Below are 49116 nucleotides of genomic sequence, written 5' to 3'. Positions count from 1 at the left end.
GCAGGCGGCAGGCGGCAGGCGGCAGGCGGCAGGCGGCAGGCGGCAGGCGGCAGGCGGCAGGCGGCAGGCGGCAGGCGGCAGGCAAAGGTACAGGTGAGGGCGTACGGCATGCAGATGTGCGATGTTCCACACGGCCGTGCTGGCATATGCGGGACAATGGCGAAGTGACCTCAGCGACCCGCCGGCCCCAGCCCCCGGCCCCCACCGTTCCGCCCCGGCTGATCGCCACGGATCTGGACGGCACCCTGCTGCGCGACGACAAGTCCGTCTCGCAGCGCACGGTCGCCGCTCTGGCCGCCGCCGAGGAGGCCGGTATCGAGGTCTTCTTCGTGACCGGCCGCCCGGCCCGCTGGATGGATGTCGTCAGCGACCACGTCCACGGCCACGGGCTGGCCATCTGCGGGAACGGCGCCGCGGTGGTCGACCTGCACGGCGGCCCCGGAAGCCACCAGTTCGTCAAGATCCGGGAGTTGGCGACCGAGACCGCCCTGGACGTCATCACCTTGCTGCGCGCCGCCGCGCCCGGCACGTCGTTCGCCGTCGAGCGGACCTACAGTTTCCACCTGGAGCCGACCTACCCGTCGCTGCACATGGAGCCGCCGGACACCATCGCGCCCGCCGAGAAACTCCTAGCCGAGGACGCGCAGGGCGCGGATCAGCCGGTGCTCAAGGTGCTCGCCTACCACAGCGACATCGCCCCGGACGACTTCCTGGGCCTGGCCCGCATCGCCGTCGGCGACCGCGCGGTCATCACCCGCTCCAGCCCCAGCGCACTGCTGGAGATCAGCGGCCCCGGCGTCTCCAAGGCCAGCACGCTCGCTCTGTGCTGCGCCGAGCGCGGCATCTCGCACGAGGAGGTCGTCGCCTTCGGGGACATGCCGAACGACGTCGAGATGCTCACCTGGGCGGGCACGTCGTACGCGATGGGCAACGCACACCCCGACGTCATCGCCGCGGCCTCCGGTCGCACGGTCGCCAACAACGAGGACGGGGTGGCGGTCGTGATCGAGCGGATGCTCGCAGAGCGCAGGTGAGCGGGAGGCGGTCCCGGCGCCTGCCGAAAGCCTGGGGGAGTAGCCCCTGAATTGGGGAGTGAAGCCCCTAAAGGCGCACCCCATGCTCGGCCAGCCACTCCAGCGGATCGACACCCGACCCCAGGTACGGCGTCAGGCGCACCTCGAAGTGCAGGTGCGGGCCGGTCGAGTTGCCGGTCGTGCCCGACTGGCCGACCCACTGTCCCGGCGCCACCCGCTCCCCTTGGTCGACGGCGACGGCTGAGAGGTGCGCGTACTGCGTGTAGTAGCCGTTCGGATGCCGCACCACGACCTCGACGCCGAACGCGCCGCCGCACGACACCTTCACCACCCGTCCCTCACCGACCGAACGCACCGGCGTGCCGATGTCCACCGCGAAGTCCTGCCCGGTGTGCCCGTTCGCCCAGTACGCTCCGCCGCTGCCGAAGCCCGCGGAGAGTTCGTACGTCTCCACCGGTGCGACCCACGCGCGCGTGAAGCTCTTTCTTTTCCGCTGGCCGAGGCGGACGGCGCCACGGCACGATCCCGCCGCGACCGAGGCCTCCGCCCGCCCCTGAAGCGTCCACTGAGCCGCTTCGAGCTTCCGCTCGATCCCCCGCTTCATCTCGGCGAGCCGGGCGTTGCGCCGCTCCAGCGCCTGCCAGGCCGCGGAGGCCTTCGCCTCGTCGGCGGCGAGTTGTGTCTCCGCGCGGCGGCTCTTGATGACGGTGTTGTTGAGCGCCAGGTCGGCCTGCCAGAGGGCATGCTGACCGCGCATCAGATCCTCGGGGCTCTCCGCGAGCAGCATCTGCGCCGCCTGGGGGAGCGAGCCTCCGCTGCGGTACTGGGCGCGCGCGATCCGGCCGAGTTCGTCGCGCAGTACGTCGATGTTCCGCCGCTCCCGCGCGAGAAGCCGCTCCAACCGCCGCGCCTTGGCTCGTTGCGCCTCGGCTTCCCTGCGTCCCTCCTCGTACTGATGCGTCGCGACGGACGTCTCCTGGAGCAGCCGCGCCACCTCGGCGCCGGCGCCACGCGAGCCGCCGGAGCCACCGGAATCCACGTCGTCTCCTATGGCCGCCGTGGACCCGGCCGCCAGGACGGCCAGCGCGCACAGCAGCGCCGGTACGAGCAGGGCATGGCGGCGAGGTGAGCGCATGAGAGGGATCGTGTCGTGCGTCGGAGGCACTGGCCCGTTCAAGGCGTACGCCTGGGGGACGCGGCGCCACGGATGGGTCACCGCGCTGCTCCGAACAGGGGCCTGCGACAGCACGGCCTCCGGCAACGGCGGCGCCGGAGCCAGGGTGCCGTTTGGATCACCGCGGGACCTGGGTGATCCAAACGACACCCCTAGCTCGCCGCCACCAACAGCTCCGTCTCGTCCTCCCGCTCCCGCATCTCCCGCAGCGGGCCCTCCAGGGCGGCCAGCTCGCTGTACGGACCTCGCTGCACCACACGGCCTTCCGCCAGCACGATCACCTCGTCGACGGCTTCCAGACCTGCCAGCCGGTGCGTGATGAGCAGCGTCGTGCGTCCCTCGGTCGCGGCCAGCAGATCGGTGGTGAGCGCGTCGGCCGTCGGAAGGTCGAGATGCTCCGCGGGCTCGTCGAGGACGAGGACGGGGAAGTCGGCGAGCAGCGCGCGGGCCAGAGCGAGCCGCTGCCGCTGCCCGCCGGACAGCCGTGCGCCGTGCTCACCGATCAGTGTGTCCAGTCCGTCCGGCAGTCCGTCCGCCCAGTCGAGCAGCCGGGCCCGCCCGAGTACGTCACGCAACTCGTCCTCGGTCGCGTCCTTGCGCGCGAGCAGCAGGTTCTCGCGCACCGAGCTGTCGAAGAGGTGCGCGTCCTGCGCGCACAGCCCGACCAGGCGTCGTACGTCGTCACTGTCCAGGCCGTACGCGTCCTCGCCGCCCAGCGTGTACGTGCCGGCTCCCGCGTCCAGGAACCGCAGGAGCACCTGCGCGAGGGTCGTCTTGCCTGCCCCGGAAGACCCGACGACGGCGATCCTGCTGCCTTGTTCCAGGGTCAGGTCGAGCCCGGCCAGCGCGTCCCGGTCCTGCCCGGGGTGGCGAGCGCTCAGTTCCTTGAGGACGAGCGGGAACGGCGACGCGGGCACGGGGCCCGGCTGCTCCGGTTCGCGTACGGGCTCGGGGGCGTCCAGGACCTCGTGGACGCGTTCCGCGCTCTTGTGCACCCGCTGGCGGTACTGGACTGCGAGCGGCAGCCCGAGGACGGCCTCGAAAGCGGCCAGCGGGGTGAGGACGACGACGGCCATCAGTACGCCGTCGAGGCGTCCGGCGGCGACGGCCTGTGCGCCGACGAGCGCGGTGGCCGCCACGGTGAGCCCGGATATGAGTGCGGTGAGCCCTTCGCCGAGCGCGGTGGCGGTCGCGGCGCGCGACGCGATGCGGGTGAGCACCCCGTCGGCCCGCCGGGCTTCCGCGGTACGAGCGGGCAGCGCACCGGCGACCGTCAACTCGGCGGTACCGGTGAGGAGATCGGCCACGCGGGTCGCCAGGACGCCCCGTGCGGGGGCCAGCCGACGCTCCGCGCGACGTGCGACGGCGCCGGTCAGCAGCGGGACGCCGGCCCCTGCGGCCAGCAGCCCGAGGGCGAGGAGGGCTCCGGCCTCGGGCAGCAGCCAGGCGGAGAACCCGACGGAGGCGGCGGACACCGCGACCGCGGCAGATGCGGGCAGCAGCCAGCGCAGCCAGTAGTCCTGCAGCGCGTCGACGTCGGCGACGAGCCGTGAGAGCAGGTCACCTCGGCGGGTGGCCCGCAGACCGGCGGGAGCGAGCCGTTCGAGCCGCCGGTACACGGCGACCCGGGTGTCGGCCAGCATCCGCAGCACGGCCTCGTGCGACACCAGCCGCTCGGCATAGCGGAAGACGGCCCGCCCGATGCCGAACGCCCGCGTGGCCGTCACCGCGACCATCAGGTACAGCACAGGAGGCTGCTGCGAGGCCCGCGAGATCAGCCACCCTGAGGTGGCCATCAGGCCGACCGCGCTCCCGAGCGCGAGGCTGCCGAGCAGGAGCGCCAGCGCGAGCCGAGCGCGCCGAGGGCCGGCCATGGCCCGCACGCGCGCGAGAACACCGCCCCGCGCCGCGGCCACCCGCGGCTGAGACAGCCGCGGCTCGGATTCTGCCGCCTCAGAGGCCTCCGCCTCCGGGCTCCGTGCCTGTGGACCCGGCGTCTGCGGACCCCCTGCCTCCAAGGTGAACGACGCCTTGCCGGCGCCCACGGCCGGCACGGCTGCCGCCCCTTCGGTGCGGTGCACATCCGCACCGCCGGAACGCTCCGCACCGGACCCCACTACGGGCGCGCCGAGCTCCAGCCGCACCACCCGGTCCGCCACCCCGAGCAACGCCGGCCGGTGCACCACGAGCAGTACTGTCCGCCCCACAGCCAGGCGCCGAACCGCCTCCACGACCTCGGCCTCGGTCTGTCCGTCCAACGAAGCCGTCGGTTCGTCGAGCAGCAGCACGGGCCGGTCCGCGAGGAACGCCCGGGCCAGCGCGAGCCGTTGCCGCTGCCCCGCGGACAGCCCGGCCCCGTTCTCCCCGAGTTCCGTCCGCACTCCGTCGGGCAAGACGTCCACGAACTCGAGAGCACCCGCGTCACCGAGCGCCCTGCGTACCTCTGCGTCGCCCGCGCCGGGGCGCGCCAGCGTTACGTTCTCGGCGATCGTCCCGGCGTACAGATGCGGCCGCTGCGGGACCCACGCGATGCGCGACCGCCACTCCTCCAGGTCGACCTCGGCGAGATCGACTCCCCCGACACGCACCCGTCCCGACGCGGGCTCCACGAACCCCAACAGCACGTTCAGCAGCGTCGACTTGCCCACCCCGCTGGGCCCGACGAGCGCCACCGTCTCACCGGGCTCGACCGTGAAGGACACGTCCGATACGGCGTCCGACGACCGCCCGGGGTACCGGACCGTCACCTCGTCGAGGCGGATTCCGCCGGAGGACGGCACGGTCTCGGTTCCGGTTTCAGACAGCGCCTCGGTCCGAGACCCGGACAGCGCCTCGGTCCGAGACCCGGACAGCGCCTCGGTCCGGGACCCGGACAGCGACACGATCGCGGTACCGGACGACGGCACCGGCGTCTCCAGTACCGCGAAGATCTCCTCCGCGGCGGCCAGCCCCTCCGCGGCCGCGTGGTACTGCGCACCCACCTGCCGGAGCGGCAGATACGCCTCGGGCGCGAGGACGAGGATGACCAGCCCCACGTACAGATCCATCTCGCCATGGACGAGCCGCATCCCGATGGTCACCGCGACGAGTGCGACCGACAGCGTGGCGAGCAACTCCAGGGCGAAGGACGAGATGAAGGCGATCCGGAGGGTCCGCATGGTGGCCTGCCGGTACTCGCCGGTGATCCGCCGGATCGACTCGGCCTGCGCCTTAGCCCGCCCGAACACCTTGAGGGTGGGCAGTCCCGCGACCACATCCAGGAAGTGTCCCGAGAGCCGCGACAGCAGTCGCCACTGACGGTCCATTCGGGACTGCGTGGCCCAGCCGATGAGCACCATGAAAACAGGGATGAGAGGCAGGGTGCCGACGATGACCGCCGCCGACACCCAGTCCTCGGTGACGATCCGCGCCAGCACCGCCACGGGCACCACCAGCGCCAGCCCCAACTGCGGCAGATAGCGGGAGAAGTAGCCGTCCAGCGCATCGACCCCGCGCGTGGCGAGCGCGACGAGTGACCCTGTCCGCTGTCCGCTCAGCCAACCCGGCCCGAGCGCCCCCGCACGCTCCAGCAACCGCCCTCGCAGCTCCGACTTGACCGCCGCGCTTGCCCGGTGCGCCGCGAGTTCGGTGAGCCAGGCGACGAGCGCCCGGCCCCCCGCGACCGCCGCCAACAGCAGGAGTGGCGTGCGGAGTTCCGCGATCTCCAGCCCATGCTGGAAGGCACCCACGACCACCTCGGCGATGAGCATCGCCTGGGCGATGACCAACGCCGCCCCCACGGCACCCAGACCGATGACCGCCACCAGAAAGAGACGGGTGGCACGGGCGTACCGCAGCAGACGCGGGTCGATGGGTTTCACGTGAAACATGCCCTTCGGTTCGGCGAACTCAGTGCGCGGCCTCGGCGATGTGCTGCGTACCGATCCGCTTACGGAACACCCAGTACGTCCACGACTGGTAGAGCAGCACGATCGGCGTCGCGATCACCGCACACCAGGTCATGATCTTCAGGGTGTAGGGGCTCGACGAGGCGTTGGTGACCGTCAGGCTCCAGGCGTCATTGAGCGAGGACGGCATGACGTTCGGGAAGAGCGTCAGGAAGAGCATCGCCACCGCCGCCACGATGGTGACGCCGGACAGGGCGAACGACCATCCCTCACGCCCCGCCTGGTTCGCCACGAGAGCCGCGACCAGCGCGGCCACCGCCACGAGCATCGCGACCAGGCTCTTGCCGTCACCGTTCTCGATCTGCGTCCACAGCAGGAAGAGCAGCGCCAGCGCGGCAGCCACCAGGCCGACGCGCAACGCCGTCTTCCGCGCCCGCTCCCGGATGTCCCCAACGGTCTTGAGCGCCGCGAACACCGCGCCGTGGAAGGTGAACAGCGTCAGCGTCACCAGCCCGCCCAGGAGCGCATACGGGTTGAGGAGGTCCCAGAAAGTGCCGACGTATTCCATGTTCCTGTCGATCTTCACGCCTCGGACGATGTTGCCGAAGGCCACGCCCCACAGGAACGCCGGGATGAGGGAGGTCCAGAAGATCGCCGTCTCCCAGTTGCGCTGCCAGTGCTCCTCGGGCCGCTTCGCCCGGTACTCGAAGGCGACTCCGCGCACGATCAGGCAGACCAGGATGAGCAGCAGCGGCAGATAGAAGCCGGAGAAGAGTGTGGCGTACCACTCGGGGAAGGCGGCGAAGGTCGCGCCGCCCGCCGTGAGCAGCCAGACCTCGTTGCCGTCCCAGACCGGACCGATGGTGTTGATGAGCACCCGCTTCTCGGTCCGGTCACGGGCGAGAAGCTTGGTGAGGACGCCGATCCCGAAGTCGAAGCCCTCCAGGAAGAAGTAGCCGGTCCACAGGACCGCGATGAGGACGAACCAGACGTCGTGAAGTTCCATGACTCTGCAGCTCCCTTGGCCTAGTAGGAGAAGGCCATCGGCTTGTCGGCGTCACGGGAGTCGCCGCCGATCTTGGTGGGCGGATTGAGGTCGGCCTCGGTGAGCTCGGGCGGTCCGGCCTTGACGTACTTGACGAGCAGCTTGACCTCGACGACGGCGAGGATCGCGTAGAGCGTCGTGAAGACGATCATCGAGGTGAGGACTTCGCCCTGTGAGACGCCGGGGGAGACGGCATCGCGGGTCTGCAGCACGCCGTAGACGACCCACGGCTGGCGGCCCATCTCGGTGAAGATCCAGCCCCAGGAGTTGGCTATCAGCGGGAAGCCCAGGGTCAGGAAGGCGATGCGCCAGTACCAGGTGGTGAGTGTGGGGCCGAGGGCCTTCTTGAAGAGCACCACGTGCGGCACTTCGTCGTCGCCCACCCGCAGATGCCGTGGCAGCAGGAACTTCTTCCGGGTCAGCCACAGTCCGACCAGACCGATGGTGAAGGAGGCCATGCCGAAGCCGATCATCCAACGGAAGCCCCAGTACGCGACGGGGATGTTGGGCCGGTAGTCGCCGGGGCCGTACCGCTCCTGCTCGGCCTTGTTGACGTCGTTGATGCCGGGGACGTAGGAGCTGAAGTCGTCCTTGGCGAGGAACGAGAGCAGCCCTGGAATCTCTATCGCGACCTTGTTGTGGCCCTTGTCGACGTCGCCTACGGCGAAGACCGAGAACGGTGCCGGGCTCTCGCCGTCCCACAGCGCCTCGGCCGCGGCCATCTTCATCGGCTGCTGCTCGTACATGATCTTGCCGAGCACGTCGCCGCTGATCGCGGTGAGCATGCCGCCGAGGACGACGGTGACCAGGCCGAGCCGCAGCGAGGTCTTCATCACCGGTATGTGCTTCTTGCGGGCCAGGTGGAAGGCGGCGATGCCGACCATGAAGGCGCCACCCGTGAGAAACGCGGCGGACAGGGTGTGGAAGAACTGGGAGAGCGCGGTGTTCTGGGTCAGAACCAGCCAGAAGTCGGTGAGCTCGGCGCGGCCCTTCTTCTCGTTGATCCGGTAGCCGACGGGGTGCTGCATCCAGGAGTTGGCCGCGAGGATGAAGTACGCCGACAGGATGGTGCCGATCGAGACCATCCACATGCAGGCGAGGTGGATCTTCTTCGGCAGCTTGTCCCAGCCGAAGATCCACAGACCGATGAACGTGGACTCGAAGAAGAAGGCGATCAGGGCCTCGAAGGCGAGCGGGGCACCGAAGACATCACCGACGAAGCGCGAGTAGTCGGACCAGTTCATACCGAACTGGAATTCCTGCACGATGCCCGTGACGACACCCATCGCGATGTTGATCAGGAAGAGCTTGCCCCAGAACTTCGTCGCTCTGAGGTACTTCTCGTTCTCCGTGCGCACCCAGGCGGTCTGCAGGCCGGCCGTGAGGGCGGCAAGGGAGATCGTCAGGGGAACGAAGAGGAAGTGGTAGACGGTGGTGATGCCGAACTGCCATCGCGCCAGTGTCTCCGGCGCCAAAGCGATGTCCACGTCTTCTCCTTACGTGCCGTGGTCACGTCGGCGGTTTGCCCCGTTCGTGACGTACACCACAGGACAAACTGGCAAGCTTGTGAACGCGTTCACATTCACAAGCAATTATGACGCATGGCTTTCGGCACGCTGAGGGGTGGGGGGTCCCTAAGAGGGTCCGACATGCCTATGGCGCGATCCGGACCCCTCGTGCCGCCGCTCACCTCAGCGCTGACCTCCTCGCCGCATCCGGGCGAGGAGGTCAGGGACGGACGGTACGGCTCCTTCTGACCGCTGGGGGCTAGAGGTCCTCTGGCCGCCGGGGGCTAGAGCTCCTTGCGGAAGCTCTCCGTCGTCTTCAAGAAGATGTCGTTCGCCTCGGTCTCGCCCACCGTCACGCGCACGCCCTCCCCCGGGAAGGGACGCACGACGACCCCGGCCTGTTCGCAGGCGGCCGCGAATTCGACCGTGCGCTCACCGAGTCGCAGCCACACGAAGTTCGCCTGCGTCTCGGGCACCGTCCAGCCCTGCCCGCGCAGCGTGTCAACCACACGCGTGCGCTCGCCCACCAGCGAGCCGACCCGCCCGAGGAGTTCGTCCTCGGCGCGCAGCGAGGCGACGGCCGCGTCCTGCGCGAGCTGGCTCACACCGAAGGGCACGGCGGTCTTGCGCAGCGCCGCCGCCACCGGCTCATGGGCGATCGCGAAACCGACCCGGAGCCCGGCAAGACCGTACGCCTTGGAGAAGGTGCGCAGAACACAGACGTTCGGCCGCTCGCGGTAGATCTCGACGCCGTCCGGCACCTCGGGGTCGCGGATGAACTCGCGGTACGCCTCGTCGAGGACCACGAGGACATCGCTCGGCACCCGGTCGAGGAACCGTTCCAGCTCTGCCCGGCGCACCACGGTGCCGGTGGGGTTGTTGGGGTTGCAGACGAAGATCAGCCGCGTCCGGTCGGTCACCGCGTCCGCCATTGCGTCGAGATCGTGCACCTCCCCCGGCGTCAGCGGCACCCGCACCGAGGTCGCACCGCTGATCTGAGTGATGATCGGGTACGCCTCGAAGGACCGCCAGGCGTAGATCACCTCGTCACCGGGACCGCTCGTGGCCTGCAGCAGCTGCTGGGCGACCCCGACCGAGCCCGTGCCGGTGGACAGATGCGTGAGCGGAACCGCGAATCGGTCGGCCAGCTCGCTCATCAGCGCCGTGCACGCCATGTCCGGGTATCGGTTGAAGGCCCCGGCCGCCGCGGTCACGGTCTCCATCACCCCGGGCAGCGGTGGGTAGGGGTTCTCGTTGGAGGACAGCTTGTACGCCACCGGACCACCGGCCGCGGCAGGCTTGCCCGGCTTGTAGGTGGGGATACCCTCCAGCTCCGCACGCAGCTTGGGGCTCGTCTCGCTCACCGAAGTCCTCCTCATGACCACCACCGGATGACCCGCACCGGCTACCAATACTCCTCACCTTAAGAGGATTCGGCGCCGCTGCGAATGGCTGGGCACCGACTGCGTGCGCACCCCCACCGCAGGGCGTCGGGGCGCGCAGGCTCACAAAGGCGCACGAACGCCTCCGAGGGCTTGCGGAACAGGGGGCGCGCCGCGTTCCGGCGCTCACGCCGGTGGCTCACGCCGTGGCGCGCATCCCTCGTCAAGGTGAGTTGAGACCTCTTCGAGACATGGCCCCTTTGGCAGGCCCATGCGCGTCGACAAGTGACGTACTGTCATTGAAGCGCTCAACTACCTTGTCTTCTAAGGCAATTGATCGGATCCGACCATGCAGAAACGTACCTGCCGACGAGTGAATATGCGTCCGCCCTACCCCACCACATGAGCCCTACTATCGGCTCGCCATGACAGCAGCAGGGAAGCATCAGGTGAGCCGGGCGGATACCGCCCGGCGAAGCAGCCGGCCGGGCCGGGCGGGCATCAGAGACGTGGCCGCGGCCGCCGGGGTCTCCATCACGACGGTGTCCGACGCGCTCAACGGCAAGGGTCGGCTCCCGGACGCCACCCGACGCCATGTCCGCGAGGTCGCCGACCGGCTGGGCTATCGCCCTTCCGCCGCGGCCCGAACGCTCCGTACCGGAAAGTCGGGCCTCATCGGCCTGACGGTCACGACCTACGGGGATGAACCTTTCACCTTCACGGAGTTCGCCTACTTCGCGGAGATGGCCAGAGCCGCCACCTCGGCCGCGCTCGCACGGGGCTACGCCCTGGTCATCCTCCCCGCGACCTCACGCCATGACGTGTGGTCGAACGTGGCCCTGGACGGGACCGTGGTCATCGACCCGTCCGACCAGGACCCGGTCGTCAGCGAACTGGTCCGCCAGGGTTTGCCGGTGGTCTCCGACGGGCGCCCGGCCGGCCCGCTGCCGGTGACCGCCTGGGTGGACAACGACCACGAGGAAGCGGTCCTGGGGATCCTCGACCATCTGGCCGACGCCGGAGCGCGCCGGATCGGCCTGCTCACCGGGACGTCCACGGACACGTACACCCACCTGTCCACGACCGCGTACCTGCGCTGGTGCGAGCGCGTCGGCCAGGATCCGGTGTACGAGGCGTACCCCGCGCACGATCCCTGCGCGGGCGCCGTCGCCGCGGACCGGCTGCTCGCCCGTCCCGACCGGCCCGACGCCGTGTACGGGCTGTTCGACCCGAACGGCACCGATCTGCTCGCGGCGGCCCGTCGGTACGGCCTGCGCGTACCGGACGACCTGCTGCTCGTGTGCTGCAGCGAGTCGACTGTGTACGCCAACACCGAGCCGCCCGTGACGACACTCTCCCTCAAACCGCGCCGCATCGGCACGGCCGTGGTCCAGCTTCTCATCGACGCCATCGAGGGGGTCGAATCGGACCAACCGGTCGAGCAGGTGATACCGACGGAGTTGATCGTGCGGACGTCCTCCGAACGACGGCCACCGCGCACGACCGTCAGCGCACCCCGGTCACCGGAGGCGGGGTGACGTCCAGAGCGGGGTTCAGCGTGAGATCCAACGGGGAAAGCCCCTCCCAATTCGGGAGAAAACCACGATGAACAGCGGCTCTGCTCCGATTCAGCACCCCTGGGTCATCACATGGCGCGATCCGCATTCCTATGATGGGCGGACGACACCGCGGGCCGCTGCGACCAGGCAGTCCGATGCGGTGCAGATGCGGCGCGATGGTGGTGGAGGGGTCAATGACTCAGGGGGCCGGTCAGGGACCCGAGGTACGGACGCCGACGGTGCGCGATTTCCGCGTACCGGCGTACGTCCACGGTGCCGATCCGTATGCGCAGCCCCCCACCCCATACGCCGAGCCCGGCCCTCTCGCGCAGCAATCGCCGCCCGACGAGGAGGCCAGACCCGCCGAGGAGCCGGAGGGCTACACGCCGACGCAGCGCGATCTGCCCGTCATCAAGCGCGGCGACACGCTTCAGGTGCCGGTCGACCCTGAACTCGTGCCGGGGCCGGAGTCCACCGAGGGGCCGGGTCCGCTGTACGTCGTGGGCGACGTACACGGCTATCTCGACGAACTGGTTGCCGCGCTCCGCGAGAAGGGGCTCATCGACATCGACGGCAACTGGTCGGCGGGCACCGCGCGGCTGTGGTTCCTCGGGGACTTCACCGACCGGGGGCCCGATGGAATCGGCGTCATCGATCTCGTGATGCGGCTGTCCGCCGAGGCCGCCGCGGCCGGCGGCTACTGCAAGGCGCTGATGGGCAACCACGAACTGCTGCTGCTCGGCGCCAAGCGGTTCGGTGACACTCCCGTCAACTCCGGTGCGGGTACGGCTACTTTCCAGGCGGCCTGGCTGCTCAACGGCGGTCAGAAGACGGACATGGATCGCCTCCAGGACCACCATCTGCAGTGGATGGCCCGTCTCGACGCGATGGAGATGGCGGACGGGCACCTCCTGGTGCACTCGGACACCACCGCCTATCTCGACTACGGCGACTCCATCGAAGCGGTCAATGACACCGTCCGCGAAACCCTCACGCGCAACGACGCGGACGAGTGCTGGGACCTCTTCCGCAAGTTCACCAAGCGCTTCGCGTTCCGCGACGACGGGGGCGCGCAGGCGGTGCGCGACCTCCTCGACGTGTACGGCGGCTCCCGTATCGTCCATGGTCACAGCCCCATTCCATATCTCCTCGGCGAGGTCGGATCGGAAGACGGCGACGATGCCGCGGGCCCGGTGGTCGAGGGACCGCACGTCTACGCGGACGGGCTGGCCATCGCGATGGACGGCGGAGTGACCATGGCCGGAAAGCTACTGGTCCAGCAACTCCCATTGGATAGCTGAACGCTCCCCGGGCAGGTGTTCTTCCACCGGCGACGGTGCCGGGGAAGGGGCAATTTCTGGAAACCCCCTGTCACCGCGTGCCGTCGCCGCTCTACCATCGGCTTATCCGTAGCAGGCTCCCCTCCGTTTCTGCCCGACGGCTCGTCAGCATGCCGAGCCCCAAGCCCTACGGAGCATCGGGGGATGCACATGAACAGCGTTCCGCAGCACCTGCTGAGCGAGGACCGCCAAGAGTACGAGCGGATCCTCGATGAGGCGCTGCGCTCCGCACCACACCGTCCGGAACTCGCCGCTGTCGGCCAGCGGCTCAACCCCGAACAGCTGCGCACGATGGCGCTCAACGCCACCGCTCTCATAACGGCGGCCGCGGCGACCGAATACCAGCACTACGTGAAGGTCCGCGAGGAACTGCGCCAGCCCGCGCCGTCCACCCCCCGCGTCCGCGAAGGATCCGGTTCCACGGATCCGGGCACGAGCGCGGTGGGGCTCGCCGCCACCATGGGGGAGGCCGCCGAAACCGCCGGGGCGGGCGCCGTCGCCGTCGCCGCGGTGCTCACTCCCGTCCTCGCCGGCACGGCTGCGGCGATCTTCCTGCTCGTCGGTTACATCCTGAAGATGCTCAACCCCCCACCGGCGTTCGCCCAGACCCTGCTCACCACCGGTTGGGTCTTCGGCGCCGTGACCGCGGCCGCGATCCTGATCGCCGCGATCGGTCTGCTGCTGACCGCCCTGCGCAACGACGCGAGCTCGCTTCGGGCCGGAGCGCACGGCGAACGCAGCGAGGAAATGACCCAGGCCAAGGAAGCCTGGCACGACGCCCTCCTGGAGCGGGGCATCATGCCCTTCCTCCGGGAGGCACTTGCCGACCCGGGCTCGGCGGCCCTCGGTCGTACGGCACCACCGCAGTCGACCAGCCGCATCCCCACACTCGGCTACAACCGCCCGGGCTTCAGCAGCCCCGACGGCGGCCCCGAGGCAGGCCCTCGCCCCAGCTACTCCAGCCCCGACTTCTCCAGCCCGGACTTCGGAGGGCCGGAGCACCAGCCGGACTGAGGGAGGTCGGGGGCGAGAGCGGCCGGGGTGTGAGGGCGGCCGGGGTGTGAGGGCGGCGCCGCAACCCAAGCGGCAGACCCTCACGGCGGGCCTCTACCGAGAGAGGCCCGCTTGAGGTGTGCCCATCTGCGGGTCAGTCCGCGATCGGCAGATACACGCGGTTACCCGCCTCAGCGAACTCCTTCGACTTCTGCAGCATCCCCTCGGCAACCTCCTCCGCGGAGGCCCCCTCAGCCGCGTCACCACCGAACCGCTCGTTGATGCTTTGACTGATCTTCATCGAACAGAATTTCGGCCCGCACATCGAGCAGAAGTGAGCCGTCTTGGCCGGCTCGGCCGGGAGGGTCTCGTCGTGGAACTGGCGGGCCGTGTCGGGGTCGAGGGCCAGGTTGAACTGGTCCTCCCAGCGGAATTCGAAGCGGGCGTCGGACAGCGCGTCGTCCCAATCCTGCGCACCTGGGTGCCCCTTGGCGAGGTCGGCTGCGTGGGCGGCGATCTTGTAGGTGATGACGCCGGTCTTGACGTCGTCACGGTTGGGCAGGCCCAAGTGTTCCTTGGGCGTGACGTAGCAGAGCATGGCCGTGCCCCACCAGGCGATCATCGCGGCACCGATGCCGGAGGTGATGTGGTCGTACGCCGGCGCGACGTCCGTCGTCAGCGGGCCGAGCGTATAGAACGGAGCTTCATCGCAGATCTCCTGCTGAAGGTCGATGTTCTCCTTGATCTTGTGCATCGGGACATGTCCCGGGCCCTCGATCATGGTCTGTACGTTGAAACGCTTGGCGATCGTGTTCAGTTCCCCGAGCGTCCTCAACTCCGCGAACTGCGCTTCGTCGTTGGCGTCGGCGATCGAGCCGGGCCGTAGGCCGTCGCCTAGCGAATACGTGACGTCGTAGGCGGCCAGGATTTCGCAGAGTTCTTCGAAGTTCTCGTAGAGGAACGATTCCTTGTGGTGCGCCAGGCACCAGGCCGCCATGATCGAGCCGCCACGCGAGACGATGCCGGTCTTGCGGTTCGCGGTGAGCGGTACGTACGGCAAGCGCACGCCCGCGTGGACGGTCATGTAGTCCACGCCCTGCTCGGCCTGCTCGATGACCGTGTCCTTGTAGATCTCCCAGGTCAGCTCCTCGGCACGGCCGTCGACCTTCTCCAGCGCCTGGTAGAGCGGCACCGTGCCGATGGGGACAGGGGAGTTGCGCAGCACCCACTCGCGCGTGGTGTGGATGTTGCGGCCGGTGGACAGGTCCATGACCGTATCGGCGCCCCAGCGGGTCGCCCACGTCATCTTCTCGACCTCCTCCTCGATGGAGGAGGTGACCGCGGAATTGCCGATGTTGGCGTTGACCTTCACCAGGAACCGCTTGCCGATGATCATCGGCTCGATTTCCGGATGGTTGACGTTCGCGGGCAGCACGGCCCGGCCGGCGGCGATCTCCTCACGTACGACGTCGGGGGCGACGTTCTCGCGTACCGCCACGAACTCCATTTCCGGTGTGATGTCGCCGCGTCGTGCGTACGCGAGCTGGGTGACGGCCGCACCGGCGCGGCCGCGGCGGGGTTGGCGCGGGCGCCCCGGGAAGACCGCGTCGAGGTTGCGCAGCCCGCCGCGCGGCGACGTGTGCTTGATCCCGTCGTCCTCGGGGCGGACAGGACGGCCCTCGTACTCCTCGGTGTCGCCTCGGGCGATGATCCAGTTCTCACGCAGGGGAGCCAGGCCCCTGCGGACTTCGGTGTCGACGGTCGGATCGGTGTACGGGCCGGAGGTGTCGTACAGGGTGACCGACTGCCCGTTGGTGAGATGCACCTGGCGGACCGGCACCCGCAGGTCGGGGCGCGAGCCCTCGACATACGCCTTGTGCCAGCCGATGGACTTCCCGGCCTCGCCGTTGCCGGACGAGGCGGGTGCCTCGTCCCTCTGGCTGGAGGCAGGCGTGCGTACGTCCTCGTTGGTCATGAGACCTACTCCCTACGCCGGCATTACCCGGTAACAGGTTCAGCGGTCGACGCAGCCGCTTCCGCCTTCGATGTTTCATGTGAAACATCGCTGGGACGGAGGTCAGCGCCCTCTCAGCCCGGTGCTCCGAGCTCCCGCGTGTGCAAAAGTACATCCACGCTAGCGTCATATTGGGCGAGCTGAACAGTGGGCCCCTCCAGTTCTTGCGATGATCGGGCGGTGAATTCGACACACCAGCCCCCGCATCAGCCCCCTCGCCAGCCCCCGCCCCCACCGCCGGAGTCGCCGGAGCCGCACGGACACAGCCACAGCGACGGTCATGGCAATGGTTCCGGTGACGGAGGCGGCCATGCCCACAGTCATAGCCATGGCCCTCCGGCACCCGTGTCCCGACACCTGCGCAAGGTCATCGCCGCGGTGCTGATTCCCTTCACCGTGGCGGTCGTCGTGGGCCTGGCCGTGCTCTGGCCCGGTGGCGCTCCCGCGCACGAGCGCACCGGCGTGGGCTTCGACCGCCAGACCCAGCAGGCCACGGTGACCAAGGTCGACGAGGTGGACTGCAAGTCCGTCAACGCGTCGGGGGAGACCCCGACCGGCAACACGTCCACGGCCGAGGGCTCCTCCGCTCAGCAGCAGGCGACCGGTACCTGCAAGAAGGCGACGGTCCGGGTCGACACCGGCAAGGACAAGGGCCGTACTTTCACGGAGATCGTGCAGCCGGACGCGTCGCGGCAGCTCAGCCAGGGGCAGAAGGTGATCGTGGCGTACGCGCCCGACGCCCCCAAGGACCTCCAGTACTCGGTCACCGATGCCGACCGCAAGCTCCCGATGGCGCTGCTCGCCGGGATCTTCGCGCTCGCCGTTGTCGTGGTGGGCCGGATGCGCGGTGTCATGGCGCTGATCGCGCTGGCCGTCAGCTTCCTCATCCTGACGTTCTTCATCCTGCCCGCGATTCTGCAGGGTTCGAATCCACTGGTCGTGGCCGTCGTCGGGGCGAGCGCCATCATGCTGATCGCGCTCTACATGTGCCACGGTCTCTCGGCCCGGACCTCGGTGGCGGTGCTCGGCACTCTGCTCTCGCTGCTGTTGATCGGACTGCTCGGCTCGTCGTTCATAGGCTGGTCCGCGCTCACCGGCAACACGGACGACAACACGGGTCTGATCCACGGCCTGTACCCGAACATCGACATGAGCGGTCTGCTGCTCGCGGGCGTCATCATCGGTTCGCTCGGTGTACTCGATGATGTGACAGTGACGCAGACATCGGCGGTCTGGGAGCTGCACGAGGCCAATCCGGCGATGGGCTGGCGCGGCCTGTACCGCGCGGGCATCCGCATCGGGCGCGACCACATCGCGTCCGTCGTCAACACGCTCGTCCTCGCCTACGCGGGTGCCGCGCTGCCCCTGTTGTTGCTCTTCTCGATCGCCCAGAGCAGCGTCGGGACGGTGGCCAACAGCGAACTGGTCGCCGAGGAGATCGTGCGCACGCTCGTCGGCTCGATCGGTCTGGTCGCCTCGGTTCCGGTCACCACGGCTCTGGCCGCTCTGGTGGTCTCGGCGGATCGTCCGGGTCCTCAGACGGCTGCCGCAGCGGAACCGGCACGCGGAGGAAGGGGCCGCCGCCGCAAGCGCTGAAGCCCGCCGCACGCGCGCGAGCTTGGGAGGTGAAGCGTTACGCCAGTGTGGGCGTAACGACGCCTCAGCCCGCGCTCTGCTCCTCCGCCAGGATGCGGTGCAGTGCCTCGTCGAGATGTGTGTCGAAGTCGGCGAGGGAATGCTCCTGTCCCAGTGGCACCAGCTTGTCCGTCCGGTCGAGGAAGGCCACGAGGGGAACCGCGCCACAGCGGAAGAGCGCGTGGTCGACGCCCACCTGAAGCCGGATCACCACATCGCTGAAGCCCTCGGAGCCCACGGGCGCGATGTGCACATCGCCGTCCCCGCACGGTCGCCCCACCCCGTCGACCAGCAGCTCTCTCCCGAACGCCCAGGTCACCGGGGCATCGCCGGGAAGGTGGAAGGTCAGCCGCACGGCATAGGGATCACAGGTCTCGTATCGCAGCTCCACCGGAATGCGGAAGGAGAGCTCTTCCGATACGAGAAAGCTCATCATGATCTCTGCCTGCACCGCTGACTCGCGCATCGCCTCACCCGTCGTTTGCCGTCGACTGGCCAGGAACCATACCCCTGACGTTGCTGGCATCTTGCTGAAAGTACACACCAGATCACAAGGAGTGAGTTTTCAGATGCTGATAGACAGGGCGAACGAGCCCAGCAACCGTCCCATCTCGTCCTGCAACTGACGTGCCGCGGGCAGCAGCCGGTCGGCCTGGTGGGCAGGCAGAGAAATGGCCATCGTGGCGGCCATCGTGCCGGCGGTGACCGGGATCGCCGCGCACACCGTGCCCAGCGCGTATTCCTGACGCTCGATCACGGGCTCCATGCGTTTCGTCTCGTCAAGGCGCCGCAGCAGAGTACGTTCGTCACGCACCGTGTACGGAGTGATCGACTGCACGGGATAGCGGTCGAGGTGGTCCCGGCGGGCCTCCTCGCCGAGCTGGGACAGCAGACACTGGCCGATCGCGTGGGCATGCCCGGTCTCGCGGAAGTCGGCCCACTCCTCGACGGCCGGGATGGCCGGGGAGTCGGCGACACATTCAACCTCGATCTCGCCCTCTCGGTAGACCGCGTAGTACACGGGCACACCGATCGCATCGCGCCACTGCGCGAGCGCGTCCGCGACCGTGCTGCGACGTTTCTGCCGGGCAGCGCTGCCTGCCAGTCGCTCAGCCGCCTCACCGAGGAAGAACAGCCCCTTCTCACGGCGCAGATAGCCCTCGTACGCCAGCGTGCGCAGCAGGTGGTACGCCGTGGGCAGCGCGAGGCCGACCTCGCGGGCCAGCTGCTTGGCGGGCGCCCCGTGCCCGTGCTGGGCGACGGATTCCAGCAGACGCATCGCGCGCTGGACGGATCCGATGAGGGTGGTGGGGTGCGGTTCGGTGGAGGGTGTGTGCGGTCCTGCGGGTGCGGTGTCAGTGGCCAAGGGTCACTCCCGAAGCGCGAGGAGGGCCACCCGTGCGGGGATAACACGGGAGGGAGGTGCGCCGCCCGCGGGGATCAACCCCGCGTCGAATTCCGGACTTTAACCGGCTGCCACCGCTCGCAGAGGACCTGTCCGGCAAACTTCCCTCGCCCGAGGGAACCCCTGATTCCTGTTACCGGGGCCGGCGGCCGACCGGCCATCCTGTCGCCGACCGGCCACCCTGTCGCCGCGCCTTGCTGTCGCCGCGCCTTGCTGTCGCCGCGCCTGGCCCACGCCCCGGCTGCTCGTCGTCCGCCTACCAGTCACTCCTCGACGACGAGTTCGACATGAACTTCCGCACGACGTAGATGAGCCCGCCGACGAGCGCCACGAACACCAGCACCTTGAAGAGCAGGCCGATCACGAATCCGACCACGGTCGCGATCACGCTGCCGAACACGACCAAGGCGATGATCGGCACCGCGACCCACTTCACCCACCACGGCATCCCCGCGAAGATCTCTCGCATCGCCCTTGTTCCTTGTCTCTCGGCCCGATTCCTACTGCTGACAGGTCTTGAATGTCCTGCCCTCGATGCTAGGCGCGGCAGGGGTGCCGACGGAGGCTCCGCACCCCTTGTCCTCCCCTGAACGTTCCCCTAGGGAACCCTGAGGCCGGACGTCAGCTCTCGGGCGGAGAAAACACCACCAACACCCGCAGATCCTCGCTGATGTGGTGGAACTTGTGGGCCACCCCGGCGGGCACGTAGACGACGCTGCCGCGCGCCACCTGCGTCGTCTCCATGCCGACGGTGATCGCGGCGCGGCCGCTCACGACGAAGTAGACCTCGTCCTGACGGTGGGGCTGCTGCGGGTCCTGCGTACCCGCGTCCAGGGCGTAGAGGCCGACCGACATGTTCTTCTCGCGCAGAAACTGGAGATACGCGCCCTCGTTGGCGGCACGCTCGGCCTCCAGTTCGTCCAGCCGGAATGCCTTCATCGCCCCTAGTCCATCCTTGGCCAGTGCTTTTAACCGATCTCGTCTGCCACGATCAGACACATGAAGAATTTCGTAGTCAAGACGATCGCCAACGCAGGCGCCCTCGCGGTCGCCGTTTGGGTGCTCGACAAGATAACCCTGACCGGCGACAGCACGGGTAAGAAGATCGGCACGTTGCTTCTCGTGGCGCTGATCTTCGGCCTGGTGAACTTCCTGGTCAAGCCGCTTGTGAAGCTACTCACCTTCCCACTGTTCATCCTCACGCTCGGCCTGATCACCCTGGTGGTCAACGCCCTGATGCTGCTGCTCACCTCGTGGCTCGCGGACAAGCTCGACCTGAGCTTCCACGTCGAGGGATTCTGGACCGCCGTCCTGGGCGGCCTGATCATCTCGATCGTCTCCTGGGCGCTGCACGTCGTCCTCCCCGACAAGGACTGAGCGACCGATGCCCTATCGCGTGTGCTTCGTCTGCACCGGCAACATTTGCCGCTCCCCGATGGCCGAATCCGTCTTCCGCGCACATGTGGCGGAGGCGGGACTCGACGGCCTGGTCATGGTGGACAGCGCCGGTACCGGCGGCTGGCACGAGGGCCACGGCGCCGACCCGCGTACCGTCTCTGTCCTTGAGACGAACGGCTATGAAAGCGACCACACGGCCCGGCAGTTCCAGGTTTCCTGGTTTTCCGGGATCAACCTGGTCATAGCGCTCGACAGTAGCCACCTGAAGGCCCTCCGGCGCCTCGCCCCCACCCCGGCGGACGCGGAGAAGGTCCAACTCCTGCGGTCTTACGATCCCGCCGCGCGCCACGATCTGGATGTACCCGACCCCTATTACGGGGACCTGGACGGCTTCGAGGAATGCCTTGAGCTGGTGGAGGCAGCGAGTCCGGGGCTACTGGCCGCGGTGCAGGAGGACGTGGAAGGGCAAGCAGCATGACAGATTCCGTCGTGGGGGCGGGTGACGGCACGCGTGCCGTGCGGGCCGGGCTGCCCGACCCCGTGAAGCACGAACCACCCCTCCCGGGGCCGGTCTTCGCCGCCCACTACCACCTGCCGGGCGACCCCACGGGGCCGTACACCTACGGCCGCGACGAGAATCCCACCTGGACCGGCCTGGAGCGCGCCATCGGCGAGCTGGAGGCGCCGGGCCAAGACAGTGTCGAGACGCTCGTCTTCGCCTCCGGTATGGCGGCCGTATCGTCGGTGCTCTTCTCGCAGCTGCGCGGCGGCGACGTGGTCGTCCTGCCCAGCGACGGCTACCAGGTGCTGCCGCTCGTCCGAGAGCAGCTCGAGGCGTACGGCATCGAGGTGCGCACCGCGCCGACCGTCGGCGACGCCCAGCTCGAGGTGCTCGACGGCGCGAAGCTGCTGTGGATCGAGACCCCGTCGAACCCGGCACTCGACGTGTGCGACATCCGGCGGCTCGCCGAGGCGGCACACGCACATGGCTGCCTGGTCGCCGTCGACAACACCCTGGCGACTCCGCTCGGGCAGCGCCCGCTGCGACTCGGCGCCGACTTCTCCGTGGCCAGCGGCACGAAGCAGCTCACCGGGCACGGGGACGTCCTTCTCGGGTACGTCGTCGGCGCCGACGCATCGGCGATGGCTTCCGTACGGCGCTGGCGCAAGATCGCCGGTGCGATCCCGGGGCCGATGGAGGCCTGGCTCGCGCACCGCTCGATCGCCACGCTCCAGTTGCGCGTCGACCGGCAGAGCGCCACGGCGCTGACGCTTGCCGAGGCTCTGCGCGGCCGACCCGAGGTGACTGGCGTCCGGTATCCGGGACTGCCCGGCGACCCCTCGCACAAGGTCGCCTCACAGCAGATGCGGCGCTACGGATGCGTGGTGTCGTTCACGCTTCCCACGCGCGCGCGTGCCGATCGTTTTCTCGACGCGCTGCGCCTGGTGGACGACGCGACGAGCTTCGGCGGGGTGCGGTCCACGGCCGAGCGGCGCGGCCGGTGGGGCGGGGACGCGGTCCCTGAGGGCTTCATCCGCTTCTCCGTGGGCGCCGAGGATCCCGAGGACCTGGTGGCGGATGTGCTCCGCGCACTCGACGAGGCGGCCACGTGACGGCTTCCTGAGCGACCGGTCAGAACCCGGCCAGGTACAGCGGGCGGTCCGAGCCTCCCCCCTCGTGGCTCGGACCGCCCCGGTTCTGCGCGCGAAGAACCGCGCGAACAAGGCTAGTTGACTCTGTGTCAGTGTCCAATCACAGTAGCGACAGCGACCTATCGACTTATTTATAGTTGAGCGCTGCCGTGGCTGGGGAGGGGAGGGACACACCATGGATCTGGCTCTGCTGCGGACCTTCGTGACCGTGCACCGGGCCGGTTCCTTCACCCGTGCCGCCGCACTGCTCGGCCTCTCGCAGCCGGCTGTCACGTCCCAGATCCGCACCCTGGAACGGCAGCTGGGACGCCCCCTCTTCCTGCGCCAGGCCCGCGGGGTGACCCCCACGACGATCGGCGACGAGCTCGCCCACAAGGCCGCCCCGCATCTCGACGCCCTCGTGGAGATCGCCGAGACCGGAATCGACGAGGCCTCCTCCCTGCGCACCCTCCATCTCGCCGGGCCACCGGAGTTCACCGCCGAACGCGCCCTGCCCGCTCTCACCGAGCTGGCCGGAGAGGACGGCCAGGGCTTCGCGCTGCGCGCCTCCTTCGGCAATGCCGAGGAGACACTCGAAGGGCTCGCCGCGGGACATCATGATCTGGCCATCAGTACGGCCCGTCCGCGCGGCGCCCTGCTCACCGCGACCCCGCTCTGTGACGAAGAGCACGTCCTGGTCGCCTCCCCGCGCTGGGAGGCCCGCATCGGCTCCGACAAGCTGCACAGCGAGGGGGCGCCGGCGCTGGAGAACTTTCCCGTCGTGGAAGTGCATGAATCGCTGCCGTTCGTCTCCCGCTACTGGGCTGCCGTGTTCGACTCCCGCCCGGCCGCCTCGGGCACCGTCATCGTCCCCGACCTGCGCGCGGTCCTCGCCTGCGCGACCACCGGCGCCGGGCTCGCGGTGTTGCCCCGCTATCTGTGCGCCCCAGCCGTGAAGCGCGGTGATCTGATGGAGCTGCTGGAACCCGCCGTGCCCCCGCTGCGTACGTACTTCCTGGTGGCACGCACCGGCACGCTCGCCATGCCGCATATCGCGCGAGCACACGAATGGTTACTGCATACCGCCACCGACTGGTCGTGAGGAAGATGTTTCACGTGGAACCAGCCGGGCCACATTTCTCCCATGACCGTCCGACCCGTGGTCAAGCGCACCGCCCGGGCCGTCCTGCTGGACGGCGATGACCTGATCCTGATCAAGCGGACCAAACCCGGCATGGATCCCTACTGGCTCACGCCCGGCGGCGGGGTGGAGCCGAGGGACACGACCGTCGTCGACGCCCTCCATCGTGAAGTGCATGAAGAGCTGGGCGCAAAGATCACCGACGTCGTGCCCTGCTTCGTCGACACCGTCGAGCACATCGGCGAGGACGGCGGCGCGACCGGAGTGAAAGTGCAGCATTTCTTCGTGTGCCGTCTGGAGTCCATGGACCCCTCGCAGCGCCATGGCCCCGAGATCGACGAGCCAAGCGGCGAGTACGAGATCGTGCGCATCCCCTTCACCCGGGTGGGGATCGCCTCCGTGCATCTCGTCCCGCTGTCGTTGCGGCACTATCTCGACGGGAATATCGAGGGCGTGCGGGCGATGCACGCACCTGACCTGGGCTGACACCCTCGGCCCTGCGCCTGAGAGCCGGGATCAGCTCCCGGCCGCGACGAGTTCTTCCACCGAGTCGTGCCGGATCCGTTCCAACGGGATGCCTATCTCTCTCAGCGCGTGCACACCGCTGCGGATCATGCCGGGCGGGCCCGACAGATATGCGTCGTACTCGTCCCACGGGCCGTAAGTGCGTACGGCGTCGGGGAGCTGGAGATGCGCCTGCTGGTCGACGATTGCGCGTACCGCGAGCCAGGGGTGGATTTGCTGGAGCCGCAGCATCGTGTCGATGTCGTACAGGTCGTGATCGGTGCGGGCACCGTAGAAGACCTCGACCGAGCGCCGCGCACCATGCTCGGCCACGTCTTCGACGAGCGCCTTGATGGGCGCGATGCCGGTGCCACCGCCCAGGCAGAGCAGCCCGCTGTCGGCGGTGTGGTCGACGGTCATCGAACCGGCCGGCGGACCGAGCCGGACGACGTCGCCGGGCCGGGCGCGGTGCACCAGGGCGTTGGAGACCCAGCCTGCCGGGATCGCCTTCACATGGAAGGACAGCAGCCCGTCGGAGCGGGGTGCCGTGGCAAAGGAATAGTGCCGCCAGATCCGCGGCCACCAAGGGGTTTCCAGGCTCGTGTACTGCCCGGCGAGGAAGGGATACGGCTGGTCGGGACGGAGCGTGATGACCGCGACGTCCCGGGTTCTCAGGTCGTGCGAGACGACCTCGGCGTACCACCAGGCGGGGGCGCGCAGCTCGTCGGCGGCCGCGGCATCGATCATGATCTGCGAGATCTTCGTGTACGTCCGGACCCACGCTGCCTCGGTGTCCTCGTCCCAGGTCGCGGAAGCGTACCGGCTCAGGGAACCGATGAGACACTCACCGACCGCCGGGTAGTGCTCGGGCATGGTGCCGTACTTGCGGTGCCCGCGACCGAGGTTCTCCAGATACTCGACCAGGACTTTCTTGTTGTCGATGTGCTCGGCCGCAGTCAGCAGCGCCTTGAGGAGCCGGTCCCGCTGGGCGTCCATGGCGGCGGGGAACAACGGGCGCAGATCCGGGTGGCGCACGAAGAGCAGCGCGTAGAAGTACGACGTGACCTTGTCGGCAACGGGGCCCACTTCCTCCATGGTGCGGCGGATGAGGACGGCGTCGGGGGATGCGGCCTGGACGGAGGCCGGGGCAGGGTCCTGCGGTACGGGTTCGTGAGCGGGCTGGGGCTCGCGGTGGACGTCGGCCGCTGCGGGAGGCGTGTAGCCGTGGTCAGCGGTCGCGTCATCGGTTGGCGGGGCCGCGGCTGGAACGCCCTCGGCGGCCGAAGATATTCGCTTCTCCGCCGCCTCGTCATCCGGCGCGGGCCGGCCGACGGTGCGCATCGCGGACAGACGGCGGCCCTCGGTCGTGTCCCGCTCGCCATCGGACGGCGGCTCAGGATTCTTGCGCGGCGTGAACCAGCCGCCCTCGCTATTGCCCCCCGAAGTGCCGTTGTCGGCCGACGTGGTCGTCGGAGCGTCCATGGTGTGCCTCGCCTCGAGCATCTTTCGGTCGGTCTGCGCACTTCCTCGGTCGGAAGATGCCTGCTTGCTCCCGCAGACGGTTCGCTTTTCCCCGTTCTGTCCCGCTGGCCAATGCGGCCATATTCAACCCCGTAATCCCGCCACCTACGGACAAGTAAGGCGAGAATGTGACATTGGCCGCACTATCGTCATCGCAGCATCCCACTCCTCGTCAACGCCCCGGCCGCATAACGGAGAACGCGGGTCTTCGATCTCTCCGTCCCGTTAGGCTGCATTGCCCTGCGTTCGTCCCCGCGGCTGGATGTGCGCACAACATCTGTGCACATCGCTGTGGACACGAACCGGAGTCGACCATACCGGCCACCGTCGGCCGCACAAGTCCCCCCTTCATCGCTCCAGGAATTGAAGGCAGGGTCCTGAGTTCGTTCAATTACCGGGCGCGCTGGACCAGTTGATAGGCATCCGACAGATCCCGCCCGACATAGGAGTGGGTGGCGAGATCTGTGAGGTGATGGTCCGCATTGATCGCGACGGATACCGGAACCACCGCGAACAGGTCCTTGTCCGACATCGAGTCGCCGTATGCGATGCAGTCCGCCCGCTCCACACCGAACTCGGCGCAGAGCCGGTCCGCGATCAACACCTTGGCCGCGGCGCTCAGGATGCCCGTCGGATCCACTGGCTCGGTGAACGGCAGCGCGGGGAAACGTGAACCGTGCGTCGCATGCGCCCCCCACTCCGCCAGCCTCTCCACGAAGAACGACGGCGAGAGCGAGACGACAGCGCAGTAATCGCCACTCCCCCTGATATCCGCCCAAACCTCCTGAATGCTGGACAGCCAGGGCGCCGCCGCGAAGGCCGCCACCACATGTGCCTCGGTGAGGTCAGCCCAGAGGGCATACACATGCTCCGCGTACTCCGGGGGGCTGATGTGCCCCGCGCCGACCGCCTGGTCGAGCGCCACTGTCTCGGCTTCCAGCCCGAGCTGACGGGAGATCTCGACAGGTGCCGAGCTGCCATGCAGCAACGTCCCGTCCAGATCGAAGAGATGAAGTCTCGCCATGTACGCCGAGGCTAGTACGCGGGGTTACTCCCGCTGTCAGACGTCCTCACCGCCCTTACCCGGCACGGTGTTTCACGTGAAACTGACCCGCCCCGCCCGCCGGGCCTCCCTCGTTGTCCATGTAGCCGCCTCCGCAAGCTGGCTCGGGCTCACGCTCGGGCTGCTCACACTCGGGATCACCGCGACCAGCACCGGGTCCACGGTGACCCTGGAGGCCTCCGTCCGCATCATGAAGCTGTTCACCGACTGGCTCCTGCTCCCTCTGGCGTTCTTCACGCTCCTCAGCGGCATGCTGCTGTCCCTGGGCACCCCTTGGGGACTGGCGAGGCACCGTTGGGTCTACACGAAATTCTGGCTGACCCTGGCCACAACTACCGCCACAGCCTTCGCGCTGCGCCCCGGGGTGAACTCCGCGGTCGTTGCCGTTTCCGCGGGCAGACCACTGCCCGACGCCGGCGACGTTCTGTTCGGGCCGATCGTCTCGCTGGCCGCCTATGTCTTCATGACAGCGATCTCGATCCTCAAGCCCTGGGGGCTGACTCGGCGCGGTCGAAAACTGCGCACGTCTGCCCGGAAACCGGTGGACGTCGAGCGCGCACGTCAGACAGCCTGAACCGCGTGTCGACTCCTTCTCCTGCCGCCCTGCCCATCCGTCGTCTGACGCCTCTCGACCTCTCCGCCTGCGCCGACCTGTCCGAGAACCGGGGCTGGCCCCGTGAGGAACACAAGTGGGGTCTGCTGCTCACGGCCGGCACGGGCTACGGCATCGACGACCCGGACGGCGGTCTCGTCAGCGCCTGCGTCGTGACCTCGTACGGACCGCGGGAACACCCCGCTCTGGGTGCGATCGGCATGATGCTGGTCGCCGAGCGGCACGCCCGCCGCGGTGTCGGCCGCCGACTGATGCGGCATGTCGTCGCGGAGCTGGGCACCACACCGCTCACCCTGCACGCGACGCCGTACGGCCGCCCGCTCTACGAGGAGTTGGGGTTCAAGACCACCGGCCGGGCGGAGATGGTCTGTGGGCACTTCACGCCCGGCGGGCCGGAGCCCGAGGCGACCACGCGTGCGGCCACGGCCGAGGATCTCCCCGCGATCCTCCGGCTGGACGAGGAAGTCTTCGGTACCGACCGCACGCACATGATCACGCGGCTGCCCGCCTTCGCCGACCAGTTACGTGTCGCCGAAGAAGACGGCCGAATCATCGGGTACGCGGCCGCCTGGCCCAATATGGACAACCATGTCGTGGGTCCTCTGATCGCCCGGGACACGGAGACCGCGAAGGCTCTCATCGCCTCGCTCGCCGCCCACACGGGCCGCGTCCTACGCACCGACATCGACGTACGGCACGAGGAACTGCTGGCCTGGGTGAAAGAGCGCGGCCTCGCCTCCATCGCCTTCAATGCGGTCATGACGTACGGCCTCGCGGAACTCCCGGGCGACTGGACCCGCCGGTTCGCTCCGCTGACGGTGGCAGCGGGCTGAGCCGTTCCCCGTAGAGGCTCCCGGGCAGTTGGTCAGTGGGGGACGCCCGTCTTCTGTTCGGCGGGTTCCGATCCCGCCACGACCACGCTCGGGGCATCGGCGCGGCGCTCCAGCGCGGCCGACAGGAGGGCCAGCACCAAGGCAGCGGCGGCCAGGGCAGCACCGACCCAGTTGGGAGCGGTGTAACCGAGGCCGGCCGCGATGACGAGGCCACCGAGCCAGGCCGAGAGAGCGTTGCCGAGGTTGAAGGCGCCGATGTTCATGGCCGAAGCCAGCGTCGGGGCGCTGTGTGCCTGGTCGAGGACCCGCTTCTGCAGTGGCGGCACGGCGGCGAACCCAAGGGCACCGATCAGCACGATGGTCACACATGCCGCGATCTTGTTGTGCGCGGTGAGCGTGAACAGAGCGAGGACGAGGGCGAGGGCGCCCAAGGAGACGTAGAGCATCGGCATCAGGGCGCGGTCGGCGAACCTGCCACCGACCAGGTTGCCACCGACCATGCCGAGGCCGAAGAGGACGAGCAGCCAGGTGACGGAGCCGTCCGCGAAGCCGGTGACATGGGTCATCATCGGCGCGATGTAGGTGATGGCCGCGAAGACGCCGCCGAAACCGAGGACGGTCATCATCATGGCGAGCAGCACCTGGACGTTCCTGAACGCGGCGAGCTCGTGGCGCAGTCGCACGCCTTCCACCTTGGGCATATCGGGTACGAGCTTGGCGACACCGGCCAGGCCGATGACGCCCAGGGCGGCGACGACGGCGAAAGTGACACGCCATCCGGCGGACTGCCCGAGCAGGGTTCCGAGAGGTACGCCGACGACATTGGCGACGGTCAGTCCGGTGAACATCATCGCGATGGCACCGGCCCTCTTGTCGGGTGCCACGAGGTCCGCCGCGACGACCGAGCCGATGCCGAAGAAGGCACCGTGGGCCAGCGATGCGACCACGCGACCGATCAGCATGACGGCGAGGACGGGAGCGACGGAGGAGAGCAGATTGCCGACGATGAACAACCCCATGAGCAGCATCAGCATCCGCTTGCGGGAAACCCTGGTACCGAGGGCGGTCATGATCGGGGCGCCGAACATGACGCCGAGCGCGTAGCCGGTCACGAGGAACCCCGCGGTGGGGATGGATACACCGAAGTCCGCCGCGACCTCGGGCAGTAGGCCCATGATCACGAACTCGGTGGTTCCGATTCCGAAGGCCCCGATCGCGAGGGCCAGGAGCGCGAGAGGCATGGGCTGCCAACACCTTCCAAGATGATTGCGTGAGCACTTAGCCTGCGCAGACAATAATTGCAGACGCCTTATATTTGCAAGCGCGGGCTATTGCAAGTGTGCTCTACCCTGGTTTCAGCTGCTCCGGGACGGAGGACAACGCCATGACAGCGACGGACCCCGCGCTCACCGCCCTCGCCCAGGGCTGGTGCGCCCTCTCCCTGCTCCACGGGAGGATCGAGGCGCACATCGAACGCGCCCTGCAGGCAAGGCACGGCCTGAGCGTGCGCGAGTACTCCCTCCTCGATGTCCTCAGCCGCCAGCACGACGGCGACGGCGGCCACCTGCAGATGAAGCAGGTCGCCGACGCGGTCGTCCTCAGCCAGAGCGCCACCACGCGCCTCGTCACCCGGCTCGAGGACCGCGGACTGCTCGCGCGCTACCTGTGCCCGACAGACCGCCGTGGCATCTACACGAACGTCACCGAGGCAGGCCTCAAGCTCCTCGAAGAAGCCCGCCCCACGAACGACACCGCACTGCGCCAAGCACTCGGCGAGGCGGCCAAGAACGCCGAACTGGCCCCGTTGGTCCGGGTGGTGGAGTCGGTGAACGCACCCGCCCACGGCTCGCCCGCATAGGCTGCCGCCATGGGAGATCTCGAAATACGACCGGCGGTCCCGGACGACGTCCCCGCCATCGTCGCGATGCTCGCCGACGACCCGTTGGGCGCCCAACGTGAGTCACCCGACGACCTGGCCCCGTACTTGACCGCGCTGGATCGTGTGAGCCGTGATCCGAACCAGCATCTGGTCGTCGCCGTCCGCGAAGACCGCGTCGTCGGCACTCTCCAACTCACCATCATTGCCGGCCTCTCCCGCAAGGGGATGACCCGGTCGATCATCGAGGGAGTACGCGTCCACGCCGACGAGCGCGGCAGCGGACTGGGCACGCGGTTCATCGAGTGGGCGGTCGAGCAATCCCGGCGCGAGGGCTGCCAGTTGGTCCAGCTGACCTCCGACGCCACCCGCACCGACGCCCACCGGTTCTACGAACGGCTCGGGTTCACGGCTTCGCACGTGGGATTCAAGCTTCCGCTCTGAGTCGGATGCGGGTGCTCCACGCCCACGCGAGAAGGGTCCCGTTTCACGTGAAACGGGACCCTTCTCGTCAGACAGAGCGCTACTCGTCGTCCAGACCGCTATTCCTCGTTCAAGCTGCACTCATCCGAGACTGCGCCTACCCGATCCCGCGCCACCCTTCGGGATCCACCCCACCCGGCACCGGCGCGCCCTCGTCGTACGGCTGCCGCGTAAACACGAACGACCCGAGGTCCAGATGACTCACCACGCCGTCGGGGCGCCGTACGGCCCGCAGAAGCTCCCCCGCGTAGTAGCCGTCGAGCCCCGTCCACGACCCGTCGCCGTTGGCCCGGAAGCGTGAGCGCCGGCCGTTGACGGACAGAGGGGCGAGCGAGACGTCCCCGTCGGCCGCGAGACGCAACGCGAATACCTGAGTCCCCCAGTACCACGGCCCCGCCAACTGCAGCAGGGAATGGTCGACTTCGGGCAACGGCCGCCATGGCTCGGGGAGCCGCGGCTCAGCTTCGGCGACGATCCGTACGAGATCGGCGGCAACCGTCATCACCAGCGGGCCCGAGGTGCAATTGGCGAGCACGACGGCGGCCAGGTCGTCCTCGACACTGATCACGAGACCGGCGAGAAAGCCCGGCAGAGACCCTGAGTGACCCACCAGCATCCGGCCGTCCCGGTGCTGAACCTGCATGCCAAGGCCATAGGCCGTACCGGCCGCCACATCGTCGACTTCGGGCGGCGCGGCGGGCGTCCGCATCTCGAGCACAGACTCCGCGCTCAGCACCCGATCGTCACCCTTGGCCAGGAAGGCGGCGAAGCGCGCCAGGTCACCTGTCGTCGACCAGAGCTGACCGGCAGGCGCCATCCGCCCCAGATCCTCGATCGGCTCCGGCAACATCACATCCGCCCAGGGGTGCACCGCCCAGCCGCCCGCGTGTGGCGCTTGCGGCCGCCCGCTTGTACGCCGCAGCCCCAGTGGCTCGAGCACCTCACGCCGCAGGACCTCCTCCCACGGAGCGCCCCTCAGCTCCTCGACCAGCGCACCGAGCAACGTGTATCCGGGGTTCGAGTAATGGTGCCGCCGCCCCACCGGGTGCCGGTGGGGCTGCTCTCCCAGCACATCGGCGAGCTCAGGGCGAAGCGAACCAGAAGTGCGCTCCCACCAGGGCGCGGGCGACTCCGCAGCCAAACCGCCCGTGTGCGCGAGCAGTTCCGCGATCGTCGCCTCCCCCGCCCCGGTGCCCGGCAGATGCTTCTCCAGCGGATCGCCCAGGTCCAGCACCCCCTCGTCCCGCAACCGCAGGACCAGCACGGCGGTGAACGTCTTGGTGATCGACCCGATCCGGTACTGCACGTTCTCGTCCGGTCCATGCCCGTCGACCGACGTGCGCGCACCGTGCCACACCGCCTGCCCACCCCGGACGACCGCCGCCACCAGTGACGGCGACCGCCCCTCGGCCTGGGCGATGGCAATACGGCGCAACAGCGCCCGGCGTGTGCCGGGTAGCAGTTCTTCCTGAAGAGACGTCATGAGCCCAGTGCAGCTGTTCCGACGCTCCCAGTCGAGCCCATTTGTCCTCTGGAACGGATCACTCAACGCGTCAGCGCCGACCTGGCGCTATGGGCGGTACCGGTCCGGTCCTTCGGCCGCGCGTCACCTTGAGATGCGGGCTTCAATGCCGTCGAGCAGGAAGTCGAGGCCGATCCGGAAGGTGTGGTCGGCGTCCAGGTGGGCGGCATCGCGCACCACCGTGGCCAGCGCGGGGAATCGGCCGGTGGCGAAGGTCCGCTCCAGATAGGGCCCGAGTGAGGCCTGCCAACGCTTCTCGTCCATCCCGGTGGCCCGCTCGGCACGCCGCTCGGCGACCTCCCGACGCACCGCGCCGATCGCGTACGCATTGACTGCGGCGACCACCGGCATGATGGCGTCCACGTCGACGCTGCCCAGTGCGGCCACCACGGTCTCCCCACTGGCCAGCGCGTGCGGCCCGAGCTGGGGTCGGCCACCCAGTAGATCGGCGAGCCATTCGTGCTCGTGAGCGGCGTGCCGAGTGGCTTCGGCAAGAGACCGGAGCACCTCCCGCCAGCCGTCTCCGACCGGCCGGATCTCGGCGTGAACGGCGTCGACCATGAGGTCGAGCAACTCCTCCTTGCTGGCGATGTAGCCGTACAGCCGCATCGGACGGACGTCCAGCGCGGTGGCGACCTTGCGCAGCGACACCGCGTCCAGGCCGTCCGCGTCGGCCAGCTCGATCGCCGCTCGCACGATCCGCTCCCGGCTCAACGGGGCCGGCACGGGTCGATTCGGTGGCTCCGGCCTCTCCCACACCAACATGCCGCTAACAATACATCGCATCGGGGAGATACACTGTATTGGCCAGTACGGCGTATCGAGGGGAAGCAACCATGACCATTGCCATCGTCGGAGCCGGTCTCGGCGGCCTGGCTCTCGCCCGTGTGCTGCACGTGAACGGCATGGATTCCGTCGTGTATGAACGTGAATCGTCACGCGGTGCGCGTGGTCAGGGCGGCATGCTCGACATCCACTCCGGCCAGCGGGCGCTGCGCGAGGCCGGTCTGATCGACGAGTTCTACGCGATTGCCCGTGGTGAAGGCCAGGACATGCGTCTTCTCGAGCCGGATGGCACCCTGCTGCTCCAGGAGGACACGCCCGACGACGCCCCGCTTGAGCGACCCGAGGTCGACCGCGCCGATCTGCGCAACCTGCTGCTGGACTCCCTCCCCGAAGACGTGGTGCGCTGGGGGCACGCGTTCGAATCTGCCGACAACGGCCTGCTGCACTTCGCCGACGGCAGCAGTGCGACGTATGACCTGCTGGTCGGCGCGGACGGCGCGCAGTCCCGGGTCCGCGCGCTGCTCACCGACGCACGCCCGGCGCATATCGGCCAGAACGTCGTCGAGGTCGGCATTCCCGACATCGACCGCACGCACCCCGACCTCGCGGCGATGGTCGGGCGCGGCAACTACTGGGTGCTCGGCAACGGACTGTCCCTGGCGGCGCAGCGCAACGGCGACGGCCGCGTTCGCATCGGCCTCAGCTTCTACAACACCGCCGAGGACTGGTTCGCTACCAGCGGGATCCCGTTCGACGACCCGGCCGCCGCCCGGGCGCGGCTGATCGACCTGCTCCCCGGCTGGGACTCACGGTTCACCGCGCTGATCGCGGCCTGCGACGACACGGTCGTGCCGCGGTCGATCACCAGTCTCCCGGTCGGCCTGACCTGGCCGTCGACGCCAGGCGTCACGCTGCTCGGCGATGCCGCGCACCTGATGCCGCCGGTGGGAGAGGGCGCCAACATGGCGCTGCTCGACGGCGCCCTGCTCGGTCTCGCGCTGGCCGCGCACCCGGACGACTTTCCGGCCGCCGTCAAAGAATACGAACGCGAGATGTTCGAACGCACCAGCGCTGCCGCCCGGATGTCCGCGGACATGCAGGAATTGCTGACATCGCCGGACGCCAGCCAGAAGATGCTCGCATTCTTCCAACCTGACGGAACCTGAGACCCTACACGGGCTGCAGGATCTCGCGATCCGTGTCATAGAGCATCGCCTGACCAGCGCCGGACCACTCGTCCTGATGGCCGGCCATCAGACGCCGGCAGCCCTCCGGCGCCTCGGGACCGCGCGGCTCACCCGATGGCTGTGCACTCGGGGCGTCCGCAGCCCGGAGGAGCTTGCGAAGAAGGCCGTGGAGGCCACAGAGCGGCAGCACACCTCTGTTCCCGGCGAGGGGGTGATCGCCCAGCTCGTTCCGGACGCTCGCCCAGGAGGTCGAGACCCTGAACGTGCGCTACGACCCCAACTCCCGGGCGTTTTACGACCGCAAGCGCGCCGAGGCCAAACGCCATACCCAGGCCGTGATCGCCCTTGCCCGCCGCAGAGTCAACGTCCTGTGGGCCCTGATCCGGAACGACCGCTTCTACAAAGTCGCTCCACCCAAGCCCACCGGCTAGTTCGGGCGATCATCAGACCGCCACAACCAGCGCAAGGCATCGGGGAGCAGGACACCACCGTGGTTGGGGCTGTGGCCGCCATCACCCAGGACGAGGCGGAAGTCGTAGCCGGCTTCTGCGAGCGCTGCCGCGACACGCAAGTTGTCGGCGAGCCAGTTCGCCTCGGGCTCGTTCCAGCGCAGGTCACGATGGCCCGCCTGCAGGAAAATCCGCAGCGGCTTGCGGGGAACGCGGGGAATGACTTCGGGGTACGGGTTGCCGTCCGGCATCTGCGCGAAGCTGGACAGGAACCCGATGACGCGGCGGAACTTGTCCGGGCGTAGCCACGCGGCGGTAAAGGCGCAGTTGCCGCCGCTGCTGCTGCCACCGCAGATTCCCCACTGATCCGGGTCCTCGGCGATCGAGTAGTGCTTGCTGACCTCGGGGATGATCTCGTTCAGGAGGAAGCCGACATACGAACCGTCGTACGCGTCGTACTCGGTGTTGTGGTTCTTCGGATCCTCAGCGTCGGGGAAGACGCCAGGGTCGACGAACACGCCGATGGTGACCGGGATGTCCCCGCGGTGGACGAGGTTGTCCAGGACTATCGCGCCGCGGACCTGCCCTCCGGGGTCCAGGTACCACCATCCGTCCTGGAACACCATCAGCGACGCCGGCTCGGCGGGGTCGTACTGCGCGGGCACATGGACCCAGAACTTCCGTGACGTGCCCGGGTAGATCGCGCTGTCGTTCCAGTCAAACTCGATCGTCTCCCCGACGGGCACGTCCGGCTGTAGAGCCGAGTCGGGGCCGTGGGCGTAGCGAACGTCCGACTGGTCAACCGGAATTGGCTGGTAGGGCACCTCGATCGTCACGCGGGCCAACATAGGAGAGATCGCGACCGTCTCAAAGGGGTTTAGGACCTACCCCCAGACGGCTTGACTTCTCCTCGTCGCCCGGCGGGCGGGCCGACGCTGTGAGGGCGGGCGCAACCTCCGTAAGGCGCACTCAGTGGCTGCTCAGCGGCTTGCCGTACTTCTGAGCCGTGGATAGGTACGGGAGGCCGAGCGTGCGGGGCGAGAAGGCCGCCGAGCCCCCGGCCGAGCCGCTGGGGAGGAGCCATACGGCGCCCAGGGAGGCGTTCTCGCCAGGGGATCCGACCGTGACATCCGGTACACCGTTGGCGTTGCCGTCACCCGAGGCCACCGCCGCGCCGAAGGTGTCTCCCGCCTCGGCGACGCCCGGGATGCCGGGCGTGTCCTGGTTCCAGGAGACGGACGTGGCAACGCCGTTGGCGTCGAGCAGGCCCTGAGCGCCGCCGGAGAGCAGCCAGGCGGCGCCCGCCCCCGCCTTGCTTCCGATGGCCTCACCGGGAGCGCCCGCGATCAGGTCGTCGCGACCGTCGCGGTTGACGTCGGCGACGGCGAGGGCGGCGCCGAAGCGGTCGCCGTCCTCGGCCACGCCCGGCACGCCCGCCGTGTCCTGGTTGAGGGTCTGGGCACGGCTGCCGAACGGGCCGCCCGCGGGGCTTCCGTAGTGGATGTGGATGCCGCCCCCCTTGGCGAGTCTTTCGGGGCCGCACGGGTCGTCGATGTTCTCGTCGGCGATCTCACGGCATTCGCCGAGCGCCAGGTCGTCGTGGCCGTCGCCGTCGAAGTCGCCGGCGGCCAGGGCGGTCACGCCGGCGTTGTCCGTGTTCCAGAAGTTGGCCATCGCGGACTGGTCGGCGTCCCACTTCCACAGGCGCACGTGGGACTGCGTGTTGGGGTCGCCCGCGGTCCAGTACGCCACGGCCAGGTCCGCCGTGCCGTCGCTGTCGAAGTCGCCGGTGATCAGGACAGGGGCGCGGCCGCCCATGGGGGCGGCGACGACGGTGGTGACCATGCTGTCTTCGCCCTGGGCGACACGAGCGACGACCTTGTCCGTGCCGCCGATCACGATCTCCTTGTTGCCGTCGCCGGTCAGGTCGGCTGCCGCGACCGATTTGCCGTACGCAGCCGACGGCGACGGCCCGGTGAGGACCGTCGACCCCGGTCCCGGCCCGTCCATCGAGCCGCCTACGGCGATGACCATGCCCGCGTCCGTACCGCGGTCGATGACGTCCTCGCCGGGGACACCGACGAGCAACTCCGCGATGCCGTCGCCGTTGAGGTCCGTCAGGGCCACGGATGCGCCGAAGCGGTCACCCGCCTCCGGGGTTCCGGGAACCTCGGGAGTGCTCTGGGTGACACGGATGCTTCCGTAGGCGCCGACGCCCTTCGGACCGCCCCAGACGACGTTCACGTACCCGGCCTTGGCCTGGCCGCCGACGGTCCCGTGCGGGACGCCGACGGCGAGGTCCGCGTAGCCATCGCCGTTGAAGTCGCTCGTGGCGGCAGGGGGTGCGGCAGCGGTGGCGCCGGACGGGAACACGAACCCGGCAGTGGCCACAGCGGCGGCTGCGATGGCGTACGTCAGGGTGCGGCAGCTGTGTGGCACGGTGGCTCCCACTCGGTCGACGGGGTGCGGGTTATCTGGTGTGACCGTCGAAGGGCGGAGCTGGTTGTACGGAGTTCACCGGTGGTTGGCGCCGGGTTCACGGTGGGCGGGCGAGACCTTCGATGTTGCGGGCGCCGCCGGACTGGACAACTGGCGGCGCGAAATGGTGGGCCACGGCAGGCCCTACACGGGCAGAAATCAGGTCTGCGCCATGTCCACGAAGCGTGAATAGTGCCCCTGGAAGGCAACCGTGATCGTCGCCGTCGGGCCGTTACGGTGCTTGCCCACGATGATGTCCGCTTCGCCGGCTCGCGGCGACTCCTTCTCGTACGCATCCTCACGGTGCAGCAAGATGACCATGTCCGCGTCCTGCTCGATGGAACCGGATTCACGTAGGTCGGACACCATGGGCTTCTTGTCCGTACGCTGCTCGGGTCCACGGTTCAGCTGCGACAGCGCGATCACCGGAAGCTCCAGCTCCTTGGCCAGGAGCTTCAGGTTTCGCGACATGTCCGAGACCTCCTGCTGCCGGCTTTCGGTCCGCTTGGAACCGCCCGACTGCATGAGCTGCAGATAGTCGATCACCACCAGCTTCAGATCACTGCGCTGCTTGAGACGACGGCACTTGGCGCGGATCTCCATCATCGACAGGTTCGGGGAGTCGTCGATGTAGAGCGGCGCAGCCGACACATCCGGCATCCGGCGCGCCAGCCGGGTCCAGTCCTCGTCGGTCATCGTGCCCGAACGCATGTGATGCAGTGCCACACGCGCCTCCGCCGACAGCAGACGCATGGCGATCTCGTTGCGCCCCATTTCGAGCGAGAAGATCACACTCGGCATGTTGTGCTTGATCGAACAGGCCCGTGCGAAGTCCAGTGCCAGCGTCGACTTACCCATGGCGGGACGGGCCGCGATAATGATCATCTGTCCCGGGTGCAGACCGTTGGTGAGCTGGTCGAGATCGGTGAAACCCGTCGGCACACCAGTCATCTCCCCCGACCGCGAACCGATCGCCTCGATCTCGTCGAGCGCGCCCTCCATGATGTCGCCCAGCGGGAGGTAGTCCTCGGTGGTGCGCTGTTCGGTGACCGCGTAGATCTCGGCCTGGGCACTGTTGACGATCTCATCCACATCGCCGTCGGCCGCGTATCCCATCTGTGTGATGCGCGTACCGGCCTCGACCAGGCGGCGCAGCACGGCGCGCTCATGAACGATCTCCGCGTAGTACTCGGCGTTCGCCGCCGTCGGGACCGTCTGCACCAGGCCGTGCAGATAGGGTGCGCCACCCACCTTGGTGATCTCACCGCGCTTGGTGAGCTCGGCGGCGACCGTGATCGGGTCGGCCGGCTCGCCCTTCGCATAGAGATCGAGAATCGCACTGAAGATGGTCTCGTGCGCGGGCCGGTAGAAGTCGTGGCCCTTCAGCACCTCTACGACATCCGCGATGGCGTCCTTGGACAGCAGCATGCCACCGAGGACGGACTGCTCGGCGTCCAGGTCCTGCGGTGGCACGCGCTCGAAGGCCGAACTTCCGCCGTCCCATTCGCTGCTGTCCCGGCCGCGCTCGTGCTGCTCCTCACGGCCCCGGCCACCGTCGCGACGCTGGCGGGAGGCAGGCAGACGATCACTGGGACCGCTGTCGGCCCACGGGTCGTCCAAAGGCTCGGAAATACTCACCGGGCCACCTCCTCCCGTCCGCTGCGCGGACTTCGCCGTGCCCCTCATTCCTACGGCACGGCACTGACAAATAAGCGGCCCAACTCCGGTTCTGGCGCGTCGGTTTTGCGTGGTTTCCGAGGACGGAGGAGAGAGCGGACGCCGGACTACGTTAGGCCTGCGGGCACCGTCAGCCAATCTGGTTATCCACAGGCCATGTGGACGACGGCCCCGATGCTGTGGAGAACTCTGCAAAACCTGTGCACGACCCGGTGGACAGGCTTGTGAACAAGCACTCGACCCCTTTTCCACACCGCACCTGACCTGCGCTTTTGTCGTCCACTGGCTGTGCAGAAGAAAAAGTCCTCCGGGTGGACCAAGATTGCCACGACCAAGCCGCAGCGGCACGCCCCACAGGAAGCGAAGTAAGGGTCTCAAGACAGTTGCATCTCTTACCTGTGGAAGATTACATTGATGGCCATGACACAGGCTCCCGCGGCATCCCAGGCCGCCCGGCGCCGGCACGATCGAGAGATCGTCGCCCTCGCCGTCCCGGCCTTCGGCGCACTGGTCGCCGAGCCTCTCTTCGTCATGGCCGACAGCGCCATCATCGGCCATCTGGGCACCGCGCAACTCGCCGGTCTCGGTGTCGCCTCGGCCCTCCTCACCACGGCCGTCAGCATCTTCGTCTTCCTCGCGTACGCCACCACGGCCGCCGTCGCCCGTCGCGTGGGCGCGGGCGATCAACAGGCCGCCATACGCCAGGGCATGGACGGCATCTGGCTCGCGCTCCTGCTCGGCGCCGCCGTCATCGCCATCGTCGTCCCGGCGGCGCCCTCCCTGGTGGAACTCTTCGGCGCCTCGGACACCGCCGAGCCCTACGCCATCACGTATCTGCGGATCTCGGCGCTCGGCATCCCCGCGATGCTCGTCGTGCTCGCCGCCACCGGTGTCCTGCGTGGGCTGCAGGACACGAAGACACCGCTGTACGTCGCCATCGCGGGCTTCATCGCCAACGCCGCCCTCAACGTCGTCCTTGTCTATGGCGCCGGCCTCGGCATCGCCGGCTCCGCCTGGGGCACCGTCATCGCCCAGTGCGGCATGGCCGCGGTGTATCTGGCGGTCGTCGTACGCGGAGCCCGAAAGCACGGCGCCTCGCTGCGGCCGGACGCCTCCGGGATACGCGCCTGTGCCCAGGCTGGGGTACCCCTGCTGGTCCGTACTCTCTCGCTACGGGGCATTCTCATGATCGCCACCGCCGTGGCTGCCCGGCTCGGGGACGCGGACATCGCGGCACACCAGATCATCCTGAGCCTGTGGAGCCTGCTCGCCTTCGCCCTGGATTCGATCGCGATCGCCGGTCAGGCGATCATCGGGCGCTACCTCGGCGCGAACGACGCGCAGGGAGCCCGCGACGCCTGCCGCCGCATGGTGGAGTGGGGCATCGCGGTCGGCATAGCGCTCGGCTTGCTGGTGATCATCACCCGCCCGCTCTTCCTTCCCCTGTTCACCAGTGACTCGGTGGTCAAGGACACGGCGCTGCCCGCCCTTGTCGTGGTGGCCCTCTCCCAGCCGATCTGCGGCATCGTCTTCGTTCTCGATGGGGTGCTGATGGGCGCCGGTGACGGCCCTTATCTGGCATGGGCGATGCTCGTGACGCTCGCTGTCTTCACGCCCGCCGCACTGCTCGTACCTGCTCTCGGCGGTGGCCTGACGGCGCTCTGGGGAGCGATGACTCTGATGATGGCGGTGCGCATGCTGACCTTGTGGCAGCGCTCCCGCTCCGGTCGCTGGATCGTCACGGGCGCCACGCGCTGAAGGGACGCACCGCTGCGTTGAGGGCCCACGGGCCCAGCGCACACCCCGAGTTCGCGCTGTTTCACGTGAAACAGCGTGCACACAAGCCCGTGCCGACCGCGCGGTGGACCAGCAAGCATGAGGGGCCGCACCCAACAGGGTGCGGCCCCACACTGCTTCAGCGAGCGCAGCGCTTACGCCGCGACGACCTCGATGTTGACCTTGGCGGCCACCTCGGGGTGCAGACGCACGGACGTCTCGTGAGCGCCCAGCGTCTTGATCGGCGAGCCCAGCTCGATGCGGCGCTTGTCGACCTCGGGGCCACCGGAAGCCTTGATCGCCGAGGCGATGTCGGCCGGGGTGACGGAACCGAAGAGTCGACCGGCGTCGCCGGAGCGGACGGCCAGACGGACCTTGACGCCTTCGAGGCGGGCCCTGATCTCATTGGCCTGCTCGATGGTCTGGATCTCGTGGATCTTGCGAGCACGACGGATCTGCTCGACGTCCTTCTCGCCACCCTTGGTCCAGCGGATCGCGAAGTTCCGCGGGATCAGGTAGTTGCGAGCGTAACCGTCCTTGACGTCGACGACGTCGCCCGCGGCGCCGAGGCCGGAGACCTCGTGGGTGAGGATGATCTTCATTTGTCGGTCACCCTTCCCTTATCGCGCGGTGGAGGTGTAGGGCAGCAGCGCCATCTCACGGCTGTTCTTGACGGCCGTGGCGACGTCACGCTGGTGCTGCGTGCAGTTGCCGGTCACGCGGCGGGCACGGATCTTGCCGCGGTCGGAAATGAACTTCCGCAGCATGTTCGTGTCCTTGTAGTCCACGTACGTGACCTTGTCCTTGCAGAAAGCGCAGACCTTCTTCTTCGGCTTGCGCACAGGCGGCTTCGCCATGGTGATTCTCCTGTGTGATCAAGAAGTGTGGGTGCGAACCCGCCCTTAGAAGGGGGGCTCGTCCGAGTAGCCGCCGCCGGAGCCGCCGGAGCCTCCGCCCCAGCCGCCACCGCCGCCACCCTGCTGGCCGCCGCCGGCCGGCGTGCCGGTCGCCCAGGGGTCCTCGGCGGGAGCGCCGCCGCCCTGCTGCTGACCGCCACCGGGGCCGCCGCCCCAGCCGCCGCCCTGCTGGCCGCCGCCACCGCCGCTGTATCCGCCCTGGCCGCCTCGGCCGGTGGTCTTGGTGACCTTGGCCGTGGCATTGCGAAGGCTCGCGCCGACCTCGTCGACGTCGAGCTCGTAGACCGTGCGCTTGACGCCCTCACGGTCCTCGTAGGACCGCTGCTTCAGCCGGCCCTGCACGATGACGCGCATGCCTCGCTGGAGCGACTCGGCGACGTTCTCCGCCGCCTGACGCCAGACCGAGCAGGTCAGGAACAGGCTCTCGCCGTCCTTCCACTCATTGGTCTGACGGTCGAAGGTGCGGGGGGTGGACGCGACACGGAACTTCGCAACCGCCGCACCGGAAGGGGTGAAGCGCAGCTCGGGGTCGTCGACAAGATTGCCGACGACCGTGATGACGGTCTCGCCTGCCATAGGGGAACCTCTCGGCGGGTTTGCTGCTGGCTGCTTGGTGCTGCTACTCGATGCCCGATATCAGCTGAGCGGGAAAGCTCAGTGGGTCTCGGGACGGAGGACCTTGGTCCGGAGGACCGACTCGTTCAGGTTCATCTGGCGGTCGAGCTCCTTGACGACCGCAGGCTCGGCCTGCAGGTCGATGACCGAGTAGATGCCCTCAGGCTTCTTCTTGATCTCGTACGAGAGACGACGACGGCCCCAGGTGTCGACCTTCTCGACCTTTCCATTGCCCTCGCGGACGACGGAGAGGAAGTTCTCGATCAGAGGGGCGACGGCGCGCTCCTCCAGATCGGGGTCGAGGATGACCATCACCTCGTAGTGACGCATGTAGAACCCACCTCCTTTGGACTCAGCGGCCACGGTCGTTCCGTGGCAGGAGGGTCGTGATGCGTACGCAACGGTATCGGGCGCCACTGACAATCGGACCCGCCGCCCAGCGGACTGAGCGGGAGTTGTGCCGTGGCCTGGACAGACACCGGTGCAGACGGTACAGAGTACCCGCCCACGTGCTTCCGGTTGAAATCCAGCGGTGAGGACCGTCAATCTGTACACATCGGGTGTGCATGGCGCTACGATGCGCCGTCTTCCGCAGGAGGTGCCTCATGGCACAGTCAGTGCGACCCAACATCGCCGGATCCCTGTTCGCCACCGATCACAAGCCTCACCCGCTGCAGGACACCCTGCTCGCCGTGACGCTGGTCCTCGGAGTGACGTCCTTCATCACGGCGATGTTCCACGACCTCTACCTGATCAGCTCGTGGACGGGGCTGGTGGGGATCATCACCGGCGCGGGCGGGCAGTTCGTCTCCGAGACGACCCGTCAGCGCTTCGGGCTGATCCTGGGTCTCGGCGCGTCGGGCGTCGGCTTCTTCCTCGGCATGGCGCACGGCGGTCTGTTCGGCGGCATCATCGGCTGACCGCCTCCCCGACGAACGGGGATCACCGGTCGGCGTCCTCACAACACCCGGCCCCACAGCCGGACAACACCTGAAGACGTCCCGGCCGCGTACCGGTCGGGGCCAAGGTTCCGTACGGCCAGACGGGGCGCTCACAGGGCGCAGTAGGCTTCGGCGCGAGAGCCAGGAGCCCCTGTACCCATGGGGACACACCAGCCCGAGGAGCGCCCCGAATGAGCCTGACCCTGAGGACCATCAGTCGAGAGCAGCATCTGGCATACATCCAGAGCCTGCCCGCGGCGAGCCACATGCAGGTCCCGGCCTGGGCAGACGTCAAGGCGGAGTGGCGCTCCGAGAATCTCGGTTGGTTCGACGACAGGACGGGCGAGATGGTCGGCGCGGGCCTCGTGCTGTACCGGCAACTGCCCAAGATCAAGCGCTATCTCGCCTATCTGCCCGAGGGGCCGGTCATCAACTGGTTCGCGCCAAATCTGACCGAGTGGCTGGATCCGATGCTCGCGCACCTCAAGCAGCAGGGTGCGTTCTCCGTGAAGATGGGTCCGCCGGTGATCATCCGGCGTTGGGAGGCCGCTTCGATCAAGAAGGGCATCCAGGACCCGGACGTCAAGCGCCTGCGCGACATCGAGGCGGACTTCATCGAGCCTCGCGCTTTCGAGGTCGCCGACAAGCTGCGCCGGATGGGCTGGCAGCAGGGTGAGGACGGCGGGGCCGGCTTCGGTGATGTGCAGCCCCGCTACGTCTACCAAGTGCCGTTGGCGAACCGCTCCCTGGAGGATGTCCACAAGGGCTTCAACCAGCTGTGGCGGCGCAACATCAAGAAGGCCGAGAAGGCCGGCGTCGAGGTCGTCCAGGGCGGCTACCACGATCTGGAGGAGTGGCAGCGTCTGTACGAGATCACGGCCGTACGCGACCACTTCCGGCCCCGCCCGCTCTCGTACTTCCAGCGCATGTGGACGGCCCTCAACACCGAGGACCCCAACCGCATGCGGCTCTACTTCGCCCGGCACGACGGCGTGAACCTGTCGGCCGCGACGATGCTGGTCGTCGGCGGGCACGTCTGGTACTCGTACGGCGCCTCGGACAACATCGGTCGTGAGGTCAGGCCCTCGAACGCGATGCAGTGGCGGATGCTGCGCGATGCTTACGCCCTGGGTGCGACGGTCTACGACCTGCGGGGCATCTCCGACTCGCTGGACGAGACGGACCACCTTTTCGGCCTGATCCAGTTCAAGGTGGGCACGGGCGGGCAGGCAGCCGAGTACCTCGGCGAGTGGGACTTCCCGCTCAACAAGCTGCTCCACAAGGCGCTCGACATCTACATGTCGCGCCGCTGACGCCCCAGAATGTGCCTGCATACCTCTGATACACCAAGCCCACGAGAAAGGTTCCAGGTCCGGCCATGGCGCTCACGCTCTACGTCGACACCGCGCGCTGGCGTGCGCACCTCAAGCACGTGTCCGAGCAGTTCCCCGGGCTCGTCCCCGTCTGCAAGGGCAATGGCTACGGCTTCGGCCACGAGAGGCTGGCTGACGAGGCCACGCGCCTGGGTTCGGACGTCCTGGCCGTCGGCACGACGTACGAGGCCGCACGGACCAAGGACTGGTTCGGCGGCGACCTGCTGGTGCTGACGCCCTTCCGGCGGGGCGAGGAGCCCGTGCCGCTGCCCGACCGCGTCATCCGCTCCGTGTCGTCGGTCGACGGGGTCTACGGCCTCGTGGGCGCCCGTGTCGTCATCGAGGTCATGTCCTCGATGAAGAGGCACGGTGTGAGGGAGCAGGACCTGCCGCAGCTCCACGCCGCCATAGAGAACGTGCGGCTCGAGGGCTTCGCGATCCACCTGCCGCTGGACCGTACCGACGGCTCGGACGCCGTCGAAGAGGTCATCGGCTGGATGGACCGGTTGCGCGCGGCCCGGCTGCCGCTGCACACCATGTTCGTCAGCCATGTGAAGGCCGAGGAACTCGCCCGGCTGCAGCAGCAGTTCCCGCAGACCCGCTTCCGCGCCCGCATCGGCACGCGGCTGTGGCTGGGGGACCACGAGGCGACGGAGTACCGCGGCGCGGTCCTGGACGTCACGCGCGTCTCCAAGGGCGACCGCTTCGGCTACCGGCAGCAGAAGGCGGCCTCCGACGGCTATCTGGTCGTCGTGGCGGGCGGTACGTCGCACGGAGTGGGCCTGGAGTCCCCCAAAGCCCTGCACGGCGTCATGCCGCGCGCCAAGGGTGTCGCTCGCGCGGGTCTGGCCACGGTGAACCGGAATCTTTCCCCGTTCGTGTGGGGTGGCAAGCAGCGGTGGTTCGCGGAACCCCCGCACATGCAGGTGTCGATCCTGTTCGTGCCGACGGACGCGCCGGAGCCGCAGGTCGGTGAGGAACTGGTGGCCCATCTGCGGCACACCACCACACAGTTCGACCGCGTCGTCGAACGCTGACCCGCCGAGGACCGCGGAGCTGCCCGCCCTCGGCCGCGCCCACCCCAGAGCCCCGGCAGAAGCCCAAAGGCCGTACACGGAGCCCGTGTACGGCCTTTGGCGTGCCTGCCCTACGCCTTGTTCGCTCAGGGCGAACTGCGGGCAGCCGAGGTTCCTCGGCTGCCCCACTCCACACTGGGCCCCTCGTAATGCGCCGCATGCCGCGGTGGCCGGGCCGCGGCCCCGAGGACGAAGACATCCTCAGCCCCGTCGAGCACGCCACCGGTGGGATCGTCGTCGCCGGCACGGCGCACCACGTCCCGCTCGGGCATGAGGATGTCGCGTACGACCACGGCGCACAGGTAGAGCGTCCCCAGCAGGTGGACGACGATGGCGAGTTGATAGCCGTCGGTCGGCAGCCCCTTGTGGGCGTCTCCACTGGACGTGTACGCGAGGTACATCCAGATCCCGAGGAAGTACGCGACCTCGCACGCCTGCCAGATGAGGAAGTCCCGCCACTTCGGGCGGGCCAGGGCCGCGAGGGGGACCAGCCACAGCACGTACTGCGGCGAGTAGACCTTGTTGGTGAGGATGAAGGCCGCGACGATCAGGAAGGCGAGCTGGGCGAAGCGGGGCCGGCGTGGGGCGGTGAGCGCGAGCCCCGCGACGCCCACGCTGGCGAGCAGCATCAGCACCGTTGCGAGCGTGTTGACGGTCTCCGTGGCGAAAGGCGTTTCCATCCGCTGGGACAGGACCAGCCAGAAGGAGCCGAAGTCGACGCCGCGCTCCTGGCTGAAGGTGTAGAACTTCGACCACCCCTCGGGGGCGAGCAGCATCACGGGGAGGTTCACGGTCAGCCATGAGCCCCCCGCGCCGAGCAGCGCGGTGCCGAACTCCCGCCACCTGCCTGCCCGCCAGCAGAGCACGAGGAGCGGTCCGAGGAGCAGGACCGGATAGAGCTTGGCGGCCGTGGCGAGCCCCAGCAGGACGCCGAAGGCGAGGGCGCGGCCCCGCGACCACATCAGCATCGCGGCGGCCGTCAGGGCGACGGCCAGCAGGTCCCAGTTGATGGTGGCGGTGAGGGCGAAGGCCGGAGCGAGGGCGATGAGCAGGGCGTCCCAGGGCCGCCGCCGGTGGGTGCGGGTCGCGCAGACGGCGATGACCGCCGCGCACGCCATCAGCATCCCGGAATTGACCATCCAGTAGATCTTTTCCTGGCCCTGGATGCTGCCGCTGCCCGGTGTCAGCCAGGCGGCGACTTCCATGAACACACCGGTCAGTACCGGGTATTCGAGGTACTCCATGTCGCCGTTGATCTTGTCGAAGTACGGTACGAGCCCGTCGGCGAAGCCACGTCCCTGGTAAAGGTGCGGGATGTCCGAGTAGCAGGCGTGGGTGTACTGCGAGCTGGCACCGAAGAACCAGGCGCCGTCGTAGCAGGGCAGCTTCTGCACCATGCCGAGGGCGAACACGCCGATCGCGACGAGCGCGATGACGCGTACGGGGGTCCACCAGGACGTCCCGAGCAGAGCGCGCCGTCCGATGGGGCCACCGATCAGCTCGCTGCCGGTCGCGGCGACCTCGTCCTCTTTGGTCGGCCGAACCGGCTCTGGCTCGTCCACGTTCACTCGCGTCGTTTCTGCACTGGGCATACCGCACATCCTGCCGTACGTACCTCAGAGCGTGTGGGCCCAGCCGCTGGGTCCGTGACTCGCCGCCTGTGTCCGGGCCGCCGCCTCGTGTACGACAAGGGCCGCCGCACCTGTCGGTGCGACGGCCCTTGTTTCACGTGAAACTGTGCGTTTCACGTGAAACACACTCGGTGACGGCTACCCAGTGCCTCCTCCGAAGAGGCCCCCGTTGCCATTGCCTCTGCTGTTTCCGTCGTCGGTCTCCGTAGGCTCGGGACTCACGCCTCCGTCGGTTCCGCCGGTATCGGTACCGCCGTTGTCATTGCCGCCGGTGTTGTTGCACTCGAAGTCGAACGGATCGCAGGTGTTGCTCGGTGTGGGCGTGGGCGTGGGCGCGGACTCGCTGGGTGTATTGCTCGGCGTCGGGCTTTCTTCGTCCGCCGTCTCCGGCGCCGATGGGGTCGCAGTCGGCGTCGGGACGTCGTTGACGACCACGCCGATCGGCTCAGGCGTCGGGAAGTCCTCCACCTCCTTGCCCTTGAGCGCGTTCTCCATGTAGTCGTGCCAGATTTCGGCCGGGAACGAGGCACCGTGGATCTTCTTCTGGCCACCCGTTCCGTACATCTCCAGGAACTCACGCTTCTTGCTGCTCTCGTTGTCATCCATGCGGTACATGGAGACCGCGGTGGAGAGCTGCGGGGTGTAGCCGACGAACCAGGCGGACTTGTTGCCGTCAGTGGTACCGGTCTTGCCGGCCACCTGGCGGTCGTCCAGCTTCGCCGCGGTACCGGTGCCCTTGTCGACGACGGTCCTCAGGACGTCGGTGACATTGTCGGCGACCTGGGCGGTGAAGGCCTGCCTGGTCTTGGCGACATCGGCGTGCCTGAAGACCGTCCCGTCCTTGTCGGTGATCTCCTTGACCGAGTACGGATCGTTCTGCTTGCCGCTGGCCGCGAAGGTGGAGTACGCGCCTGCCATGCGGATCGCGCTGGGGTCGGACGTACCGAGCGAGAAGGACGGGTAGTTGGCGCTGGCCAGACTGGTCTTCAGGACGCCCGCGTCGAGCGCTGCCTCCCTGACCTTGTCCAGACCGACGTCCATGCCGAGCTGCACGTAGGCGGAGTTCGCCGAGACCCTCATCGCCTCGCGGAGGTCGATCTGGTAGCTCGGGGGGTTGTAGGACTCACCGCCGTCGTTCTTCTGCAGCCACTCCTTGCCCTCCTTGTCCTTCCAGACGTTCTCGTCGTAGTCCTCGATCTTGAGCTTGTTCTCGCCGCTGTAGAGGCTCTTGGGGGAGACCTTGGTCCGCTCGTCCTGAGCCTGCTCCGGGCCGAGCTCGGGGTCGCGCTTGCCCCACTGCATGGCGGCCGCCAGCACGAACGGCTTGAACGTCGAACCGACCTGCGCACCCGTCTGGTCGGCGTTGTTGGTGAAGTGCTTGGTCGCGTCCTCGCCGCCGTAGATGGCCTTGATCGCGCCGTCCTCGGGGTCCACGGAGGCCCCGCCGAACTGGACGTACTTGTCCTTGTCCGGACGCGCCTTCGGGTCGATGTTCTCCTTGCGGACCTTCTTCACGGCGTTTTCGAGCTGGTTGACCATCTTCTTGTCGAAGGTCGTCTGGATCGTGTATCCGCCGCGCTGGAGGTCCTCGGCGGTGATGTTGGTCTTTTCGCTGTTGTTGACGATGTACGCCTTGGCGAGGTCGACCAGATAGCCGACCTGACCGCTCAGCTGGGCGTTGGAGCGCGGGCTCTCGGTCTCGGGGAACTTCTTGTACCCAGCCCGCTGTGACGCCGTCAGATGGCCGTCCTTGACCATTTCGTCAAGGATCCAGCTCCACCGCTCCGTGGCCCGCCTGAGGTTGGCGTCGGGGGTGGCGGCGGGGTCGATCGATGTCGCGCCCGCCGGGTCGTAGTACGTGGCGCCCTTGAGTACTGCCGCCAGGAACGCACACTGACTCGCGTTGAGCTTGCTGGCGTCCTTGTTGAAGTACGCACGCGAGGCTGCCTGGATCCCGTAGGCGCCGCGTCCGTAGTAGGCCGTGTTCAGGTAGCCGGCCATGATCTCCTTCTTGTCGACGGTGGCGCCGACCTTGATGGAGATGAACAGCTCCTTGAACTTACGTGTGACCGTCTGCGACTGGTCACTCAGCCGCGCGTTCTTCACGTACTGCTGGGTGATGGTGGAGCCACCCTGCGTCTCGCCGCCCTTGGCCATGTTGAACAGGGCGCGGCCGATGCCCATGGGGTCCACGCCCTTGTCGGTCTCGAACGTCTTGTTCTCGGCCGACATGACGGCGTAGCGCATCTCCTTGGGGATCTGGGCGTAGCCGATGATCTGGCGGTTCGTCTCGCCACCGGTGGCGACCATCGTGCTGCCGTCGGCCCACTTGTAGACGTTGTTCTGCGCCTCCGCCGCCTGAGCGACGTTCGGGACGCCCACCATGGCGTACGCGATGCCCGCCACGACCATCATGCTGCCGAAGAAACCGACGAACGTGCCCGTCACAAGCTTCCACGAGGGCACCCACCGTGCCGCGCCGTACTTGCCCGCGCGCGGATAGTCGATGATCCGCTTCTTGGGCGGCACGCCACCACGGCCTCTGCCATGCCCGCTCGATCCACCGGGGCCGCCCGGGCCGCCGCGGCGGCCGCCGCCGCCCAGGCCGCCGAAGCCTCCGCGCCCCGCGCCGTCGGCAGCTCTGCGCC

43 protein-coding genes and 1 pseudogene are annotated in these 49116 nt (G+C 68.3%); 20 read left to right on the top strand and 24 right to left on the bottom strand.

The genetic code is table 11. From position 1 onward, the window contains the following. Positions 1 to 146: 146 nt before the first annotated feature. Positions 147 to 1034 carry a Cof-type HAD-IIB family hydrolase gene (locus FGD71_RS43685; RefSeq protein WP_162931394.1) on the top strand — a complete coding sequence of 296 codons (888 nt, stop codon included), beginning with the start codon at positions 147 to 149 and terminating at the stop codon, positions 1032 to 1034. Between the two features lie 67 nt (positions 1035 to 1101). On the opposite strand, the gene FGD71_RS43680 is transcribed toward FGD71_RS43685, so the two are convergent. The 5 genes from FGD71_RS43680 to hisC all read right to left on the bottom strand — a co-directional run bounded on the left by FGD71_RS43680 (position 1102) and on the right by hisC (position 10012). After that, positions 1102 to 2169, bottom strand: coding sequence for a M23 family metallopeptidase (locus FGD71_RS43680; RefSeq protein ID WP_119106162.1), 1068 nt, complete (start codon positions 2167 to 2169; stop codon positions 1102 to 1104). A 191-nt stretch (positions 2170 to 2360) separates the two neighbouring features. After that, on the bottom strand, positions 2361 to 6077 hold the full coding sequence (cydD, locus tag FGD71_RS43675) for a thiol reductant ABC exporter subunit CydD (protein WP_119106155.1): 3717 nt from the start codon (positions 6075 to 6077) through the stop codon (positions 2361 to 2363). Between the two features lie 19 nt (positions 6078 to 6096). Further along, positions 6097 to 7101, bottom strand: coding sequence for a cytochrome d ubiquinol oxidase subunit II (cydB, locus tag FGD71_RS43670; RefSeq protein WP_119106154.1), 1005 nt, complete (start codon positions 7099 to 7101; stop codon positions 6097 to 6099). Between the two features lie 20 nt (positions 7102 to 7121). Next, positions 7122 to 8627 (bottom strand): cytochrome ubiquinol oxidase subunit I, encoded by a 1506-nt coding sequence (locus FGD71_RS43665; RefSeq protein ID WP_119106153.1) that lies wholly within the window; start codon positions 8625 to 8627, stop codon positions 7122 to 7124. Between the two features lie 305 nt (positions 8628 to 8932). Further along, positions 8933 to 10012: a histidinol-phosphate transaminase gene (hisC, locus tag FGD71_RS43660; RefSeq protein WP_119106152.1), complete on the bottom strand. Its 1080-nt coding sequence runs from the start codon at positions 10010 to 10012 to the stop codon at positions 8933 to 8935. Positions 10013 to 10455: 443 nt separating this feature from the next. Here hisC and FGD71_RS43655 point away from each other — a divergent pair, with 443 nt between their 5' ends. From FGD71_RS43655 to FGD71_RS43645, 3 genes are all read left to right on the top strand, one after another. After that, positions 10456 to 11568 (top strand): LacI family DNA-binding transcriptional regulator, encoded by a 1113-nt coding sequence (locus FGD71_RS43655; protein ID WP_119106151.1) that lies wholly within the window; start codon positions 10456 to 10458, stop codon positions 11566 to 11568. Between the two features lie 215 nt (positions 11569 to 11783). Further along, positions 11784 to 12890, top strand: coding sequence for a metallophosphoesterase (locus FGD71_RS43650; RefSeq protein ID WP_119106150.1), 1107 nt, complete (start codon positions 11784 to 11786; stop codon positions 12888 to 12890). A gap of 183 nt (positions 12891 to 13073) precedes the next feature. Beyond that, positions 13074 to 13943, top strand: coding sequence for a hypothetical protein (locus FGD71_RS43645; protein ID WP_119106149.1), 870 nt, complete (start codon positions 13074 to 13076; stop codon positions 13941 to 13943). 133 nt (positions 13944 to 14076) lie between these two features. Here FGD71_RS43645 and thiC read toward each other — a convergent pair whose 3' ends face one another. Continuing rightward, complete coding sequence (thiC, locus tag FGD71_RS43640) at positions 14077 to 15897, bottom strand: phosphomethylpyrimidine synthase ThiC (RefSeq protein ID WP_119106148.1); 1821 nt, start codon at positions 15895 to 15897, stop codon at positions 14077 to 14079. A gap of 219 nt (positions 15898 to 16116) precedes the next feature. Here thiC and FGD71_RS43635 point away from each other — a divergent pair, with 219 nt between their 5' ends. Next, positions 16117 to 17532: a YibE/F family protein gene (locus FGD71_RS43635; protein ID WP_119106147.1), complete on the top strand. Its 1416-nt coding sequence runs from the start codon at positions 16117 to 16119 to the stop codon at positions 17530 to 17532. Positions 17533 to 17596: 64 nt separating this feature from the next. Here FGD71_RS43635 and FGD71_RS43630 read toward each other — a convergent pair whose 3' ends face one another. From FGD71_RS43630 to FGD71_RS43615, 4 genes are all read right to left on the bottom strand, one after another. Continuing rightward, on the bottom strand, positions 17597 to 18037 hold the full coding sequence (locus tag FGD71_RS43630; protein WP_119106146.1) for an SsgA family sporulation/cell division regulator: 441 nt from the start codon (positions 18035 to 18037) through the stop codon (positions 17597 to 17599). A gap of 99 nt (positions 18038 to 18136) precedes the next feature. Next, the gene (locus FGD71_RS43625) at positions 18137 to 18937 is read right to left on the bottom strand and encodes an IclR family transcriptional regulator (RefSeq protein WP_276147192.1); all 801 of its coding nucleotides are present in this window, start codon (positions 18935 to 18937) and stop codon (positions 18137 to 18139) included. 295 nt (positions 18938 to 19232) lie between these two features. Next, on the bottom strand, positions 19233 to 19445 hold the full coding sequence (locus tag FGD71_RS43620; protein ID WP_119106145.1) for a DUF5326 family protein: 213 nt from the start codon (positions 19443 to 19445) through the stop codon (positions 19233 to 19235). A 152-nt stretch (positions 19446 to 19597) separates the two neighbouring features. Then, the gene (locus FGD71_RS43615) at positions 19598 to 19915 is read right to left on the bottom strand and encodes a cupin domain-containing protein (protein ID WP_119106144.1); all 318 of its coding nucleotides are present in this window, start codon (positions 19913 to 19915) and stop codon (positions 19598 to 19600) included. A 60-nt stretch (positions 19916 to 19975) separates the two neighbouring features. On the opposite strand from FGD71_RS43615, the gene FGD71_RS43610 reads away from it, so the two are divergent. From FGD71_RS43610 to FGD71_RS43590, 5 genes are all read left to right on the top strand, one after another. Next, entirely contained in the window at positions 19976 to 20353 is a 378-nt protein-coding gene (locus tag FGD71_RS43610) for a phage holin family protein (protein ID WP_119106143.1), read from the top strand. 7 nt (positions 20354 to 20360) lie between these two features. Next, positions 20361 to 20852: a low molecular weight protein-tyrosine-phosphatase gene (locus FGD71_RS43605; protein WP_119106142.1), complete on the top strand. Its 492-nt coding sequence runs from the start codon at positions 20361 to 20363 to the stop codon at positions 20850 to 20852. Next, a complete protein-coding gene (locus FGD71_RS43600) occupies positions 20849 to 21988 on the top strand; it encodes a cystathionine gamma-lyase (protein ID WP_119106141.1) in 1140 nt (379 codons plus the stop codon). Before FGD71_RS43605 ends, FGD71_RS43600 begins: the two co-directional genes overlap by 4 nt. Before the next feature lie 214 nt (positions 21989 to 22202). Further along, positions 22203 to 23108, top strand: a complete 906-nt coding sequence (locus FGD71_RS43595; RefSeq protein WP_119106140.1) for a LysR family transcriptional regulator — start codon at positions 22203 to 22205, stop codon at positions 23106 to 23108. 42 nt (positions 23109 to 23150) lie between these two features. Beyond that, positions 23151 to 23633, top strand: coding sequence for an NUDIX domain-containing protein (locus FGD71_RS43590; protein ID WP_119106139.1), 483 nt, complete (start codon positions 23151 to 23153; stop codon positions 23631 to 23633). 30 nt (positions 23634 to 23663) lie between these two features. Here FGD71_RS43590 and FGD71_RS43585 read toward each other — a convergent pair whose 3' ends face one another. After that, complete coding sequence (locus tag FGD71_RS43585; protein WP_240437058.1) at positions 23664 to 25133, bottom strand: globin domain-containing protein; 1470 nt, start codon at positions 25131 to 25133, stop codon at positions 23664 to 23666. A 430-nt stretch (positions 25134 to 25563) separates the two neighbouring features. Then, positions 25564 to 26196, bottom strand: a complete 633-nt coding sequence (locus FGD71_RS43580) for an HAD family hydrolase (RefSeq protein ID WP_119106137.1) — start codon at positions 26194 to 26196, stop codon at positions 25564 to 25566. A gap of 76 nt (positions 26197 to 26272) precedes the next feature. Between FGD71_RS43580 and FGD71_RS43575 the strand changes: the two genes are divergently transcribed. Further along, positions 26273 to 26809, top strand: a complete 537-nt coding sequence (locus tag FGD71_RS43575; protein WP_119106136.1) for a DUF2269 domain-containing protein — start codon at positions 26273 to 26275, stop codon at positions 26807 to 26809. 5 nt (positions 26810 to 26814) lie between these two features. Beyond that, positions 26815 to 27681, top strand: a complete 867-nt coding sequence (locus FGD71_RS43570) for a GNAT family N-acetyltransferase (RefSeq protein ID WP_119106135.1) — start codon at positions 26815 to 26817, stop codon at positions 27679 to 27681. A 32-nt stretch (positions 27682 to 27713) separates the two neighbouring features. Here the strand turns inward: FGD71_RS43570 and FGD71_RS43565 are convergent, their stop codons facing one another. Next, positions 27714 to 28922 carry an MFS transporter gene (locus tag FGD71_RS43565; protein WP_119106134.1) on the bottom strand — a complete coding sequence of 403 codons (1209 nt, stop codon included), beginning with the start codon at positions 28920 to 28922 and terminating at the stop codon, positions 27714 to 27716. A gap of 143 nt (positions 28923 to 29065) precedes the next feature. Here FGD71_RS43565 and FGD71_RS43560 point away from each other — a divergent pair, with 143 nt between their 5' ends. Together FGD71_RS43560 and FGD71_RS43555 are read left to right on the top strand one after the other, a co-directional pair. Then, entirely contained in the window at positions 29066 to 29539 is a 474-nt protein-coding gene (locus FGD71_RS43560) for a MarR family winged helix-turn-helix transcriptional regulator (protein ID WP_119106133.1), read from the top strand. Between the two features lie 9 nt (positions 29540 to 29548). Next, on the top strand, positions 29549 to 30001 hold the full coding sequence (locus FGD71_RS43555; protein ID WP_119106132.1) for a GNAT family N-acetyltransferase: 453 nt from the start codon (positions 29549 to 29551) through the stop codon (positions 29999 to 30001). Between the two features lie 136 nt (positions 30002 to 30137). Here the strand turns inward: FGD71_RS43555 and FGD71_RS43550 are convergent, their stop codons facing one another. Together FGD71_RS43550 and FGD71_RS43545 are read right to left on the bottom strand one after the other, a co-directional pair. Next, positions 30138 to 31523 (bottom strand): serine hydrolase domain-containing protein, encoded by a 1386-nt coding sequence (locus FGD71_RS43550; RefSeq protein WP_119106131.1) that lies wholly within the window; start codon positions 31521 to 31523, stop codon positions 30138 to 30140. 123 nt (positions 31524 to 31646) lie between these two features. Next, a complete protein-coding gene (locus FGD71_RS43545; RefSeq protein ID WP_119106130.1) occupies positions 31647 to 32327 on the bottom strand; it encodes a TetR/AcrR family transcriptional regulator in 681 nt (226 codons plus the stop codon). A 71-nt stretch (positions 32328 to 32398) separates the two neighbouring features. Here FGD71_RS43545 and FGD71_RS43540 point away from each other — a divergent pair, with 71 nt between their 5' ends. Further along, positions 32399 to 33514 (top strand): FAD-dependent oxidoreductase, encoded by a 1116-nt coding sequence (locus FGD71_RS43540; RefSeq protein WP_119106129.1) that lies wholly within the window; start codon positions 32399 to 32401, stop codon positions 33512 to 33514. Positions 33515 to 33795: 281 nt separating this feature from the next. Beyond that, a pseudogene (locus FGD71_RS47800) lies at positions 33796 to 33966 on the top strand (IS110 family transposase); the annotation flags it as partial. Here the strand turns inward: FGD71_RS47800 and FGD71_RS43530 are convergent. The 3 genes from FGD71_RS43530 to dnaB form a co-directional block, all read right to left on the bottom strand. After that, positions 33963 to 34820: an alpha/beta hydrolase gene (locus FGD71_RS43530; protein ID WP_119106160.1), complete on the bottom strand. Its 858-nt coding sequence runs from the start codon at positions 34818 to 34820 to the stop codon at positions 33963 to 33965. The pseudogene FGD71_RS47800 and the gene FGD71_RS43530 overlap by 4 nt on opposite strands. A 133-nt stretch (positions 34821 to 34953) precedes the next feature. After that, complete coding sequence (locus FGD71_RS43525; RefSeq protein WP_240437057.1) at positions 34954 to 36423, bottom strand: FG-GAP-like repeat-containing protein; 1470 nt, start codon at positions 36421 to 36423, stop codon at positions 34954 to 34956. Positions 36424 to 36621: 198 nt separating this feature from the next. After that, positions 36622 to 38100: a replicative DNA helicase gene (dnaB, locus tag FGD71_RS43520; protein ID WP_119106128.1), complete on the bottom strand. Its 1479-nt coding sequence runs from the start codon at positions 38098 to 38100 to the stop codon at positions 36622 to 36624. Positions 38101 to 38559: 459 nt separating this feature from the next. On the opposite strand from dnaB, the gene FGD71_RS43515 reads away from it, so the two are divergent. Beyond that, complete coding sequence (locus FGD71_RS43515; RefSeq protein WP_119106158.1) at positions 38560 to 39897, top strand: MATE family efflux transporter; 1338 nt, start codon at positions 38560 to 38562, stop codon at positions 39895 to 39897. 173 nt (positions 39898 to 40070) lie between these two features. Here FGD71_RS43515 and rplI read toward each other — a convergent pair whose 3' ends face one another. The 4 genes from rplI to rpsF form a co-directional block, all read right to left on the bottom strand. Continuing rightward, complete coding sequence (rplI, locus tag FGD71_RS43510) at positions 40071 to 40517, bottom strand: 50S ribosomal protein L9 (RefSeq protein ID WP_119106127.1); 447 nt, start codon at positions 40515 to 40517, stop codon at positions 40071 to 40073. 18 nt (positions 40518 to 40535) lie between these two features. Next, entirely contained in the window at positions 40536 to 40772 is a 237-nt protein-coding gene (rpsR, locus tag FGD71_RS43505) for a 30S ribosomal protein S18 (protein ID WP_003949403.1), read from the bottom strand. A gap of 45 nt (positions 40773 to 40817) precedes the next feature. Then, positions 40818 to 41408: a single-stranded DNA-binding protein gene (locus tag FGD71_RS43500; RefSeq protein WP_119106126.1), complete on the bottom strand. Its 591-nt coding sequence runs from the start codon at positions 41406 to 41408 to the stop codon at positions 40818 to 40820. Between the two features lie 78 nt (positions 41409 to 41486). Continuing rightward, a complete protein-coding gene (gene rpsF / locus FGD71_RS43495; RefSeq protein WP_005482942.1) occupies positions 41487 to 41777 on the bottom strand; it encodes a 30S ribosomal protein S6 in 291 nt (96 codons plus the stop codon). A 275-nt stretch (positions 41778 to 42052) separates the two neighbouring features. On the opposite strand from rpsF, the gene FGD71_RS43490 reads away from it, so the two are divergent. From FGD71_RS43490 to FGD71_RS43480, 3 genes are all read left to right on the top strand, one after another. Next, a complete protein-coding gene (locus FGD71_RS43490; protein WP_119106125.1) occupies positions 42053 to 42367 on the top strand; it encodes a hypothetical protein in 315 nt (104 codons plus the stop codon). A gap of 212 nt (positions 42368 to 42579) precedes the next feature. Then, positions 42580 to 43701 (top strand): peptidoglycan bridge formation glycyltransferase FemX, encoded by a 1122-nt coding sequence (gene femX, locus FGD71_RS43485; RefSeq protein ID WP_119106124.1) that lies wholly within the window; start codon positions 42580 to 42582, stop codon positions 43699 to 43701. 65 nt (positions 43702 to 43766) lie between these two features. Continuing rightward, positions 43767 to 44798: an alanine racemase gene (locus FGD71_RS43480; protein WP_119106123.1), complete on the top strand. Its 1032-nt coding sequence runs from the start codon at positions 43767 to 43769 to the stop codon at positions 44796 to 44798. A 125-nt stretch (positions 44799 to 44923) separates the two neighbouring features. Here the strand turns inward: FGD71_RS43480 and FGD71_RS43475 are convergent, their stop codons facing one another. Together FGD71_RS43475 and FGD71_RS43470 are read right to left on the bottom strand one after the other, a co-directional pair. Continuing rightward, positions 44924 to 46429 (bottom strand): glycosyltransferase family 87 protein, encoded by a 1506-nt coding sequence (locus tag FGD71_RS43475; protein ID WP_119106122.1) that lies wholly within the window; start codon positions 46427 to 46429, stop codon positions 44924 to 44926. Positions 46430 to 46606: 177 nt separating this feature from the next. Further along, a partial coding sequence (locus FGD71_RS43470) for a transglycosylase domain-containing protein (protein WP_420878402.1) occupies positions 46607 to 49116 on the bottom strand: 2510 nt, incomplete at its 5' end.

Source organism: Streptomyces sporangiiformans (genome assembly GCF_005768555.2).
GTDB lineage: Bacteria > Actinomycetota > Actinomycetes > Streptomycetales > Streptomycetaceae > Streptomyces > Streptomyces sporangiiformans.
Note: the sequence above shows the minus strand (reverse complement) of the source record. Positions and strands in the feature narration are given on the sequence as shown.

Bases quoted from the DNA above. Each gene is read 5' to 3' on its own strand.
- FGD71_RS43480 (WP_119106123.1), top strand. From the start codon at position 43,767: ATGGCGCTCACGCTCTACGTCGACACCGCGCGCTGGCGTGCGCACCTC.
- FGD71_RS43630 (WP_119106146.1), bottom strand. From the start codon at position 18,037: ATGCGCGAGTCAGCGGTGCAGGCAGAGATCATGATGAGCTTTCTCGTA.
- FGD71_RS43540 (WP_119106129.1), top strand. From the start codon at position 32,399: ATGACCATTGCCATCGTCGGAGCCGGTCTCGGCGGCCTGGCTCTCGCC.
- FGD71_RS43600 (WP_119106141.1), top strand. From the start codon at position 20,849: ATGACAGATTCCGTCGTGGGGGCGGGTGACGGCACGCGTGCCGTGCGG.
- FGD71_RS43680 (WP_119106162.1), bottom strand. From the start codon at position 2,169: ATGCGCTCACCTCGCCGCCATGCCCTGCTCGTACCGGCGCTGCTGTGC.
- FGD71_RS43650 (WP_119106150.1), top strand. From the start codon at position 11,784: ATGACTCAGGGGGCCGGTCAGGGACCCGAGGTACGGACGCCGACGGTG.
- rpsF (WP_005482942.1), bottom strand. From the start codon at position 41,777: ATGCGTCACTACGAGGTGATGGTCATCCTCGACCCCGATCTGGAGGAG.
- femX (WP_119106124.1), top strand. From the start codon at position 42,580: ATGAGCCTGACCCTGAGGACCATCAGTCGAGAGCAGCATCTGGCATAC.
- FGD71_RS43685 (WP_162931394.1), top strand. From the start codon at position 147: ATGCGGGACAATGGCGAAGTGACCTCAGCGACCCGCCGGCCCCAGCCC.
- rpsR (WP_003949403.1), bottom strand. From the start codon at position 40,772: ATGGCGAAGCCGCCTGTGCGCAAGCCGAAGAAGAAGGTCTGCGCTTTC.
- FGD71_RS43620 (WP_119106145.1), bottom strand. From the start codon at position 19,445: ATGCGAGAGATCTTCGCGGGGATGCCGTGGTGGGTGAAGTGGGTCGCG.
- FGD71_RS43645 (WP_119106149.1), top strand. From the start codon at position 13,074: ATGCACATGAACAGCGTTCCGCAGCACCTGCTGAGCGAGGACCGCCAA.
- FGD71_RS43605 (WP_119106142.1), top strand. From the start codon at position 20,361: ATGCCCTATCGCGTGTGCTTCGTCTGCACCGGCAACATTTGCCGCTCC.
- FGD71_RS43615 (WP_119106144.1), bottom strand. From the start codon at position 19,915: ATGAAGGCATTCCGGCTGGACGAACTGGAGGCCGAGCGTGCCGCCAAC.
- FGD71_RS43515 (WP_119106158.1), top strand. From the start codon at position 38,560: ATGACACAGGCTCCCGCGGCATCCCAGGCCGCCCGGCGCCGGCACGAT.
- FGD71_RS43565 (WP_119106134.1), bottom strand. From the start codon at position 28,922: ATGCCTCTCGCGCTCCTGGCCCTCGCGATCGGGGCCTTCGGAATCGGA.
- FGD71_RS43500 (WP_119106126.1), bottom strand. From the start codon at position 41,408: ATGGCAGGCGAGACCGTCATCACGGTCGTCGGCAATCTTGTCGACGAC.
- FGD71_RS43610 (WP_119106143.1), top strand. From the start codon at position 19,976: ATGAAGAATTTCGTAGTCAAGACGATCGCCAACGCAGGCGCCCTCGCG.
- FGD71_RS43560 (WP_119106133.1), top strand. From the start codon at position 29,066: ATGACAGCGACGGACCCCGCGCTCACCGCCCTCGCCCAGGGCTGGTGC.
- FGD71_RS43545 (WP_119106130.1), bottom strand. From the start codon at position 32,327: ATGTTGGTGTGGGAGAGGCCGGAGCCACCGAATCGACCCGTGCCGGCC.
- FGD71_RS43490 (WP_119106125.1), top strand. From the start codon at position 42,053: ATGGCACAGTCAGTGCGACCCAACATCGCCGGATCCCTGTTCGCCACC.
- thiC (WP_119106148.1), bottom strand. From the start codon at position 15,897: ATGACCAACGAGGACGTACGCACGCCTGCCTCCAGCCAGAGGGACGAG.
- FGD71_RS43655 (WP_119106151.1), top strand. From the start codon at position 10,456: ATGACAGCAGCAGGGAAGCATCAGGTGAGCCGGGCGGATACCGCCCGG.
- FGD71_RS43550 (WP_119106131.1), bottom strand. From the start codon at position 31,523: ATGACGTCTCTTCAGGAAGAACTGCTACCCGGCACACGCCGGGCGCTG.
- FGD71_RS43595 (WP_119106140.1), top strand. From the start codon at position 22,203: ATGGATCTGGCTCTGCTGCGGACCTTCGTGACCGTGCACCGGGCCGGT.
- FGD71_RS43585 (WP_240437058.1), bottom strand. From the start codon at position 25,133: ATGGACGCTCCGACGACCACGTCGGCCGACAACGGCACTTCGGGGGGC.
- cydD (WP_119106155.1), bottom strand. From the start codon at position 6,077: ATGTTTCACGTGAAACCCATCGACCCGCGTCTGCTGCGGTACGCCCGT.
- cydB (WP_119106154.1), bottom strand. From the start codon at position 7,101: ATGGAACTTCACGACGTCTGGTTCGTCCTCATCGCGGTCCTGTGGACC.
- rplI (WP_119106127.1), bottom strand. From the start codon at position 40,517: ATGAAGATCATCCTCACCCACGAGGTCTCCGGCCTCGGCGCCGCGGGC.
- FGD71_RS43555 (WP_119106132.1), top strand. From the start codon at position 29,549: ATGGGAGATCTCGAAATACGACCGGCGGTCCCGGACGACGTCCCCGCC.
- FGD71_RS43475 (WP_119106122.1), bottom strand. From the start codon at position 46,429: ATGCCCAGTGCAGAAACGACGCGAGTGAACGTGGACGAGCCAGAGCCG.
- FGD71_RS43580 (WP_119106137.1), bottom strand. From the start codon at position 26,196: ATGGCGAGACTTCATCTCTTCGATCTGGACGGGACGTTGCTGCATGGC.
- FGD71_RS43590 (WP_119106139.1), top strand. From the start codon at position 23,151: ATGACCGTCCGACCCGTGGTCAAGCGCACCGCCCGGGCCGTCCTGCTG.